This is a genomic window from Nonomuraea sp. NPDC050328 (genome assembly GCF_044459405.1).
Lineage (GTDB): Bacteria > Actinomycetota > Actinomycetes > Streptosporangiales > Streptosporangiaceae > Nonomuraea.
Genome location: NZ_JBITIW010000006.1, coordinates 109,746 through 165,141, shown reverse-complemented (window position 1 = coordinate 165,141; position 55,396 = coordinate 109,746). Strand labels below are relative to the sequence as shown.

At 72.2% G+C, this 55,396-nt stretch carries 53 protein-coding genes (2 of these 53 only partly in view); 24 read left to right on the top strand and 29 right to left on the bottom strand.

The annotated features are described in order from the left end of the window. The 6 genes from ACIBG7_RS23450 to glgP all read right to left on the bottom strand — a co-directional run. On the bottom strand, positions 1-840 hold the 5' portion of the coding sequence (locus ACIBG7_RS23450; protein ID WP_357926562.1) for an anti-sigma factor RsbA family regulatory protein. The gene continues 90 nt to the left of window position 1, outside the view; only the first 840 of its 930 coding nucleotides appear in the window; its start codon is at positions 838-840; the stop codon falls past the left edge of the window. Beyond that, complete coding sequence (locus ACIBG7_RS23445) at positions 837-1,145, bottom strand: STAS domain-containing protein (protein WP_357926564.1); 309 nt, start codon at positions 1,143-1,145, stop codon at positions 837-839. The genes ACIBG7_RS23450 and ACIBG7_RS23445 overlap by 4 nt, the downstream gene beginning before the upstream one ends. A 124-nt stretch (positions 1,146-1,269) precedes the next feature. Continuing rightward, positions 1,270-2,040, bottom strand: coding sequence for a DUF899 family protein (locus ACIBG7_RS23440; protein WP_357926567.1), 771 nt, complete (start codon positions 2,038-2,040; stop codon positions 1,270-1,272). 123 nt (positions 2,041-2,163) lie between these two features. Further along, positions 2,164-2,325: a hypothetical protein gene (locus tag ACIBG7_RS23435; protein ID WP_357926569.1), complete on the bottom strand. Its 162-nt coding sequence runs from the start codon at positions 2,323-2,325 to the stop codon at positions 2,164-2,166. A 77-nt stretch (positions 2,326-2,402) separates the two neighbouring features. Then, entirely contained in the window at positions 2,403-3,272 is an 870-nt protein-coding gene (locus ACIBG7_RS23430) for a MurR/RpiR family transcriptional regulator (RefSeq protein ID WP_357926571.1), read from the bottom strand. Positions 3,273-3,293: 21 nt separating this feature from the next. Further along, positions 3,294-5,861 carry an alpha-glucan family phosphorylase gene (gene glgP, locus ACIBG7_RS23425; RefSeq protein ID WP_357926572.1) on the bottom strand — a complete coding sequence of 856 codons (2,568 nt, stop codon included), beginning with the start codon at positions 5,859-5,861 and terminating at the stop codon, positions 3,294-3,296. A 244-nt stretch (positions 5,862-6,105) separates the two neighbouring features. Here glgP and ACIBG7_RS23420 point away from each other — a divergent pair, with 244 nt between their 5' ends. From ACIBG7_RS23420 to ACIBG7_RS23410, 3 genes are read left to right on the top strand one after another with little or no spacing between them, the layout of a single operon-like run. After that, positions 6,106-8,313: an alpha-1,4-glucan--maltose-1-phosphate maltosyltransferase gene (locus tag ACIBG7_RS23420; protein ID WP_397337581.1), complete on the top strand. Its 2,208-nt coding sequence runs from the start codon at positions 6,106-6,108 to the stop codon at positions 8,311-8,313. 54 nt (positions 8,314-8,367) lie between these two features. Next, positions 8,368-10,056 (top strand): maltose alpha-D-glucosyltransferase, encoded by a 1,689-nt coding sequence (gene treS, locus ACIBG7_RS23415; protein ID WP_357926576.1) that lies wholly within the window; start codon positions 8,368-8,370, stop codon positions 10,054-10,056. A 3-nt stretch (positions 10,057-10,059) separates the two neighbouring features. Beyond that, the gene (locus ACIBG7_RS23410) at positions 10,060-11,379 is read left to right on the top strand and encodes an aminoglycoside phosphotransferase (protein ID WP_357926578.1); all 1,320 of its coding nucleotides are present in this window, start codon (positions 10,060-10,062) and stop codon (positions 11,377-11,379) included. A gap of 360 nt (positions 11,380-11,739) precedes the next feature. Here the strand turns inward: ACIBG7_RS23410 and ACIBG7_RS23405 are convergent, their stop codons facing one another. The 5 genes from ACIBG7_RS23405 to ACIBG7_RS23385 are packed head-to-tail and all read right to left on the bottom strand — an operon-like array spanning position 11,740 to position 16,763. Then, a complete protein-coding gene (locus tag ACIBG7_RS23405) occupies positions 11,740-12,924 on the bottom strand; it encodes an alpha/beta hydrolase family protein (RefSeq protein WP_397337580.1) in 1,185 nt (394 codons plus the stop codon). After that, positions 12,921-14,441: a S41 family peptidase gene (locus ACIBG7_RS23400; protein WP_397337579.1), complete on the bottom strand. Its 1,521-nt coding sequence runs from the start codon at positions 14,439-14,441 to the stop codon at positions 12,921-12,923. The genes ACIBG7_RS23405 and ACIBG7_RS23400 overlap by 4 nt, the downstream gene beginning before the upstream one ends. Further along, entirely contained in the window at positions 14,438-15,493 is a 1,056-nt protein-coding gene (locus ACIBG7_RS23395; protein ID WP_397337578.1) for an ABC transporter permease, read from the bottom strand. The genes ACIBG7_RS23400 and ACIBG7_RS23395 overlap by 4 nt, the downstream gene beginning before the upstream one ends. Further along, the gene (locus ACIBG7_RS23390) at positions 15,490-16,374 is read right to left on the bottom strand and encodes an ABC transporter ATP-binding protein (protein WP_357926591.1); all 885 of its coding nucleotides are present in this window, start codon (positions 16,372-16,374) and stop codon (positions 15,490-15,492) included. The genes ACIBG7_RS23395 and ACIBG7_RS23390 overlap by 4 nt, the downstream gene beginning before the upstream one ends. Next, entirely contained in the window at positions 16,371-16,763 is a 393-nt protein-coding gene (locus ACIBG7_RS23385) for a GntR family transcriptional regulator (RefSeq protein ID WP_357926594.1), read from the bottom strand. The genes ACIBG7_RS23390 and ACIBG7_RS23385 overlap by 4 nt, the downstream gene beginning before the upstream one ends. A gap of 135 nt (positions 16,764-16,898) precedes the next feature. Here ACIBG7_RS23385 and ACIBG7_RS23380 point away from each other — a divergent pair, with 135 nt between their 5' ends. Beyond that, positions 16,899-17,720: a metallophosphoesterase gene (locus tag ACIBG7_RS23380; protein WP_397337577.1), complete on the top strand. Its 822-nt coding sequence runs from the start codon at positions 16,899-16,901 to the stop codon at positions 17,718-17,720. On the opposite strand, the gene ACIBG7_RS23375 is transcribed toward ACIBG7_RS23380, so the two are convergent. Beyond that, positions 17,704-18,378: a GntR family transcriptional regulator gene (locus ACIBG7_RS23375; protein ID WP_357926601.1), complete on the bottom strand. Its 675-nt coding sequence runs from the start codon at positions 18,376-18,378 to the stop codon at positions 17,704-17,706. The two genes, ACIBG7_RS23380 and ACIBG7_RS23375, sit on opposite strands and share 17 nt — an antisense overlap. Before the next feature lie 79 nt (positions 18,379-18,457). Here ACIBG7_RS23375 and ACIBG7_RS23370 point away from each other — a divergent pair, with 79 nt between their 5' ends. From ACIBG7_RS23370 to ACIBG7_RS23355, 4 genes are all read left to right on the top strand, one after another. Continuing rightward, the gene (locus ACIBG7_RS23370; RefSeq protein WP_397337576.1) at positions 18,458-19,141 is read left to right on the top strand and encodes a tyrosine-protein phosphatase; all 684 of its coding nucleotides are present in this window, start codon (positions 18,458-18,460) and stop codon (positions 19,139-19,141) included. A gap of 2 nt (positions 19,142-19,143) precedes the next feature. Beyond that, the gene (locus ACIBG7_RS23365) at positions 19,144-20,412 is read left to right on the top strand and encodes an MFS transporter (protein WP_397337575.1); all 1,269 of its coding nucleotides are present in this window, start codon (positions 19,144-19,146) and stop codon (positions 20,410-20,412) included. A gap of 85 nt (positions 20,413-20,497) precedes the next feature. Then, entirely contained in the window at positions 20,498-21,154 is a 657-nt protein-coding gene (locus ACIBG7_RS23360) for a hypothetical protein (RefSeq protein ID WP_397337574.1), read from the top strand. Position 21,155: 1 nt separating this feature from the next. Beyond that, complete coding sequence (locus ACIBG7_RS23355; RefSeq protein WP_397337573.1) at positions 21,156-22,298, top strand: copper amine oxidase; 1,143 nt, start codon at positions 21,156-21,158, stop codon at positions 22,296-22,298. Here the strand turns inward: ACIBG7_RS23355 and ACIBG7_RS23350 are convergent. Then, positions 22,286-23,062, bottom strand: a complete 777-nt coding sequence (locus ACIBG7_RS23350) for a hypothetical protein (RefSeq protein ID WP_397337572.1) — start codon at positions 23,060-23,062, stop codon at positions 22,286-22,288. The genes ACIBG7_RS23355 and ACIBG7_RS23350 overlap by 13 nt on opposite strands. A gap of 110 nt (positions 23,063-23,172) precedes the next feature. On the opposite strand from ACIBG7_RS23350, the gene glgB reads away from it, so the two are divergent. From glgB to ACIBG7_RS23330, 4 genes are all read left to right on the top strand, one after another. Then, on the top strand, positions 23,173-25,533 hold the full coding sequence (gene glgB, locus ACIBG7_RS23345) for a 1,4-alpha-glucan branching protein GlgB (protein ID WP_357926619.1): 2,361 nt from the start codon (positions 23,173-23,175) through the stop codon (positions 25,531-25,533). A 52-nt stretch (positions 25,534-25,585) separates the two neighbouring features. After that, positions 25,586-27,487, top strand: a complete 1,902-nt coding sequence (locus tag ACIBG7_RS23340) for a S8 family peptidase (RefSeq protein ID WP_397337571.1) — start codon at positions 25,586-25,588, stop codon at positions 27,485-27,487. A 204-nt stretch (positions 27,488-27,691) separates the two neighbouring features. Continuing rightward, positions 27,692-29,383 (top strand): signal peptide peptidase SppA, encoded by a 1,692-nt coding sequence (gene sppA, locus ACIBG7_RS23335; protein ID WP_397337570.1) that lies wholly within the window; start codon positions 27,692-27,694, stop codon positions 29,381-29,383. 43 nt (positions 29,384-29,426) lie between these two features. Next, positions 29,427-29,816, top strand: a complete 390-nt coding sequence (locus ACIBG7_RS23330) for a nuclear transport factor 2 family protein (RefSeq protein ID WP_397337569.1) — start codon at positions 29,427-29,429, stop codon at positions 29,814-29,816. A 14-nt stretch (positions 29,817-29,830) separates the two neighbouring features. Here ACIBG7_RS23330 and ACIBG7_RS23325 read toward each other — a convergent pair whose 3' ends face one another. Genes ACIBG7_RS23325 through ACIBG7_RS23315 form a run of 3 tightly spaced genes read right to left on the bottom strand, consistent with a single transcriptional unit; the run spans position 29,831 to position 31,899 of the window. Then, positions 29,831-30,619: an NAD(P)H-binding protein gene (locus ACIBG7_RS23325; protein ID WP_397337568.1), complete on the bottom strand. Its 789-nt coding sequence runs from the start codon at positions 30,617-30,619 to the stop codon at positions 29,831-29,833. 43 nt (positions 30,620-30,662) lie between these two features. Continuing rightward, positions 30,663-31,223, bottom strand: a complete 561-nt coding sequence (locus tag ACIBG7_RS23320; RefSeq protein ID WP_357926633.1) for a vitamin K epoxide reductase family protein — start codon at positions 31,221-31,223, stop codon at positions 30,663-30,665. Then, positions 31,204-31,899: a DsbA family protein gene (locus ACIBG7_RS23315; protein WP_397337567.1), complete on the bottom strand. Its 696-nt coding sequence runs from the start codon at positions 31,897-31,899 to the stop codon at positions 31,204-31,206. Before ACIBG7_RS23315 ends, ACIBG7_RS23320 begins: the two co-directional genes overlap by 20 nt. Before the next feature lie 75 nt (positions 31,900-31,974). Between ACIBG7_RS23315 and ACIBG7_RS23310 the strand changes: the two genes are divergently transcribed. The 3 genes from ACIBG7_RS23310 to ACIBG7_RS23300 are packed head-to-tail and all read left to right on the top strand — an operon-like array spanning position 31,975 to position 34,027. Then, positions 31,975-32,328, top strand: coding sequence for a BlaI/MecI/CopY family transcriptional regulator (locus tag ACIBG7_RS23310; protein ID WP_357926638.1), 354 nt, complete (start codon positions 31,975-31,977; stop codon positions 32,326-32,328). Continuing rightward, positions 32,325-33,452 (top strand): M48 family metalloprotease, encoded by a 1,128-nt coding sequence (locus tag ACIBG7_RS23305; protein WP_397337566.1) that lies wholly within the window; start codon positions 32,325-32,327, stop codon positions 33,450-33,452. The genes ACIBG7_RS23310 and ACIBG7_RS23305 overlap by 4 nt, the downstream gene beginning before the upstream one ends. Before the next feature lie 14 nt (positions 33,453-33,466). Beyond that, positions 33,467-34,027: a histidine phosphatase family protein gene (locus ACIBG7_RS23300; protein WP_397337565.1), complete on the top strand. Its 561-nt coding sequence runs from the start codon at positions 33,467-33,469 to the stop codon at positions 34,025-34,027. 15 nt (positions 34,028-34,042) lie between these two features. Here ACIBG7_RS23300 and ACIBG7_RS23295 read toward each other — a convergent pair whose 3' ends face one another. The 5 genes from ACIBG7_RS23295 to ACIBG7_RS23275 all read right to left on the bottom strand — a co-directional run bounded on the left by ACIBG7_RS23295 (position 34,043) and on the right by ACIBG7_RS23275 (position 38,005). Continuing rightward, a complete protein-coding gene (locus ACIBG7_RS23295) occupies positions 34,043-34,525 on the bottom strand; it encodes a flavin reductase family protein (RefSeq protein ID WP_357926647.1) in 483 nt (160 codons plus the stop codon). A gap of 44 nt (positions 34,526-34,569) precedes the next feature. After that, positions 34,570-35,487, bottom strand: coding sequence for an ABC transporter substrate-binding protein (locus tag ACIBG7_RS23290; protein WP_357926649.1), 918 nt, complete (start codon positions 35,485-35,487; stop codon positions 34,570-34,572). Positions 35,488-35,526: 39 nt separating this feature from the next. Further along, positions 35,527-36,198 (bottom strand): ABC transporter permease subunit, encoded by a 672-nt coding sequence (locus ACIBG7_RS23285; RefSeq protein WP_357926652.1) that lies wholly within the window; start codon positions 36,196-36,198, stop codon positions 35,527-35,529. 31 nt (positions 36,199-36,229) lie between these two features. Continuing rightward, positions 36,230-36,904 carry an ABC transporter permease subunit gene (locus ACIBG7_RS23280; RefSeq protein WP_357926654.1) on the bottom strand — a complete coding sequence of 225 codons (675 nt, stop codon included), beginning with the start codon at positions 36,902-36,904 and terminating at the stop codon, positions 36,230-36,232. Between the two features lie 69 nt (positions 36,905-36,973). Then, the gene (locus ACIBG7_RS23275; protein ID WP_357926656.1) at positions 36,974-38,005 is read right to left on the bottom strand and encodes an ATP-binding cassette domain-containing protein; all 1,032 of its coding nucleotides are present in this window, start codon (positions 38,003-38,005) and stop codon (positions 36,974-36,976) included. A gap of 204 nt (positions 38,006-38,209) precedes the next feature. On the opposite strand from ACIBG7_RS23275, the gene ACIBG7_RS23270 reads away from it, so the two are divergent. Then, a complete protein-coding gene (locus ACIBG7_RS23270; protein WP_397337564.1) occupies positions 38,210-39,487 on the top strand; it encodes a hypothetical protein in 1,278 nt (425 codons plus the stop codon). Positions 39,488-39,496: 9 nt separating this feature from the next. Here ACIBG7_RS23270 and ACIBG7_RS23265 read toward each other — a convergent pair whose 3' ends face one another. From ACIBG7_RS23265 to ACIBG7_RS23235, 7 genes are read right to left on the bottom strand one after another with little or no spacing between them, the layout of a single operon-like run. Further along, positions 39,497-40,180, bottom strand: coding sequence for a DUF981 family protein (locus ACIBG7_RS23265; protein ID WP_397337563.1), 684 nt, complete (start codon positions 40,178-40,180; stop codon positions 39,497-39,499). Positions 40,181-40,230: 50 nt separating this feature from the next. Then, positions 40,231-41,403 (bottom strand): lipid-transfer protein, encoded by a 1,173-nt coding sequence (locus ACIBG7_RS23260; protein ID WP_357926665.1) that lies wholly within the window; start codon positions 41,401-41,403, stop codon positions 40,231-40,233. Next, a complete protein-coding gene (locus tag ACIBG7_RS23255; protein ID WP_397337562.1) occupies positions 41,400-41,816 on the bottom strand; it encodes a MaoC/PaaZ C-terminal domain-containing protein in 417 nt (138 codons plus the stop codon). The genes ACIBG7_RS23260 and ACIBG7_RS23255 overlap by 4 nt, the downstream gene beginning before the upstream one ends. Continuing rightward, the gene (locus ACIBG7_RS23250; protein ID WP_397337561.1) at positions 41,816-42,703 is read right to left on the bottom strand and encodes a bifunctional MaoC family dehydratase N-terminal/OB-fold nucleic acid binding domain-containing protein; all 888 of its coding nucleotides are present in this window, start codon (positions 42,701-42,703) and stop codon (positions 41,816-41,818) included. The genes ACIBG7_RS23255 and ACIBG7_RS23250 overlap by 1 nt, the downstream gene beginning before the upstream one ends. Next, the gene (locus tag ACIBG7_RS23245) at positions 42,700-43,854 is read right to left on the bottom strand and encodes an acyl-CoA dehydrogenase family protein (RefSeq protein ID WP_397337560.1); all 1,155 of its coding nucleotides are present in this window, start codon (positions 43,852-43,854) and stop codon (positions 42,700-42,702) included. The genes ACIBG7_RS23250 and ACIBG7_RS23245 overlap by 4 nt, the downstream gene beginning before the upstream one ends. Then, a complete protein-coding gene (locus tag ACIBG7_RS23240) occupies positions 43,854-44,729 on the bottom strand; it encodes an acyl-CoA dehydrogenase family protein (protein ID WP_397337559.1) in 876 nt (291 codons plus the stop codon). Before ACIBG7_RS23240 ends, ACIBG7_RS23245 begins: the two co-directional genes overlap by 1 nt. Further along, positions 44,729-46,315 carry an AMP-binding protein gene (locus ACIBG7_RS23235; RefSeq protein ID WP_397337558.1) on the bottom strand — a complete coding sequence of 529 codons (1,587 nt, stop codon included), beginning with the start codon at positions 46,313-46,315 and terminating at the stop codon, positions 44,729-44,731. The genes ACIBG7_RS23240 and ACIBG7_RS23235 overlap by 1 nt, the downstream gene beginning before the upstream one ends. Positions 46,316-46,563: 248 nt before the next feature. Here ACIBG7_RS23235 and ACIBG7_RS23230 point away from each other — a divergent pair, with 248 nt between their 5' ends. Beyond that, complete coding sequence (locus ACIBG7_RS23230) at positions 46,564-47,148, top strand: TetR family transcriptional regulator (RefSeq protein WP_357927012.1); 585 nt, start codon at positions 46,564-46,566, stop codon at positions 47,146-47,148. Here ACIBG7_RS23230 and ACIBG7_RS23225 read toward each other — a convergent pair. Continuing rightward, positions 47,145-48,125: an ABC transporter substrate-binding protein gene (locus ACIBG7_RS23225; protein ID WP_357926681.1), complete on the bottom strand. Its 981-nt coding sequence runs from the start codon at positions 48,123-48,125 to the stop codon at positions 47,145-47,147. The genes ACIBG7_RS23230 and ACIBG7_RS23225 overlap by 4 nt on opposite strands. Before the next feature lie 82 nt (positions 48,126-48,207). On the opposite strand from ACIBG7_RS23225, the gene ACIBG7_RS23220 reads away from it, so the two are divergent. From ACIBG7_RS23220 to ACIBG7_RS23190, 7 genes are all read left to right on the top strand, one after another. After that, positions 48,208-49,200, top strand: a complete 993-nt coding sequence (locus ACIBG7_RS23220; protein WP_357926684.1) for an iron chelate uptake ABC transporter family permease subunit — start codon at positions 48,208-48,210, stop codon at positions 49,198-49,200. A gap of 199 nt (positions 49,201-49,399) precedes the next feature. Then, a complete protein-coding gene (locus tag ACIBG7_RS23215; protein ID WP_357926687.1) occupies positions 49,400-50,404 on the top strand; it encodes an iron chelate uptake ABC transporter family permease subunit in 1,005 nt (334 codons plus the stop codon). A 79-nt stretch (positions 50,405-50,483) separates the two neighbouring features. Continuing rightward, positions 50,484-51,281 carry an ABC transporter ATP-binding protein gene (locus ACIBG7_RS23210; protein WP_357926690.1) on the top strand — a complete coding sequence of 266 codons (798 nt, stop codon included), beginning with the start codon at positions 50,484-50,486 and terminating at the stop codon, positions 51,279-51,281. A gap of 128 nt (positions 51,282-51,409) precedes the next feature. Next, a complete protein-coding gene (locus ACIBG7_RS23205) occupies positions 51,410-52,342 on the top strand; it encodes a sigma-70 family RNA polymerase sigma factor (RefSeq protein ID WP_357926692.1) in 933 nt (310 codons plus the stop codon). Between the two features lie 295 nt (positions 52,343-52,637). Continuing rightward, positions 52,638-54,110, top strand: a complete 1,473-nt coding sequence (locus ACIBG7_RS23200; protein ID WP_397337557.1) for a steroid 3-ketoacyl-CoA thiolase — start codon at positions 52,638-52,640, stop codon at positions 54,108-54,110. A gap of 35 nt (positions 54,111-54,145) precedes the next feature. After that, positions 54,146-54,820, top strand: a complete 675-nt coding sequence (locus ACIBG7_RS23195) for a FadR/GntR family transcriptional regulator (RefSeq protein ID WP_357926698.1) — start codon at positions 54,146-54,148, stop codon at positions 54,818-54,820. A gap of 66 nt (positions 54,821-54,886) precedes the next feature. Further along, positions 54,887-55,396, top strand: the 5' portion of a protein-coding gene (locus ACIBG7_RS23190) for a DNA polymerase ligase N-terminal domain-containing protein (protein ID WP_357926702.1). 411 nt of this gene lie beyond the right edge of the window; only the first 510 of its 921 coding nucleotides appear in the window; it begins with the start codon at positions 54,887-54,889; its stop codon lies off the right edge, out of view.

Here is a 55,396-nt window from a genome sequence, read left to right as displayed (position 1 = left end):
GCGGCCGCCGGTCTGGTCCTCGCGGCGCGGCCGGCGGCCGGCCAGCGGGTCGCTCAGCCGGCCCGCGTCCCTGACCTCGGCCACGACCTGGCCGGCTTCGGCCCAGATCGCCAGGGTGCCCCGGCCGCCGCCGTGCACCAGGCTGTTGGCCGCCAGCTCGCCCACGGCCAGCTCGGCGTCCAGCAGCCGCAGCCCGGTCAGCCCCAGCTCCTCGGCCCGCGTGGCCGCGAACGCCCGGACCGCCGACAGCGTGTCGGCGTCGAAGGCGAAGCGCGCCGCGTCGGCCGGGACCTGCAGCTCCTCGTTGTAGCGGGCGACGATCGCTTCCCAGTCGTAGGCGTCGCTGCGCTCCTCCCGGCCCCGGCTGATCAGGGTGGGATGGGTGAGCCGGGCGTCGGCCAGCACCTCGGCCGTGAGCTTCGACTCGTCGTACGGGCACAGGATGGTCGCCGCGCGGCCCTCGAAGGCGGCGTTGATCAGCGCCTCGTGCTGCGCGCACGCCGGGTACTCCACCGCGCTGCGCCCTGCCCAGATCGGCTCGCCGATGATCCGCACCCGCCGGTCGGCGTGCGAGTCGGCGAACTTCCGCAACACGCCCGGGATGATCCGCCCCGGGTTGCGGCCGGCCTCGGTCATGTCGAGGAACAGCAGCCCCTCGGCGTCCGGGCCGAGCCCGTCCTTGATCAACCGCAGGTTGGGGCCGGGCACCGCGACCGCGACCGGCTCGCCCTGGGCCAAGCCCGCACGGACGAAGGCCACCGTCTGCTCGGTGTAGTCGGCGGCGTCGCGGTAGAACAGCGCCGGATGCTCGAAGGTCTCCTCGACCGGCATCGCGTTCATCGCCCCGCCACCTCGATCCGGAGTTGCCCGGGCCACAGCAGGTCGAGGACCCGCGGAAGCTGGGGCGGCGGATGCTCGACCACCACGCGCCCGTCGGGCAGGTTCAGCGCGGTGATGGCCAGGGCGGTCACCCCGGCCACGTCGACGAACTCCACCGCGGACAGCTCCACGTACGACACGTCCCGATGCCCCCGGGCCAGCTCCGCCAGAGCCCGCTCCCAGGAGGGACGCGTCACCACGCTGATCTCGCCGCTCGCGCGGATACCGGCACGGCCGACCAACTGGCTCACCTCCAACACCGACATCCCGGTCTCCTCCATCTGGGGGGCGACTTCCGGTCCCGGGCCCCGGCCGGTGCAGGCGGGGGCGCACATGGCGTCGGAGGAAGCCTACTTCCAGCCGGGTGGTGAACCGGTCCCGGTGGGCGAATCAGTGGTGGTGGCCGCTCCGGCCGAGGGTGTCGGCGGGCGTCACGCCGGGCCGCGTCCACTGCGGCGCCGGACGGCTGGCCGGGCCCCAGCCCGCCTCGCCGTGCGCGTCGGTGCGCCAGTACCAGCACGCGTGGCGTCCCTCCGGCCGGCCCTCGGGCTGGTCCTCCCACGCCTCGCCCCGGCCGTAGGGCGTCCGGTCCAGCAGGCCGAAGACCGGGTCGACCGGCTCGATGCCGCGGCCGGTCGTGGCGTAGGTGAGGAAGGTACGGTCGCCGTCGCGCAGGTAGGAGGTCAGGTGGCCCATCTCGCCGCCGACCGGCTCCGGCAGCCCGCGCACCGAGTACCACGGCTGGGTGTAGCCCATGAACTCCACGAAGGAGGCCACCTCGGGCCACTCCCCCGTGGTCAGGAAGGCGAAGGAGACGCCGCGGACGTTGAGGTAGACCGAGTCGCGCAGGTGCCAGGCGGTGACGGTGCAGCCCTCGCACTGGCCCTGGTGGGGCGCGCCGTCGTGCCACATGTGCTTGTAGACCACGAGTTCCTCGCGGCCCTGGAACAGGTCGATAAAGGGGACCGGCCCGTCCGGTCCGACCACCTTGGCCGTCCCGTCGAACTCCACCATCGGCAGCCGCCGGCGGGCGGCGGCGAGGGCGTCGCCCTCGCGGGTGTGGGCCTTCTCGCGGATCAGGAGTTCGTCCCGGGCGGCCTGCCAGGTGGCCAGGTCGACGACGGGCGGGCGGCCGGGCAGGTCGCCGGGCTGGTTCGTCATGGTGTCCTCCGTGATGTCGTCCCCCGGGCGGCGTCGAACGCCGCCCGGCGGCGGGTCATCGAGGAAGACTCGTGCCCCGGCCGGAACTCATCGCTCCGGCGGGCCCGGCTTCGCGGCGGCCGGTCAGGTGCGGCTCTTGGCCCAGCGGGTGACGAACATGACGGCGAGCGCGACACCGCCGATGATGAGCGCCCACTTGAGCAGGAAGAGCGCCACGCCCAGGATCGGTCCGATGAGCATGAGGGCGACGATGACGGCGGCGATGATGAGCAGGATGCGTGCCATGTCTTCGACCGTAGGGCTCCGCGGCCTCGAACGGGAGGTCCCGGGCCGGGGATCAGGGGGAAGTCAGGGTGTGACCCTTAGCGCTTCCGGACGAAGTCGGCCACCGCGTCCCGGGTGCTCTGCAGCGCGTCCTGGGAGGTCTCGTAGGTCCGCTGCGCCACCCCGACGAAGACGCAGTCGACCACGAGGAGCTGGCTGATCCGGCTGGCCAGCGCCCCGGGACGGAACTCGGTCTCGCGGCCGGCCGAGATCAGCACGTGCTCGGCGAGCTCGGCGATCGTGGAGCGCGGGTTGTTGGTGATCGCCACCGTGGTCGCCCCGGCCTCGGCCGCCCGGCGCAGCGGTTCGAGCACGTCGGGGGTCTCGCCCGAGGTGCTGATGCCGATCGCCACGTCACCGGGCTTGAGCAGGACGGCGCTGGTCAGGGCCAGGTGGGCGTCGTTGAAGGCGTGGCAGGACAGGCCGATGCGCATGAGCTTCTGCGCCATGTCCGCCGCCACGAGCCCCGAGGCGCTGACCCCGTAGGAGTCGATCCGGCGCGCCCCGGCGATGGCGTCGACGACCAGGCCGAGCCGTTCGGAGGTGAGCTGGGCGACGGTGTCGCTGATCGCCTCGGACTCCGCGCGCGACACCTTGAGGATGACCTCGGAGAGCGGGTCGTCGGGCGCGAGGTCGCCGGGCACCAGCCGGTCGGTCTGCGCCGCCGCGGCGGCCAGCGCGAGCCGCAGTTGCGGGTACCCGGCGAAGCCGAGCAGCCGCGCGGTGCGGACGATGGTGGCCTCGCTCGTGCCGGACGCGGCCGACAGCTCGGTGATGGTGCTCCGCGCCACGGTCGCCGGGTCCTCGAGGATGAGCTTGGCGACCGTCTGCGCGGCAGGCGTCAGGGACGGCAGCACCCCGCGCACGGTAGCAACGAGCGTGTCGGCGCGAGGGCTGTTGTCGTCCACGAATTGATTATGCGGCCTGTGTCACCTAAGTGTGCCGTTGGTCATACCAGCGGGTTCTTCCGGTACGGCGAGCAATCCGAGATCGGCGTGCGACGCCATGAGCGGATGGTCGGGGACGACCCGGACGGTGTACCCGAAAGCACCGGTGCGTTCGAGCGGCACCACCCCGGCGTAGTACGCCTTGCCGTCGTCGCCGTCGCTGACCGGCTCCAGCGTGAGGTAGGCCGGATGCAGCAGCTCGTCGTGCGCCCCCACCCGGCCGTAGGCCGCCTGGACCAGCACGTCGGACGGCCCCAGGTCACCGAGGTTGACCGTCGCCCGCAGCTCCACCGAGGCGCCCACCTCGGGCGTGTCGCCCACGCCGGAGGCCTCGACGTGCTCGACCCGCACGCCCGGCCAGGCCTGCGTGACGCGCATCCGCCAGGCGGCGAAGGCCCGGGCCTGGCTGTAGCCGTCGGCCGACAGCGCGCGGGCGGAGGAGGCGGCCGGCAGGTAGAGGCCGACGACGTAGTCGCGCAGCATCCGCCCGGCCAGCACCTTGGGCCCGAGCGAGGCCAGGGTGTGCTTGACCATCTCCAGCCAGCGCCGCGGCAGCCCGTCGGCCGCGCGGTCGTAGAAGCGGTCGGCGACCTCGTGCTCGATGAGATCGTAGAGCGCCCCGGCCTCCAGGTCGTCGCGGCGGTCGGCGTCGGCCACCCCGTCGGCGGTGGGGATCGCCCAGCCGTTGGTGCCGTCGTACCACTCGTCCCACCAGCCGTCGCGGATGGAGAGGTTGAGCCCGCCGTTGAGCGCCGACTTCATGCCCGAGGTGCCGGAGGCCTCCAGGGGCCGCAGCGGGTTGTTCAGCCAGACGTCGCAGCCCTGGACCAGGAGCTGGCCGAGTGCCATGTCGTAGTCGGGCAGGAAGACGATGCGGTGCCGTACGTCCTCGGCGTCGGCGAAGCGCACGATCTGCTGGATGAGCTTCTTGCCGCCCTCGTCGGCGGGGTGGGCCTTGCCGGCGATGAGGATCTGGACCGGCCGCTCCGGGTCGAGCAGCAGCTTGCGCAGCCGTACCGGGTCGCGCAGCATCAGCGTCAGCCGCTTGTAGGACGGCACGCGGCGGGCGAAGCCGATGGTGAGCACGTTCGGGTCGAGCGCCTCGTCGACCCAGCCGAGCTCGGCGTCGGAGGCGCCGCGGTCGCGCCACGACTGGCGCAGCCGGGTGCGGGCGCCCTCGATGAGCCGGTGGCGCAGCTTGCCGCGGATGGCCCAGATCTCCTCCTCGGAGATCTTCTGGACGCCCTCCCAGCCCTGCGAGCGGTCGATCAGCGACGGCAGCTCGCGCCCGGCGAGCTCCATGATCTCGCGGCCGACCCAGGTGGGCGCGTGCACGCCGTTCGTGATCGAGCCGATCGGCACCTCGTCGAGGTCGAAGCCGGGCCACAGGTCCTTGAACATCTCCCGGCTGACCTCGCCGTGCAGCTCGGAGACGCCGTTGACGCGCAGGCCCAGGCGCATGCCCATGGCGGCCATGTTGAAGCGGTTCGGGTCCTCCTCGGCGCCGAGCGCCAGGATGCGCTCGACCGGGACGGTCGGCCAGGCGTTGTCGCCGCCGAACTGCCGCTCGATGAGGTCCTTCGGGAAGCGGTCGATGCCGGCCGGCACCGGGGTGTGCGTGGTGAAGACCGTGCCGGCCCGGACCGCTTCGAGCGCCTCGTCGAAGGTGAGCCGGGCCTCGGTCAGCTCGCGGATGCGCTCCAGGCCGAGGAAGCCGGCGTGGCCCTCGTTGGTGTGGAAGACCTCGGGCTCGGGGTGGCCGGTCAGCTCGCAGTAGGCGCGGATGGCGCGCACGCCGCCGACGCCGAGCAAGAGCTCCTGCATCAGCCGGTGGTCGGTGCCGCCGCCGTACAGCCGGTCGGTGACGTCGCGGGCGGCGGAGTCGTTCTCCGCCACGTCGGAGTCGAGCAGCAGCAGCGGCACCCGGCCGACCTGCGCCACCCACACCTGGGCGTGCAGCGTGCGGCGCTCGGGCAGGCCGATGCGGATGCGCACGTCCTTCAGCAGGCTGAGCGGCAGGCCGCCGGGGTCGAGCGAGGGGTAGTGCTCCAGTTGCCAGCCCTCCGGCGAGAGGGACTGGGTGAAGTAGCCGTGGCGATACAGCAGTCCGACCGCGAGGATCGGCACGCCGAGATCGCTGGCGGCCTTCAGGTGGTCGCCGGCGAGGATGCCCAGGCCACCGGAGTACTGGGGCAACGCGGCGGCTATGCCGTACTCGGGCGAGAAGTAGGCGATCGCGGCGGCGGCGCCGGGCAGCGACTGGTACCAGCGCGGTGCGGTGATGTACTCGCGCAGGTCGTCGGCGGCGTCGGCCAGCCGTCTCAGGAAGCGCCGGTCCTGGGCCAGCTCGCGCAGTCTGGCCGGGTCGACGGCGCCCAGCAGCGCCACCGGGTCGTGGCCCACGCGCTCCCACAGCACGGGATCGACGGAGGCGAACAGATCTGTCGTCTCCGGGTGCCAGGACCAGCGCAGATTGTGCACGAGCTCGCCGAGGGCGGCCAGCTCCGAGGGCAGGACGGTGCGGACGGTGAACCTGCGGATTGCTCTCACGGTTAACGACCCTATGACTTCCGGGGGACTCCGGATCTGTCTTTCACCCCCGACACCGCGCTCAAACACCCGCCGGCCGACATCGCCGTCGCGTCTCACGCTTCGAGACCGACGCGCGGGGGAGGCATAGAGCCGGAGCTTCGGGGCAACTCACCCAATATGCCCGGGTTCCGCAGCCGCTCAGCATGAAGTGCGAGGATCAAGTAGACCAGCCGCGGAGTCGACCAGGAGAGATCAAAGACCCATGATCGGACGTATCCCCATTTCGGACATCCAGCCGGTGGTCGACTGCGGGCGATGGCCCGCGAAGGCGGTGGCCGGCGAGACCTTCGACATCAGCGCCACCGTCTTCCGCGAGGGCCATGACGCGGTGGCCGCCGGGGTGGTGCTCATCGCGCCCGGTGGGGAGCAGCTCCGCCTGAAACCGATGCGCGAGCTCGCCCCCGGGACCGACCGCTGGGGCGTCACGGTCAGCCTGCCCGAGGAGGGCGACTGGCAGTTCCGGGTCGAGGCTTGGAGCGATCCGCTGGGGACGTGGCTGCACGACGCCGCGATCAAGATCCCGCGCGGGCTGGACGTGGACCTCATGTGCGAGGAGGGCGCCCGGCTGTTCGAGCGGGCCGCGCAAGCCGTACGGCAGGACGACTGCCCCGCCTTCCAGAACGGCAAGCGCCCCGCCGTCCGGCCCGCCACGTCCAAGACCACAGCCACCTCTTCGGCAGCCGCCGCCTCATCCGCCTCCCCCACCTCGTCGGCAGCCGCCGCCTCATCCTCCCCCTCATCCACGGCAGCCGCGGCCAAGGGACGAGCGGGTACGGCGGGCCAAGGCGAGGGCGAGGCCCCCTGCGGCCACCGAGCCGCCCTCCTGGCGGTCGCCTCCACCCTGCGGGACGAGACGCTCGACCCCCGCGCCAGGCTGTCGGTAGCCCAGCTCCCGGAGACCGCCGAGCTGCTGGCCGCCCACCCCCTGCGCGACCTGGTGACCGAGGCCGAGCCCAGGCGCGTCCGGGTCGACCGCCGCCGCGCGCTGTACGGCTCGTGGTACGAGTTCTTCCCCCGGTCGGAAGGCGCGATCGTGGAGGAGTCCGGGGTCACCAAGTCCGGGAACTTCCAGACCGCCGCCAAGCGCCTGCCCGCCGTCGCCCGGATGGGCTTCGACGTGGTCTACCTGCCCCCCATCCACCCGATCGGCCGCAGCTTCCGGAAGGGCCCGAACAACACCCTGACCCCCGGCCCCGACGACCCCGGCTCGCCGTGGGCGATCGGCAGCGAGGACGGCGGCCACGACGCGATCCACCCCGACCTGGGGACGATCGCCGACTTCGACGCCTTCGTCGCCCGCGCGAAGGAGCTCGGCCTGGAGGTGGCGCTCGACTTCGCGCTGCAGTGCGCCCCCGACCACCCGTGGGTCAAGGAGCACCCCGAGTGGTTCAACATCCGCGCCGACGGCACGATCGCCTACGCCGAGAACCCGCCGAAGAAGTACCAGGACATCTACCCGCTCAACTTCGACAGGGACCCCGAGGGCATCTACGCCGAGATCCGCCGGGTGCTGCGGCACTGGATGGACCACGGCGTGCGGATCTTCCGGGTGGACAACCCGCACACCAAGCCGGTCAGCTTCTGGGAGCGGCTGATGGCCGACATCCACGCGACCGACCCGGACGTGCTGTTCCTGTCGGAGGCCTTCACCCGCCCGGCGATGATGCGCGCCCTGGCCAAGGTGGGCTTCCACCAGTCGTACACCTACTACACCTGGAAGAACTCCAAGAGCGACGTCGAGGACTACCTCGCCGAGCTGTCCCACGAGACCTCGGCCTACCTGCGGCCCAACCTCTTCGTGAACACGCCGGACATCCTGCACGAGTACCTGCAGCACGGCGGCGTGCCGGCCTTCAAGATCCGCGCGGTGCTCGCCGCCCTGACCGGCCCGAGCTGGGGGGTGTACGCGGGCTACGAGCTCGCCGAGAACCAGCCGGTACGGCCCGGCAGCGAGGAATACCTCGATAGTGAGAAATATCAGTACAGACCGCGCGATTGGGAAGCGGCGGAACGAGAAGGCAGAAGTCTCGCGCCCTTCATCACGCATCTGAATTTGTTCCGAAGAGCCCACCCGGCCCTCCAGGAATTGCGTAACCTTTACTTCCACAGGATCGACCAACCGGACATGGTCTGCTTCTCCAAGCGGCTGCCCGGCGCCTACGATCCGGCCACACGACGGCACGGACTGGGCGACGTTGTCCTAGCGGTCGTCAATCTAGACCCACACCACACCCACGAGGCGACCGTCGAGCTGGACATGCCCGCTCTGGGTCTGGACTGGAACGCGCAGTTCGTCGTAGACGACGAACTCTCCGGCGAGACCTACCACTGGCGTCAGCACAACTACGTGCGCCTCGACCCCCACATCCACCCGGCTCACATCTTCACGGTGCGAGCCGGGAATCGGTAGATCTTCACACGAACCACTCCGGGGAGGCTTCAACGTGTCTGAAAGCGCTGAAACATGAGCTCCGCCCCCATTCCCAACACCTTCGACGAGGACAAGCCCCGCGATCCGTACTGGTACAAGCGCGCGGTCTTCTACGAGGTGCTCATCCGGGGGTTCAAGGACTCCAACGGCGACGGCACGGGCGACATCAAGGGCCTGATCAGCAAGCTCGACTACCTGCAGTGGCTCGGTGTCGACTGCCTCTGGCTGCTGCCGCTGTACGAGTCCCCGCTGCGCGACGGCGGGTATGACATTTCCGATTTCATGAAGATCCTCCCGGAGTTCGGCGATCTGGGAGACTTCGTGAAGCTGGTCGACGAGGCGCACAAGCGTGGCATGCGCGTCATCGCCGACCTGGTCATGAACCACACCAGTGACGCCCACCCCTGGTTCCAGGCCAGCCGGCACGACCCGGAAGGGCCCTACGGCGACTTCTACGTCTGGTCCGACACCGACGAGCTGTACCAGGACGCCCGGATCATCTTCGTCGACACCGAGTCCTCCAACTGGACTTACGACCCGGTGCGCGGGCAGTACTTCTGGCACCGCTTCTTCAGCCACCAGCCGGATCTCAACTACGAGAACCCGCGGGTGCAGGAGGCGATGCTGGAGGTGCTGCGCTTCTGGCTCGACCTGGGCATCGACGGGTTCCGCATGGACGCCATCCCCTACCTGTTCGAGGAGGACGGCACCAACTGCGAGAACCTGCCGCGCACCCACGAGTACCTCAAGCGGGTCCGGGCCGAGGTGGACCGGATCTATCCCGACCGGGTGCTGCTCGCCGAGGCCAACCAGTGGCCGAGCGACGTCGTGGAGTACTTCGGCGACCCGGTCGGCGGGGGTGACGAATGTCACATGGCGTTCCACTTCCCGCTGATGCCGCGCATCTTCATGGCCGTGCGCCGGGAATCCCGCTACCCCATTTCCGAAATTCTCGCCCAAACCCCGAAAATTCCGGAACATTGCCAGTGGGGGATCTTCCTCCGGAACCACGATGAGCTGACGCTCGAAATGGTGACCGACGAAGAACGCGACTACATGTACACCGAATACGCGAAAGATCCTCGCATGCGGGCGAATGTCGGCATCCGCCGCCGTCTGGCCCCCTTGCTGGAGAACGATCGCAATCAGATCGAGCTCTTCACGGCGCTCCTCCTCAGCCTTCCGGGCAGCCCCGTGCTGTACTACGGCGATGAGATCGGCATGGGGGACAACATCTGGCTCGGTGACCGCGACGGCGTGCGCACCCCCATGCAGTGGACGCCCGACCGCAACGCCGGGTTCTCCGACTGCGACCCGGGCCGCCTCTACCTGCCGACGATCATGGATCCGATCTACGGCTACCAGGGGCTCAACGTAGAGGCGCAGCAGAAGAACGCCGGTTCCCTGCTGCACTGGACGAAGCGGATGATCGACATCCGCAAGCGTCACCCCGTGTTCGGCCTGGGCGAGTTCACCGAACTGAACTCCAGCAACCCGAGCGTGCTGGCCTTCGTCCGCGAGCTGGGCGACGACCGCATCCTCTGCGTCAACAACCTCAGCCGCTTCCCCCAGCCGGTCGAGCTGGACCTGCGGCGTTTCACCGGCGTCTCACCGGTCGAGACGATGGGCGGCGTGCCTTTCCCACCGATTGGCGAGCTTCCGTATCTTTTGACGCTTCCTGGGCATGGTTTCTACTGGTTCACCCTGCCGCCCTTGGAGTAGCCGATGATCGAGGATCTCCTTGCCCGCTGGATCCCCCATCAACGATGGTTCGCGGGCAAGGGGCGTCCCATAGACACCCTCCGTGTCGAGACCGACACACCCCTGCGGGACGGGTTGCGGCATCTGATCCTCGCCGTCCGGCAGGGCGGCTCGGTCGAGCGCTACCAGCTCCTTCTCGGCGAGCGCCGGGACCTGCCCGACCGCCTCCGGCACGCCCGCATCGCCGACGACCTGTTCGACGCGGCGCACGATCCCGACTCCACGCACCTGCTCCTGGTCGCGATGGCCGGCGGTGAGGACCACGGCCCGCTGCGCTTCCGCCACCTGCCCGGGGTGGAGATCGACACCTCGCCGCGCAGCCTCGTGCTCGGGGCCGAGCAGTCCAACACCTCGCTGGTGTACGGCGACGCCTACATCTGCAAGCTGTTCCGCCGCCTGACGCCCGGCGCCAACCCGGAGCTGGAGATCACCCGGGCGCTGGCCGAGCGGCGGGCCAAGCACATCGCCGAGCCGTACGGGTGGATCGAGACCGAGCTGGACGACGAGCCCACCACCCTGGCGATCATGCAGCAGTTCCTGTCCACCGCCAACGACGGCTGGGACCTCGCCCTGGCCAGCGTGCGCGACCTGTACGGCTCGCTGCCCGGCATGGACCCGGGCCAGGCGGGCGGCGACTTCAGCGCCGAGGCCTGCCGGCTGGGCGCGGCCACCGCGGAGATCCACCGCGAGCTGGCCGCCGCCTTCCCGACCGACGTGGTCGAGCCGGCCGAGGTCAAGCGCATGGTCGAGGCCTTCCAGCGCAACCTCGAACGGATGGTCGCCGAGGTCCCCGAGCTCGGCCCCTACGCCCCGGCGGTCGAGACGGCCTTCCGCGAGGTCGAGGAGCGCACCGGCGTGGTCCCGGTCCAGCGAGTGCACGGGGACTACCACCTCGGCCAGGTCATGCGGACCGCCACCGACTGGATCATCCTCGACTTCGAGGGCGAGCCCGGCCAGCCGCTCGCCGAGCGCCGCGCCCTGGCCTCACCGCTGCGTGACGTGGCCGGGATGCTCCGCTCCTTCGACTACGCCGCCCGCCACCTGCTGCTCGACCACCCGAATCCGGAGGAGCTGGAGGAGCGGGCCGCCGGCTGGACCGCCCGCAACCGGGAGGCCTTCCTCGACGGCTACACCCGGGGCGGCGGCCGCTTCACCGACGCCGACGCGGCGCTGCTGCGGGCCCTGGAGTACGGCAAGGCCGTCTACGAGGTCGGTTACGAGGCCCGCAACCGCCCGCACTGGCTACCCATCCCGCTGGCCGCCTTCGGCCGCCCCCTCACGTAGGTCGGCGGCCGAGCACGCCGCCCACACGCCGAGGAACACGATGGAGGGCAACCCGGCCAGGGTTCCCAGGCTGAAGAGCTCCGCGCCGAGGAGTCCGAAGGCGATCGTAGAACAGCACCCCCGGGGCGGCGGCGAACGCGGCCTCCACCCCCTGGCAGGCGGCGTCCGGGAGCCGGTAGAGCGCGGGCTGCAGCACGACGAAGCCCGCCTGGCCGTACAACACCCAGGTCAGGGCCCCACTCGGGTCCGGTCAGCGGGCGGGCGGGGACCAGGGTGGACGGGCCGCGCAGGACCACCCAGGTCACCCACGGTAGGGCCTCAGCACGGAGGGGGGTGAGATCATCCGGCCACCCTACGGCGTCACCTGCAGCTCTTCGCCGCCACCGAGCAGAAGGTGACCTCGGGGTAGGCCGCCGACCGCCCTTCCAGCAGCGGGCCGGGGCGGTCCCGCAGGTGCCGGTCGAGGAAGGCGGTCACGTAGGTCCGGGTGAGCTCGACCGCGCGCGGCCCGGTCAGGACGGCGGTGGAGCTCAGTCCGAGGGCGGTCCCCATCAGCGGGGTGTCGGTGAAGCTCTGGTGCTCGCCCCCGCTGAACACCAGCCAGCGCTTCCAGCCGGTGAGCAGCTTCCAGTCGCGCTCCCAGGACAGGTCCCGGCCGCCGGGGGTGTGCGCTGGGTTGCCGAGGAAGAGGACGGGCCGCGCCAGGCCGGTTTTCGGGATACGGGCGTAGGTCGTGCCGTCCATGTTGACCCCGGCGCGCACGCGCGGGTCACCGGTCATCGCGGCGATCGTGCTCGCGCCGCCGAGCGACTGGCCGACCATGGCGATCCGGCCGGGATCGATCAGGCCGGAGCCGGTCCAGGCCGAGCCGGTGAGCCGGTCGAGCACGAAGGAGACGTCGGCGGCCCGCGACCGGACCACGCGGGACTGGAAGCCGAAGTCGGTGTCGAAGTCGCAGGCCACGCACTCGGCGATGCGCCCGTCGGCCAGCGTGGTGGCGTAGCTCTCGTAGGTGTGGTCGATGCCGGCCACCACGTAGCCCTGGCTGGCCAGCTCCTCCGCCAGCGCGGTGAGCGTGCCGACCGGCTTGGTCCAGCCGGGCGACAGCACCACGAGCGGGAGGCTCCCCGGCTCGCCCGCCGGGGGCGCGTCCTTGATCGCGTGGGTTCTGGTCCGGCTCAGCACGTCCCACGCCGCGGCGGTGCCCACGCGGCCGCCCTTGAGCAGGAGCTCCGACTCCTTGGCGCTCATGTACGGCGCAGCCGCCCCCTCCCGAGTCCTGGCCGGGTACCAGAGGGTGACCCGGAGGGCTCGCGCGCCCGCGGCGGGTTCCCAGGGGTCGGTCCGGGAGCGGTCGGTGAGGTGCAGGATGTCGTGGCCCACGGGGTGCCTCCCGGTGGGGGCGGGCAGGGCGGCCACCCCGCTGGGCCTGGGCGTCGGGCTGGCCGGTACGGCCGAGCGCGGCTGTACCGGGGCGGTGCAGGCGGAGGCGGCGAGCACGACGGCGAGCGCGAGCGCGCGGCAGGTGATCGACGTGGACTTCATGACGGGCCCCCGGTAAAGGTGCTGCCCAGCAAGGACAGGGCCCGGTCCACCGCGGGGTCACGCCCGGCGGCGACGTCGGCGGCGGTCAGCGGCAGGTGGACGTCGGGCGGGACGCCGATCCGGTCGATCTCCTCGCGGCGCGGGCCGAGGAAGTGCGTGGCCGGGAGCCCCAGCGTGGTGCCGTTGCTGAGGAAGTAGGTAGCCGGCAGGCCGAAGACGACGCCGGCGGTCCGGGTGCCGACCAGCTTGCCCAGCCCGTGCGCCCGCACCGCGGAGGCGAAGTGGTCGCACGCCGAGGCGCACCCGCGGTCGGTCAGCACGACCAGGGGCAGCCCGAGCAACGCGACCGTGTCGTCGGTCCGCACCTCGCGGCACTCGCCGTCGGGGGTGCACTGGTGGCCGGTGACCTTGCCATGGGCGAAGGCGCCGAGCAGCCGGTTGACCTCCACGGGCGAGCCGCCGGTGTTGCCGCGCAGGTCGAGGACGACGCCGCCGAGGCTGCGGCCGGCCCGCATCCGGGCCAGGACGCGGAAGACGCGGTCGGCGACCTGCGGGGCGAACGCCGCCACCCGGAGGTAGGCGACGCGCTCCCCCAGCAGCTTGGCGGTCACCCCTTGGAGCAGGGCGAGGTCCGGTTGGAACAGGCCGGGCCGCAGCTCCACGGTCCAGCGGCGGCCGGTGGACTCGCGGCGCAGGCCGAGCCGTACCGGCCGGGTGTCAGGGTAGGCGGGATAGAGGGCGGCGACCGCGCCCGCGTCGACCCGGCCGCCCGCGAAGGGCGGCCGGCCGTCGACCGATTCGATCACGTCGCCGGGGCGCAGCCCGGCCTCGCGCGCTGCGCCGCCGAGCACGGTGGCGACGTACAGCGGGGGCTGCGCGCCGCCCCGGTCGTCCTGGGCCTGGGGACCGCTGAGGTTGGCGCGCAGGCCGAGCCCGTACAGGTCGCCGCTGTAGGCGTCGGGGTTGCGCGGCGGCGCGTCGTGGGTCCAGGTGGTGTGGTTCGTGCCGAGGTGGCCGAGCATGGCTTCGAGGGTGGCCACGGCCAGTTTCGTGGTCAGTTCCTCCGGCAGGCCGGCGGACAGAGTGCGGAAGGCGGCCTCGAAGCTCTTCCAGTCGGTCCAGCGCTCGCCGGTCAGCGGGGGCATGGAGGCGGCGGCCACGTCCCGGTCGTTGCGGTCGAGCTCCAGTGTCAGCCCGGCGAAGCCGGCGGTGAGCAGGGCCCGGGCGTCGAGGGTGGCGCCGCTGTAATGGTGGGCCAGGACGCAGTAGTAGGCCTCTTCGACGACGTCGATGGTGGTGGGCGTCTCGGCGGGCGGCGTCACGCCACGCTGGGGCGGCCGGCAGGTGGACATCCCGGCTCCGGCGACCGGGGTGCCGCCGGCCTGGCTGCGCGGGGGCTCCGGCGCGGTGCACGCCGCCGCCAGCACCAGCACGAAGCCCGCCGCGGCGGCCCTGACACCCCCTGCCGCGGCTGCCCGGGCGCGCGCCGGCCCGGCCGCGGGGCCTCGGGGGCTCATGAGGCCCGCCGCCTGATGAGCCAGAAGGACAGCCAGGCCAGCCCCGCGGTGAACAGCGCGTAGATCCCGGTCTCGATCCACTGGAAGGGCCAGAACGCGCTGGTCGGGTGGTAGGTCACCGCCTGCCGGTAGCCCAGCCGGTTGAGCTCGGCGAAGCACGCCGCCATGGGGTCGGCCCGGCCGGCCTCGGGCGGCGGGCCGCTCGGCGTGCAGGCCAGGGCGAGGTCACCGCTCAGCGAGATCGTCTCGTCCTCGGCCATCACCCGGCCCGCCGGGTCGGCCAGCCGGCTGGACAGCACCCAGGCCCCCGTGTCGGTGGGCACCTGGTTGCGCAGGTGCAGCCCGAGCCCGTCGGCCTCACGGCTGAAGCCGTCCACGTTCGCGGCGGTCAGCTCGACGCTCGCCCGGATCGGCGGCTGCAGGTGCGGCCGGACCAGCAGCGGCACGGCGAGCTGCACGCCGGTGAAGATCAGCAGGGTGAGCGCCATCGCGGCGAGCGTCCGGCGGGCCAGCAAGCCGACCACGATGCCGAGCACGAAGCCGAAGGCCGCATAAGCCATGGGGACGATCCCCCGCGCGTCGAACACCAGCGGGCTCATCAGCGCCCACCCGTCGTCCGCCGACCGGTCCAGCGGGCCGGACCACCAGGTCACCGCCAGGCCGAGCAGGCAGGTGGCGGCCATGACGACCAGGCCGATGAGCGCCAGCTTGACCGCGAGCCAGCGGGTGCGGGTGACGCTCTGGTTCCAGACCAGCAGGTGGGTGCCCGACTCCAGCTCACGGGTGATCAGCGGCGCGCCCCAGAAGAGCCCGACCAGGGCGGGCAGGAGCAGCACGACGAGCGTGACGCTCAGGAAGGCGAGATCGTGCCTGCCGAAGAAGGCGGAGTAGAAGCGGTCGCACCGCCCGTTGACGGCGCAGTCGGCGATCCCGGCCGCGTACTCGTCGGCCAGGCCGGGCCCGGTGAGGACGAGCATGAGACCGACCGCGGTGAGCACGGCGCCCATCAGTGCGGCCGAGCCGCGGAACTGACGCCAGGTGAGCCAGATCATCGCCGCACCTCCAGGGTGACGCGCTCGCGGGCCGGGACGGGTTCGGCCATATAGGCCAGGACCAGGTCCTCCAGGGTGAGCGGGGTGACCGTCCAGGCGGGGTCGTGGATCGGCGCCTCGGTGCGGATCACGAAGGTGCTCTGCCGCTCGGTGTGCTGCGCGGAGACCACGTGGTGCTCCGGCGGCAGGTGGTCGCGGCGCGGCCCGGTGAGCCGGTGGTGGCAGGCGAGCAGCCGGTCGGTCTCGCCGGCCACCCGGACTCGCGAGTCGATCAGGACGACCAGGTAGTCGCAGGTGCGTTCCAGGTCGGAGACCAGGTGGGAGGAGAGCAGCACGCTGAGCTCGTGCTCAGCGACCGCCTCCATCAGGCCCTGGAGGAACTCGCGGCGGGCCAGCGGGTCGAGCGCGGCCACCGGTTCGTCCAGGATCAGCAGGTCGGGGCGCTTGGCCAATCCCAGGGTGAGGGCGAGCTGGGCGCGCTGGCCGCCGGAGAGCCGGCCCGCGCGCTGCTTCGGGTCGAGGCCGAGCCGGGCGGTCCGGTCGTGCGCCAGGCCGGCGTCCCACGCCGGGTTGAGCCCGGCTCCGAGCCGCAGGTGCTCGGCGACGGTGAGGCCGGCGTAGACGGGGGTGTCCTGCGCGACGAAGCCGACCCGGGCGAGCTGCCCGGGGCCGGCGCCCGGGGTGCCGCCCAGCACGCTGATGGTTCCGGCCGTCGGGGCGAGCTGGCCGCCGGCCAGCTTCAGCAGGGTGGTCTTGCCGGCGCCGTTGGGGCCCACCAGGCCGACCACGTGACCGGCCGGGATCTCCAGGCCGCAGTGCCGCAACGCCCACCGCCGGCCGTACCTCTTGCCCAGGTCCTGGGCGGCTAAGACGGGGTTCACGCTATGTCCTCCTGAGCGTCGGCCCGAAAGGTGGTCATGAAGAGCGCCTCGATGCTCTCGTCGTCGAGTCCCGCCTGGCGGGCCTTGGTCATCCAGCGCTGGAGCTCGCGGCGCAGGGGGGCCTGCGCGGCGAAGGCGGTGCCGGTCAGCGTGCGGGTGACGAAGGTGCCGAGGCCGGGGCGGGCGGCGACCAGGCCGTCGTGCTCCAGCTCGCGGTAGGCCTTGAGCACGGTGTTGGGGTTGATCGCGAGCTGCGCGACCACGTCCTTGACCGTGGGGAGCTGGTCGCCCTCCCGCAGCAGGCCGAGCCGGAGGGCGTGCCGTACCTGCTGCTTGAGCTGGAGGTACGGCGAGACGCCCGACCGGCCGTCCAGGTGGAACCGGATCATTGGCTTTCTCCATTTATCTAATGTCCTAGTACATTAAGACGCTAGATGTATGGCGGTTGTTAGCGCAATCCGCGTTTCGCCGCCCGGTCATATAGATGACTCGTGGCGTTCGCCCGGCTCGGCGAGCGTGGCGGGATGAGTACCTACACGCTGCTGCATCTCACCGACGTGCACATCACTCCAGGCGGCCTGCTGCACGGCGCCGCCGACTCGCTCGCCGCGCTGCGCTCCGCGGTGGCCGCGGCGAGCGCCTCCGGCACGCCGATCGACGCGCTCGTACTCTCCGGCGACCTGGCCGACCAGGGTGACGGGGCGTCCTACCGGACGCTCCGCGAGGTGGTCGAGGGCTCCGGACTGCCGATGATCGCCGCGATGGGCAACCACGACGAGCGCGCGGCCTTCCGTTCGGCGCTGCTCGGCGAGGAGCCGTCTGACGAGCCGTACGACCGGGTGAGCTGGATCCGCGGGCTGCGCGTGGTGACGCTGGACAGCACCGTGCCGGGCGCCCACCACGGGGAACTGGACGAGGCGCAGCTCGACCGGCTGGCCGGGGTGCTGGCCGAGCCCGCGCCGGACGGCACCGTGCTGGTGCTGCACCACCCGCCGATCTGCAGCGTGCTGCCGCTGATGGACGGGATCGGGCTGCGCGAGCCGGAGAAGCTGGCCGGGGTGCTGGCCGGCACGGATGTCCGGCTGGTGCTGGCCGGGCACACCCACTCGGCGACCTGGGGGACGCTGGCGGGCATCCCGGTGTGGGTGGGGCCGGGCAACGCCTACGGGGCCGACACGCTGCCGCCCGCCGGGATCACCCGCGCGCTGAACGTGCAGGCGTTCACCCGGATCGACCTCGGGCCGGACGGGCCGCTGATCACCGTGGTGCCGCTGACCCAGGCGCCGCCGGTGTACGAGCTCGCCACGGAGCGGCTACTGAGCCATCTGGTCAGTCATAGCGGGTGACGAAGGAGACCAGGTCGCCCCGGCAGCGCCGGACGATGTGGCAGAGGGGTTCGCCGGCCCGCCGGACGAGCCCCTCGCGCACGAGGATCGGGCTGCCCGGCTCGACCCCGAGCAGTTCGGCGTCCTCCAGCCCGGCGAGGTCGGCCGAGACGGCGTGCCAGGCGTACTCGAAGGGTTCGAGGGCGCCGAGCACGCTGCCCTGCCAGGCGAAGCCGTCCTGGGGGGCCAGGTGGTAGCGGCTGGAGACGCCCGCCCCGCCGTCGAGGCCGAGCAGCGTGACGACCTCCAGGACGTCGGCGCCGGTCAGGCCCAGGTGCGCGGCGGCCACCGGATCGGGCACGTGGCCCTGCCGGACCGGCCGCTCCTCGGTGAAGACGCCCTCCAGGTCGGCCGGGCGGTGCCGCCGGGTGGCCGGGTCCACGGTGACCTCGACGCGGCGCGGCAGCAGGCGGACGAAGCTGCCCGCGCCGTGCCGGGTCTCGACCAGGCCGGTGCGGCGCAGTTCGAGCACGGCCTGCCGGGCGGTGAGGCGGTGCACGCCGTACTCCCTGGCCAGCGCGTCCTCCGTGGGGAGCTGCTGGCCGGGGCGGAGCTCGCCCTGCCGGATGAGGTCGCCGAGCCGCCGGGCGATGACTCGGTAGCGGGCTTCACGCGGCATGGAAGTCACCTTAGAGGATTGCACCGAAGTTCATTTCTCCGACATTTCACCGTTCATCGGCGACTCATATAGATGACTCATGCCTCTTCTGAACCTCCGTGACGTCGGCCTGTCCACCGGCCGCGTCCGTCCGGGTGTGCTCTTCCGTTCGGCTCAGCCGCAGGGCGCCGGTGCCGCCGGGTTGCCCGCCGAACTCGACGCCGTGCGTCTCGTCGTCGATCTGCGGGCCGAGCCCGAGCGGGTCCACGGTGACTGGGCCGAGCTGCCCGGCGTCGCCGTCGTCCGGCTGGGCGGCGAGGGCTCGCCCGCCGGGATGGCCGAGCTGCCGCCCGGGCTGACCCTGGGCGAGCTGTACGTCCTGCTCCTGCGGCACCGCGCCGCCTGGTTCGCCCGGGTGGTCGCCGAGCTCGCCGGGCCGGGCGGGCTGCCCGCGCTGGTGCACTGCGCGGCCGGCAAGGACCGCACCGGGCTGGTCGTGGCGCTCGTGCTCGACCTGGTCGGCGTCGAGCACGAGGCGATCGTCGCCGACTACCTGAGGACCGGCGAGCAGCTCCCGCAGGTGCTGGCCGCGCTGCCCACGGCCGAGGCGCCCGCCGCTTTCCTGGAGGCCCCCGAGGAGGCCATCCGCGCGGCCCTCGCGGCGCTGCGTGAGGCCGGCGGCGCCCAGGCCCTGCTCGCCCCGCACGGCCTCGCCCCCGCCCACGTGGACCGCCTGCGAACCGCCCTCACCGGCGCTCCGGCACTTGCCCCGCTGGCCGGCTGAGCATGTCCACTCTCGCGCCCGACGCGCCTCCCGCTCCCCTCCGTCCCCGCCGCGGCCTGGTGGCCGCCATCGGCTTCGCGGAGCTCTTCTACGCCGCCGCCGGCGCCCTGCCGCTCATCCTCGGCCTCGGCCTGAAGATCCAGGAGCTCGCCCCCGGCGGCAAGGAGACCGTGCTCGGCCTGGTCACCGCCCTCGGCGGGTTGGCCACCGTGCTGGCCAACCCGATCAGCGGCCACCTGTCCGACCGCACCACCAGCCGGTACGGCATGCGCCGTCCCTGGATCCTCGGCGGCTCCCTGGTCGGCCTGGGCGGCCTGATCGTGCTGGCCCTGGCCGGCGCGGTCGCGCTGGTCGCCCTCGGCTGGGTCGTCGCGGTCTGCGGCTACCAGGCCATGGTCGCCGGCCTGACCGCGACCGTCGTCGACCAGTTCCCGCCCGAGCGCCGCCAGCGCGTGGCCGGCGTGTTCTCGATGTGCAACGTGGTGGGAGTCGTCCCGGCCATCCTCATCTCACAGGTGCTCAAGTCGTCGCTGCTGGCGCAGGTCGTGCTCTGCGGCCTGCTGGCCGTGGGAGCGGCGGCGGTGCTCTGCGCGGTGCTGCCCGACCGCCGGCTCGACCCCGCCGAACGCCGGCCGGTGAGCCTGCGCAGCCTGGCCGCCTCGCTGCTGATCCTGCCCCGCCAGGCCCGCGACTTCCGGCTGTTGTGGGTGCAGCGGCTCCTGGTCAGCGTGGGCTTCGCGCTGATCTCCTCCTACTCGCTGTACTACCTGCAGAGCCGTCTGGCGATGCCGACCGCCGAGGCGGTCTCGCTGGTCGGGGTGACGACGCTGCTCGGGACCGGGCTGTCCGGCCTGTTCGCCTACCTGGGCGGCCGGTGGACGGGCCGGACCGGGCGCGGCAAGCCGTTCGTGCTCTGGGCGACGCTGATCCTGGCCGCGATGCTGGTGCTCAAGGCGGCCACGGCCAGCGTGCTGGTGGTCCTGGTGGTCACCGTGGTCAGCGGCGCGGCCACCGGCGTCTACTACGCGGTCGACCTGGGCCTGGTCACCCGCGTGCTGCCGGACGAGCGGGACGCCGGCCGCTTCCTCGGCGCCTTCTCGATGGCCAAGCACCTGCCCAGCGCGGTGGCCCCGGCGCTCGCCCCGGTAGTGCTGGCGATCGGCAGCGACCCCTTCGCCGCCGGGCCCAACTACTTCCTGCTCTTCCTGACCTGCGGCCTCGTCACGCTCGCCGCCGCGCCGCTCGTCAATCTGGTGCGAGGGGTGCGTTAGCCGCAAATCACTGTTCCCCCTCGGCGGGCGACACGCCGCCTTTACTCTACGTTGGCGTAAGTCAACGTAGAGTAAAGGAGACGCCATGCGGCGAAGCCTGGTGCTCGGCGCGGCGGGGTTGGGGGCCGCGGCCGTCGCGGGCGCGGCCATGTTCCTGACCGGCGGCGCGGCGCCCGAAGCCGCGCAGGTCGCCCGGGTCACCCCCGCCCCCGGCGACCCGCTCACCCCCGACGAGGTGCGCCGCGCCGGCGAGATCGCCGGAGCCTCCTCGCGGGCGCACATGGCCGCCGGCCGCGTGGAGCTGCTCTACGTCGAACGCGACGATGACAAGGCCGCCGAGCCGAACCGGCGGGCCGAGGCCTACCTGTACGACTACGCCGAGGACGCCGTCATCGTGCGGACCGTCGACCTGGGCCGCGGCACGGTCGTGCGGGAGAGCAAGGGCACCGGCGTGCAGCCGCCGCCCTCCAAGCGCGAGGAGGTCAGGGCGGCCGAGCTGCTGCTGGCCCACCCCAAGCTCGGCAAGGGCGTGCGCTCGGAGTTCCGCAAGGCCGCGGGGCGGGAGCTGCGCTCGGCCGCCGACCTGTCGTTGCGCGGGCTCATCTTCCGCGACAAGCAGGGGGCCTGCCGTACGCACCGGTGTGTCCGGCTGTTCGTGCGCCTGCCCGACGGCCGCTTCCTGGACACCAGCCGCATCGTCGTCGACCTGTCCGCCAAGACGGTTCACATCCTGGAGTGGTGACGTGATTCTCCCCCTGGCGCTGGCCGCCACGCTCCTGACCGCGCCGGCCGCCGCGCCCGCGCCCGACGCCAAGGAGTGCAGCTCGCCGTACCTGGTCGAGCAGACCCTGCCCAACGGCGCGCGCTGGCGGCTCTGCTGGGAGATGCGGAACATCGAGGGGCTCGCGATCACCCGCGTCAGCTACACGCCGGCCGGCTCCAAGGCCGTGCGCGTGCTGCGCACCGCGGCGCTGGCCCAGATCCACGTCCCCTACGACAGCGGCGAGCCGCGCTTCCACGACATCGGCGCGCTCGGCCCGAGCGCCATCGCGCTGACCGACGCCGACTGCCCCGACGGCGAGCGGCGCGAGCAGAAGGTCTGCGTGCTGACCCGGCCGCGCGGGCACGCCTTCCTCAAGGACGGGTACGGCGACGCCGCCCAGCGCAGGTCCGCGCAGGGCCGCGAGCTGGTGGTGCTGAGCGCCTACCAGGTCGGCTGGTACACCTACATCGCCGAGTGGATCCTCGGCGACGACGGCTCGATCACCCCGCGGGTGGGCGCGACCGGCTCGCTGGCCGGCTTCACCACCGCGCCGAAGCACGGCTGGCCGATCGGCGTGGGACGCAGGCACTTCGAGGAGTCGCACAGCCACAACATCTTCTGGCGGCTCGACTTCGACCTCAACGGCAAGGGCCGCGACGTGGTGGAGCAGTACGACTTCGCCGGCAACGGCACCAAGAAGCGCACGATGGCCCGCACGGTCTTCAAGCGCGAGACCAAGGCCCTGAACCAGCGGATGCGCTGGTGGCGCGTGGTCGACCCCAGGGTGCTCAACGCCGACCGGCACCCGGTCTCGTGGGAGATCAACAACTCCGACAGCTCGGAGTACCGCGGCCCGAAGGACGAGGGCTTCACCCACTCCGACGTCTACGTGACGCAGTACCGCGCCTGCGAGCGGCTGGCCAGCATGAACTCCGCGCCCAGGTGCAAGGAGTCGGTCGACGCCTACACCGGCCGCGAGCGGCTCACCGACCCGGTGCTCTGGGTCAACGTCGGCTTCCACCACGTCGCCCGCGACGAGGACGCCGATCCGATGCCGGTGCACTGGCAGGGCTTCCGCGTCACGCCGCGCGACGTGACGGCCAAGAACCCCTACGCCGGCTGAGCGAGGTCCCGGGCCGAGCCCGCGGCCCAGAGCGGCAGGAAGACGGAGTAGACGACCCCGGTCAGCGCGCCCAGGGCCAGGCCGGGGTCGTAGAGCTCGACCGGCGGGGTCATCGGCATGAGCGCCACCAGTGCGGCCACGTAGATCCAGCCGAAGACCCGGGTGGAGCGGCGGAAGCGCCCGTCCTTGGCCTGCCCGGCCAGGGCGAAGGCGCGCCAGCCCGGAACGCCGAGCTCGTTGCCGGCGAGGGCCACCGCGACCAGCACCCCCACCCACAGCGGGGTGGAGTGCGGGAATCCCATCTGCACCATGCCCGCGGGGAAGTACAGGAACCGCGCCAGCAGCGCGACGACGAGGCCCGCCTTGATCCACGCCGGGCAGCGCAGCTCCAGCAGCAGGAGGACGGCGAGCGCGAGGGTGGCGGCGAACTCCAGCGGCCCGGGGTCGAACAGCACCTGCACCACGGCCAGGGCGGCCACGCCGTACAGGACGAGGGCCAGGATGCGGGGCCGGCCGGACGGAGGCAGCGTGAACGGGTCGCGCACGACGCGCCAGAGCATCCACGCGTGCCCGGCGACACCCGCCAGCAGAACCAGCAGCCCGGCCACGTCGGGCCGCACGCCGGTGTCGAGCGCGGTGCCGAGCCGCCAGGCGTGGGCGAAATCGGCCGAGACGTATCCGGCGACGAGCGCGGCCACGGCCGCCACGACGTAGATCCCGGACACGACCAGCGCTGTCCTGCCGTTTCGGTATTCGACGAGCACGGAAGGATTTAACACCCGCGACACCCTAGATGTTCTGTCCCACGGTCGGATACCCCTGCCACAGTGGGTTGAGGCACATGGAAAGAGCCGAGTCGGGCAGGGTTGGGGACATGTCGGTGAACACAGAGTTCGAGCGCCTCGCGGGCGGGGCCCACCACGATCCGCACTCGATCCTGGGGGCCCACCCGGGCCCGGAGGGGATCAGCTTCCGCGCCCTCCGGCCACTGGCCGAACGGGTGACGGTGATCTTCGAGGACGGTACCCGGCACGAGGCCGAGCACGTCGCGCACGGCGTGTTCGAGGCCACCGTCGCCGGGCTCGACAAGGCGCCCGGCTACACCTTCGAGGTGCGATACGCCGGGGGCGAGCCGTACATCGCGCACGACCCCTACCGGCACTGGCCGACGCTGGGCGAGGTGGACCTGCACCTCATCGGCGAGGGCCGGCACGAGCGGCTGTGGGAGGCGCTCGGCGCGCGGGTCATGCGCCACGAGGAGGTCGAGGGCACGGCCTTCGCCGTGTGGGCGCCGAACGCCCGCGGCGTGCGGGTGGTGGGCGACTTCAACCACTGGGGCACCGACTACCCGATGCGCTCGCTGGGCCGCTCCGGCGTGTGGGAGCTGTTCATCCCCGGCCTGGGCGCGGGCGAGCGGTACAAGTACCAGATCCTGGGCGTGGACGGCGTCTGGCGCGACAAGGCCGACCCGATGGCCCGCCGGACCGAGGTGCCGCCGCAGACCGCCTCGGTCGTGGAGGCCTCCGGCTACGCCTGGGGCGACGCGGACTGGCGGGCCGAGCTGGCCGAGAGCCAGGCGCAGCGGCGGCCGATGAGCGTCTACGAGGTGCACCTGGGCTCCTGGCGGCCGGGCCTGTCCTACGAGCAGCTCGCCACCGAGCTGGTGGATTACGTGCACGAGATGGGCTTCACGCACGTGGAGTTCCTGCCGGTCGCCGAGCACCCCTTCGGCGGGTCGTGGGGCTACCAGGTGACCTCCTACTACGCGCCGACCTCGCGGTTCGGCACGCCCGACGAGTTCCGCTTCCTGGTGGACCGGCTGCACCAGGCGGGCATCGGCGTCTTCCTCGACTGGGTGCCCGCGCACTTCCCGATGGACGACTGGGCGCTGGCCCGCTTCGACGGCACCCCGCTGTACGAGCACGCCGACCCGGCCCGCGGCGAGCACCCCGACTGGGGGACCTACGTCTTCGACTTCGGGCGGCGCGAGGTGCGCAACTTCCTGGTCGCCAACGCGCTCTACTGGCTGGAGGAGTTCCACATCGACGGGCTGCGGGTGGACGCGGTCGCCTCGATGCTCTACCTCGACTACTCCCGGCGCGAGGGCGAGTGGACCCCGAACGTGCACGGCGGACGGGAGAACCTCGACGCGGTGGAGTTCCTCAAGGAGCTGAACGAGGTGTGCTACCGGCGGGTGCCGGGCATCGCCACCATCGCCGAGGAGTCGACCGCCTGGCCGGGCGTCTCGCGGCCGGTCTACCTGGGCGGGCTGGGCTTCGGCTTCAAGTGGAACATGGGCTGGATGCACGACACCCTCGCCTACCTGAAGCACGAGCCGGTCTTCCGGCAGTACCACCACCATCAGGCGACCTTCTCGCTGATGTACGCCTTCAGCGAGAACTTCGTGCTGCCGCTCTCCCACGACGAGGTCGTGCACGGCAAGGGCTCCCTGCTCGGCAAGCTGCCGGGCGACGAGTGGCAGCGCTTCGCGCAGCTCCGGGCGCTGTTCGCCTACATGTGGGCGCATCCGGGCAAGCAGCTCCTCTTCATGGGCGGCGAGTTCGGCCAGGGTTCGGAGTGGTCGGAGGAGCGCGGGCTCGACTGGTGGGTGCTGCAGTTCGACGGGCACCAGGGCGTGCAGAAGGCGGTGCGCGACCTCAACCGGGTCTACCGTGAGACCCCGGCGCTGTGGGAGCTGGACCACACGCCCGAGGGGTTCCGGTGGATCGACGCCGACGACGCCTCCGGGAACACGCTGTCCTTCCTGCGGTACGCGGCCGACGGGTCGGCGCTGGCGTGCGTGGTGAACTTCAGCGGGGAGCCGCACGAGGACTACCGCATCGGGCTGCCCGAGGCCGGGCAGTGGTCCGAGGTGCTCAACACCGACGCCTTCGAGTACGCCGGCAGCGGGGTGGGCAACCTCGGGGCGGTGGAGGCGTCCGGGCCGGCCTGGCACGGGCTGCCGTACTCGGCGGTGTTGCGGGTGCCGCCGCTCGGGGCGATCTGGCTGCGCAGCCCGCAGGTCGGCGAGCCGGCGGTGGAGGTGCTCACCGAGCCGGTCCTGGTGCAGGTCGCGGACGCCGACGAGACGGTGGTCCCGCCGCCGGCCCCGGCTTCGGGATCGGTGGTCCCGCCACCGGCTCCGGCTTCCGGCCAGGGTGCGGGGACGGTCGTTCCGCCGCCGGCGCCGGCCTCTGGGACGGCGGTTCCGCCGCCTGCTCCCGGCGAGGCCTAGGCGTCTCGGACGTGTCGCCTTAGACTCCGAGAGATCATCCTTCGGAGGATTTGTGCGACTTCGACTGCTGCTGGCGGGACTCCTGGTGGGTCTCACCCTTCCCGCCACCCCCGCCCTGGCCGACGATCCCAAGATCGAGCAGGGGCTGGGCACGGGTCCCGTCCGCGTGATCGTCGAGGTCACCGACTCCGCCGCGGTCGCGCCGGTGGCGGCGGAGTCGACGGCCGAGGTGCTGGTGCAGGCCCCGGTGTCCGACCCCGCCCCCTCGGTCACTCCCTCGGCCGCTCCTTCAGCCACGCCCTCGGGCACGGTCTTACCGTCCCCCTCCCCGACCCAGAGCCCCACCGCGGCCCCCGCTCCCGTGGTGGAGCCGAAGCCCTTCCTCGTCGTCGAAGGCACCCCCGAGCAACTCGCCGAACTGGCTGAGGACCCGCGCGTCACCGGCATCCGCCGCGACCGCGCCTTCCCGCCCGCCGCGCTCAACACCCTGCCGCAGATCGGCGCCGACAAGGCCCACGCGGCCGGCTTCACCGGCGCCGGCCAGGCCATCGCCATCCTGGACACCGGCATCGACCGCGACCACCCCGCCTTCGCCGGGAAGATCGTCGGCGAGGCGTGCTTCTCCGCCGCCGACGACACCGCCCGCTCGCTCTGCCCGAACGGCCAGACCACGCAGACCGGCGAGGGCGCCGCCGACGCCGAGACGGCGCTGTGCGCGAGCCTGTGCGACCACGGCAGCCACGTGGCCGGCATCGCCTCCGGCGTCGCGCCGGGCGCGAGCCTGGTGGCGGTGCAGATCTTCTCCCGGCACGACTCCCCCGACGTCTGCGGCGACGAGGGGCCGTGCGTGCTGGCGTACGAGTCGTCGCTGCTCCAGGCGATCGACTACCTCACCACCGCGCAGGTGCCGGTGCCGCTCGCCGCGGTCAACCTGAGCCTGGGCGGCCAGCCGTACGAGAGCGCCTGTGACGACGCGGTCTTCAAGCCGAAGTTCGACGCGCTACTGGCCAAGGGCATCGCGCCGGTGGTCGCGGCCGGGAACGAGTCCTTCGAGGGCGTCACCTTCCCCGGCTGCATCTCCTCCGCGGTGACCGTCGGCGCGACCGACGCGACCGACGGCGTGGCCTTCTTCTCCAACCGCGGCCCGCTGCTCGACCTGCTCGCGCCCGGCGTGGACGTGGAGTCGGCCGTGCCCGACGACCTGACCGCGGTGCACAGCGGCACCTCCATGTCCGCCCCGCACGTGGCCGGCACCCTGGCCGTCCTCAAGGCCCGCACGCCGGGGGCGAGCGTCGACTCGCTGGTGGACGCGCTCAAGCGCACCGGCCTGCCGGTCACCTACCCCTTCGGTGACAGTACGGCGAGCACGCCGCGCATCGACCTCAACGGCGCCATCACCGGCGTCCCGCCGACCCCCTCGCCCAGCGGCCCCACGCCCACGCCCGTCCCCGACGACTCCCCGTCCGGCGACGAGGACCCGAACGACGGCACAGGCGATGGCACGGACGGCACCGACGACCCGACCGACGAGAACCCCACCGACGAGCCGACCGACGAGCAGACGACCACGCCGCCCCCGGCCACCGTCGTGCCGCTGCCCGCGATCACCGTGACCGTCACCGTGACGGTGACCCCCACACCCGGCCCGGCCGCCGCCCCCGTCTGCACCAGAGGTACGGCGGGCGCGCGGCTGAGCGCCGCCCAGTGGGCCACGGAGATCCACCGCTCCACCGGCACGATCGCCGACGCCACGCTGGTCTGCTACCTGAAGCTGGTCGGCAAGGCCAGCCGGGTCTTCCCCGAGCTGACCAAGGCCTCCACCCTCGGCACGGCCTACAAGGTGCTCAAGAAGGGCAAGGACCGGGCCCTGCTGACCGCCTGGCTCAACTGGGCGCACGGCAAGAACGGCACCACGGCGCTGCGGAAGGCGGAGAAGACCCGGCTGTCCGCCTGACCCCGCCCGATCGGCAGTAAAGAGTGCATAACGGTGATCGGGACCGCATGTCGACCGGCGGTCCCGTCACTACCCTCGGGTGATCCGGTACGGCCGACGCCTCAGGCCATCTCCGTGGGGCGCCGGCCGTACCATCTGTGCCGTTTCCTGCCGACCCGGCAGGCCACCCGCCCATGACCGGCCCACGGCGATTAGGGTGGCTCCATGGACGCGAGCAAGGCGATCATGGAAACCTTCGACCGGATCCGTCAGCGGCGCACGGCCCCGCTGGTCCTGGAGCTCGACCTGACCGAAGGGCTCACCGCCGGCCCACCGGCCGATCCGCTCTCCGCCCTGCTCAGCATGCGCAAGCCGCGCCTGGCCGACGTGCTCTCCGGCCTGAAGCGCGCCCGCCAGGACCCGCGGGTCAAGGCCCTCATCGTCAAGATCGGCGGCAACCCGCTGGGCTTCGCCACGGTCCAGGAGCTGCGCCAGGCGATCATCCACTTCCGCTCCTCCGGCAAGCTCACCGTCGCCTTCTCCGAGACCTTCGGCGAGTTCGGCAACGGCACCGTGCCGTACTACCTGGCCAGCGCCTTCGACAAGGTCTACCTGCAGCCGAGCGGCGACGTCGGCCTCACCGGCATCGCGCTGGAGCAGCGCTTCCTCAAGGGCGCCCTGGACAAGCTCGGCGTCTCCTACGAGGGCGGCCAGCGGCAGGAGTACAAGACCGCGCCGAACATGTTCACCCAGGACCACATGACCGAGCCGCACCGCGAGTCGCTGGCGCGGATCGCCGAGTCGGTCACCCGGCAGATCGTCACCGGCATCGCCGAGGGCCGCCGCCTCGACGCGGGCAAGGTCCGCGAACTGATCGACCGCGGCCCGTTCATCGGCGCCGAGGCCGTCGAGGCCGGGCTGGTCGACCGGCTGGCCTACCGCGACGAGGTCTACGACGAGGTACGGCAGGCCGCGGGCGAGTCGGCGGCGCTGCTGTTCGTCTCCCGCTACATCAAGGGCCCCAAGCTGCCGGCCCGGCCCGGCGCGGGCATCGCCCTGGTCCACGGGCACGGCCCGATCCGGCTCGGCCGCAGCGGGCGCAGCCCCCTCGGCGGCGACGGCGCGGCGATGGGCTCCGACACGATCAGCGCGGCCATCCGCAGCGCTCGCCGCGACGACCAGATCAAGGCCGTCGTCTTCCGGGTGGACAGCCCCGGCGGGTCCTACGTCGCCTCGGACGCCGTCTGGCGCGAGATCGTGCTCACCCGCAAGGTCAAGCCGGTCATCGTCTCGATGGGCGACCTGGCCGCCTCGGGCGGCTACTTCGTCGCCATGGCGGCCGACGTGATCGTCGCCCAGCCGGGCACGCTCACCGGCTCCATCGGCGTCTTCGGTGGCAAGCCGGTCCTGGCCGAACTGCTGGACAAGGTCGGCGTCACCTCGGACGTGGTGGCCGAAGGCGGCAACGCGGCGATGTTCTCCACCGCCCGCGGCTTCTCGCCCGAGCAGTGGGAGCGGATCAACGCCTGGCTCGACCGGATCTACCACGACTTCGTGGGCAAGGTCGCCGACGGCCGCAAGCTCCCGCTCGAGCGGGCCCACGAGCTGGCCAAGGGCCGGGTCTGGACCGGCGCCGACGCCCGCGACGGCGGCCTCGTCGACGAGGTCGGCGGGCTGGAGGACGCGCTCGGCATCGCCCGCAAGCGGGCCGGCCTCAGCGCCGACGCCCCGGTCCGCAGCTACCCGCGCCTGCACCCGCTGGAGCGGCTGCGCGGGCCCGACAGCAGCGAGGACCGCGCCGCGGCCCTCAGCCGGATGCGGCTGGAGGCGTGGGGGCCGTTCGCCGACCTCGCCGCCACGCTGGGCCTGCCCGCCCAGGGGCCGCTCGTGCTCCCGGGGCGGCTCGTCATCCGCTGAGCCCGGCGGACTTTGTCGGTGGGTACGGCTAGCGTCCTGGCCCATGGACGAGAGGGTGACCGCCGGGACGCGGCAGGCCGTGCACGACTACATCGACAGCGCCGAGCGGCGCGACTGGGTGCGGTTCGGGGCGTTGCTGGACGACGCGGTGGTCTATGAGATGCCGCAGACCCGGGAGCGGATTCGCGGGAAGGCGGCCTACCTGCGGTTCAACCAGGAGTACCCCGGCGACTGGCACCTGACCGCCCGGCGGGTGGTGGCCGACGGGCGGTGGGCGGCGGCGTGGATCGACGCGCGGGTGGGCGCGGAGCACCAGGACGCCTGCGCCTGGTTCGAGTTCTCCGAGGCGGGGTTGATCACGCGGGTGACCGACTTCTGGCCCGACCCCTACGAGCCGCCCGCCGGCCGGGAGCACCTGGTCGAGCGGTGGTAGGGGCTCGCGTCGGCCTACCAGGAGGCCTCGGCGGCGTAGGTCTCGAAGAGCTTGGGGTCGCGGCCGGTGACCTGGCGCACCACGTCGGTGGGCTCGGCGTCGCCGTGCGCGCGCAACGCGGCGAAAGCCTCCAGGTCCGCCTTGACCTGCTCCTCGGGCAGCCCGGCCGCGCGCATCGCCGCCAGGTAGGCCTCCGGCGTGCCGTCGAAGCGCACCTCGCGCCCGGCGGCCCGGCTGATGACGGCCACCGCGTCCGCGAAGGACAGCGCGCGCGGGCCGGTGACCTCGTAACTACGCCCCTCGTGGCCGTCGCGGGTGAGCGCGGCGACCACGACGGCGGCGATGTCACCGGCGTCCACGAACGGCTGCCGCAGCTCACCGACCGGCACCGCGACCTGCCCGGCCCGCACGGCCTCGCGCAGGAAGCCCTCGTCGAAGTTCTGGTCGAACCACGAGGGCCGTACGATCGTCCACTGCACGCCCGAGTCCTTGACCGTGCGCTCGGCGGCCAGCAGCCGCTCGTCCCGCATGACCTCGATGCCCCCGCTGGACAGCAGCACGATCCGGCGCACCCCGCTGCGCACCGCCTGCGCGACCAGCTCCGGCTCGATCGGCTGGCCGTCCGGCGCCATGAGGAACATGCGCTCGATGCCTTCGAGGGCCGGCCGCCAGGTCTTGCGGTCGGACCAGTCGAAGGGGATGGGGGTGTGCCGGGAGGCGACGCGGATCGCGTTCCCTCCGGCTTCCAGCATGGCCGCCACCCGGCGGCCGATCGTGCCCGTCGCACCCAGAACCAGCATCATGCCCAGTCACGTGCCCCGAATCGCGGCGAAATCCCAGGCTCCGCTAGAGCAAAGTGCTCCAGTAGCTCCAGAACCGCACCAGGATCAGGGTGACGACCGCCAGGAACCACAGCACGATCGGCACCGTGTGGTAGCCGCTGCGCCGCAGGTTGTGCAGGGTGACGTACCAGAAGAGCACCGCGGTGACCGCCCAGACCACCATGCAGTAGGGGCACAGTGCGCCGATCTCGTAGAGGCTCTGGTAGATCAGCCAGTGCACGAGGACGAAGCCGAGGCTCACGCCGGTCTGCAGGCCGTACCAGAACCAGCGGGGCAGGCTCGCGCCGGCGAGCAGGGCCGCGCCGACGGTCGTGACGACGGCGAAGGCGGCCACGCCGAGCAGCGGGTTGGGGAAGCCGAACAGCTCGGCCTGCCAGGTGCGCATGATCGAGCCGCACGACAGGACCGGGTTGAGGCTGCAGCTCGGGACGTAGCCGGGGTTCTTGAGCAGCGCGATCTTCTCGACGCTCAGCACGAAGGAGGCCAGCAGGCCGATCGCGCCACCGCTCAGCAGCAACCACGGCAGCAGCCGCGGGAAGGGGGCCTCAGCGCTTGAGTGCGGCATCGATGAGGGCCTTGAACTCGTCGGCGGACTGCGGCTGGATCTTCGTGCCGTTGAGGAAGAAGGTCGGCGTGCCCTCGACCCCGAGGGCCTGGCCCTCCTCGGCGTCCTTGGTCACCCGCTTCAGCGTCGCCGGGTCGCGGTAGGCCTTCTCCCAGGCGGCCACGTCCAGGCCGAGGTCCTGCGCGTAGCCGCGGAAGGTCTGGTCGGCCGGCACCCGCTTCTCGCCCCACTCGGGCTGCCGCTCGAACATCCGCTGGTACATCGCCTCGAACTTGCCCTGCTGCGCCGCGGCCTCGACGGCGCGGGCGGCGCGCTCGGCGTTGAAGTGGCTGGCGATCGGGAAGTAGCGCACCACGAAGGTGACCTTGCCCGCGTAGTCCTTGCGGAGCTGCTCCACCACCGGGTAGTGGGCGGCGCAGCCCTCGCACTCGAAGTCGAGGAACTCCACCAGCGTGACCTTGCCGTCCGGGGCGGTCTGCAGCCGGTGGCTGTCGGCGCGCACGGCCTGGGGCCCGCCACCGCTCTCGGCGGCGGGGGCGCGGTTGATGAGCACGATCGCCGCCAGCACGACGGCGAAGACGCCGATCACCGTGAGCGTGACGGCGAGATTCCGCTTGCGTGCCGCGCGCTGGGTGTCCTGGGCGCGCATCGCCGCGATCTTCTCTTTTCTCGACATGCCTCTACTTCTACACGACGTAGAAGACGATTGTCGCGTAATCTTCTACTTGTTGTCGAAGAAGGGGGTCCACCCGTGCGGCTGGGCAATCTGGAGCGCTCGATCATGGAAGCCCTCTGGGAGCACCCCGACGGCCTCCTGGCCCAGGAGGTCGCCGCCGCGGTGCCCTCCGAGCCCGCGGTGACCACCGTGCTCACCGTGCTGGTACGGCTGACGCACAAGGGCCTGGTCACCCGCGAGGCCGCCGGCCGGGCGCACCGCTACCGCGCCACGGGCACCAAGGACGCCTTCGTCGCCGAGACCATGCGGGCCGCGCTCGACGAGGCGGGCAACCTCAGCGCGGCGGTCAACCGCTTCGTCGGCACCGTCTCCCCCGAGGTCGCGAGCGCCCTGCGCGCCGCGCTCGACGAGCGCCGGGGCCAGTCGTGATCGGCTGGGCGCTGCTCGCCGGACTGTGCCTGCTGCCGCTCGCCTTCGCCCGCCGCCTGGCCGGGGCCGCCTGGGTACGCCGGCAGCCGCGGGCCGCGCTCGTCCTGTGGCAGGCGATGGCCTTCGCCGCCGGGCTGGGCGCGGTCAGCCTGGGGCTGGTCGCGGCGGTCACCCCGCTGGCGGCGGCCTTCCCGCACGGCATGCACGCCTTCGCCCACCAGCTCCTGGCCGGGGAAGGGCTGGCCGGTCTCGGTCCCGCCCACCTGGCCGCCCTGGTGTGGTCGGTCGGGCTGCTCGGCTGGCTGGCCGGGCACATCGTGCTGACCACCGTCCGCACCCGCGCCGAGCAGCGGCGCCAGCGGCTCATGATCGACCTGGTCGCCGAGCACTCGGCGGCGCACGACGCGCACGTGCTGCCGGGGGACGAGCCGGTGGCCTACTGCGTCTCGGGCCGGGTCGTGCTCAGCCGGGGCACGATCGACCTTCTCACCGCCGAGGAGCTGCAGGCCGTACTCGCGCACGAGCGGGCGCACGCCTCGGGGCGGCACGATCTGGTGATGTTGCCGTTCGTCGCGCTGGGCAACGCCTTCCCGCGGCTGCCGTTCGCCCGGGTCGCGCGGGAGGCGGTGCTCGGGCTGCTGGAGATGCTGGCCGACGACTCGGCCCGGCGGGCGCACGGCGACCTCGTCCTCGCCGGAGCCATCGTCCAAATGATCACCCCGGCCGCCGCCGCGCCGGTCACCCCGACCGGTTCTACGGTCACCATCCCGCCCGTCGCCTCCCCCGGTTCGCCCGGTTCGCCCTCCTCCCCCTCGCCCGGTTTCGCCTTCGCCGAAGGGGTGGTCGTGCACCGGGTCGAGCGCCTGCTGGGCGGTCTGGGCCGGGGCTCCCGGCTGCTGGCCGCGGCGGCCTACTGTGCCTCCGCCCTGCTGGTCAGCGGCCCGGCCGCGGTGGCCGTCGCCCCGATCATGTGCAGCGCCCGCCTGCTGGAGTGCGAGGCCGACCGCGCGGCGGTCGCGGTGTGCACGCCCAGTGGCCGTTGCGAGAACGCCCACCCCTCCGCCGCCCGCCCGCACGAGCCGCACCCGCACACCCACCCGCGCGCCGCCTCGGCCTCGCGCTGACCCCCGGGCCGCCCATGATCTGGCTGGATGTCCGCCGCCACAGTCTGACCAAGAAGGGCCCGGCCCGTGGCCGCGGTTCGCACCTGTCCGCCGAGGGCGTCGCGCTGGCCCGCCTGATCGGCGCCGGGGCCGGCCCTTATGAGCGCGTCGTCACCAGCGGGTCTCCGCGCGCCGTCGAGACCGCCGTCGCGATGGGCTTCGCGGTGGACGACACCGCGGAGTGGCCGTCGGGCTATGTGGCGGACGAGATCCCCCGGCACGCGCAGTGGGAGTGGGCCGACCCCTACCAGCGGCTCGCGGCCGTCGTCCGGGCGGGCCGCACGGCTGCGGGGGTGGCCGGGGAACTGCGGGGGATCTTCCTGGACGCGCTCGACGGGGTCGGCGAGGGTGGCTCGGCGCTGCTGGTCGGGCATGGCGGGGCGATCGAGCTGGCGCTGGCGGCCTGTTTCCCGGACGGGGATCACGCTTCCTGGGGTGCGCCGTTCGCGCACTGCGACGGCGTACGGCTGGGCTTCACCGGCGGGCGCTTCGCGACCCTCGCCTTCGACCGAGCCGTCACCTATACCGGGCGATAGCACCCGCCCAGGAAGCTACACGGGGCGGTAGCGGGCGCGGAGGCGGACGAGTGGCTGGGTCGAGGAGTCGATGTAGTCCACGGCCAGCACCCGGGCGATGAACAACGTGTGGTCCCCGGCGGGCACGACCTGGGAGGTCTCCAGTTCGAGCGCGGCCACCCCGCCCTCGACGACGAAGGCCCCGGTGTGCTCGCCCCGGTGGTGGGGCACGCCGGCGACGAGATGCCGGGCGCTGGGCCGGCCGGCGGTCGCGAACCGGCTGGCGATGGCGGCCTGCCCGGCGCCGAGCAGGGAGGCGGCCCAGCGGTCCTGCCGCAGCAGCACCTCGCTGAGATAGCCGGTGGAGCCGAGCGAGACGAGGACGAGCGGCGGGTTCATGGACACCGACATGAGGGCCGACACCGTAGAGCCGAGGTCGTCCCGCCCGTCCCGGACGGTGATGACCCCCACTCCGGCGGCGAGTTGTGCCATGGCTTCCCGGAAGTCACTCACGCTCACGTCTGGAAGGGTACGTGAGCGCGAGTGAGCTTCGGCGAGCCGGGTCAGGCCAGGCCGTTGGCGGTGAGCCACTCCTTGGCCACCGCGGCGGCGTCCTGCTTGTCGATCGACAGCTTCTTCATCATCTCGACGAGGCCCTCGGTGGTGAGCTTGGCCGAGACGGCGTTGAGCGTGGTGCGGACGGTGTCGTTGACGGCCGCCTTGTTCACCAGCGGGGTGACGTTCTGGGCGCTGAAGACGCTCTTCGGGTCCTCCAGCGACACCATGTTGTTGATCAGGATTTTGGGGTCGGTGGTGAAGACGTTGCCGGCCTGGACGGTGCCGTCCTTGATCGCGTCGGCGGTGGTGTCGCCGGTCGGCTTCCACTCCTTGAACTCGACGCCGTAGACGTCCTTGAACTGCTGCTCACGACGCTGCTTGAACTCAGGCGGGCCGCCGACGGCGAACTCCTTGGAGACCTTGGCGAGGTCTTCAATGGTCTTGAGGTTGTACTTGGTCGCGGTCTCCTTGGTGACCGTGAGCGAGTCGCTGTCCTGGGCGGCGGAGGACTCGAGGATCTCCAGCTCGGCCGGGAGCTTGGACTTGAGCGCCGCGTTGACGTCGGCGGTCGAGGCGGCGGTGGCCTTCGGGTCGACGAAGAACAGCAGGCCGCCGTTGTACTCGGGCAGCACGCTGAGCTGGCCCGACTGGATCAGCTTGTAGATGACCTCACGGCTGCCGACGTTCGGCTTCTCCTCGACCTGCACGCCCTTGGCCTTGAGCGCCTGGGCGTAGATGGAGGCGAGGAGCACGTTCTCCGGGAAGTTGGCCGAGCCGACCACGACCTTCCCGCCCCCGCCGGCGGCGGAACTCCCGCCCGGCGCCGGGGTCGCGCTCGTGGTGAGCGGGTCGCCGGAACCGCAGGCGGACAAGGTGAGCGCTGCGGTGAGGAAAAGCGCCGCCGCGCTGAAAATGCGTCTCATGGAACCTATTTCCCTTCTAAGCGGGGGGTATTGCAGAGATTAGCGGATACGAACTCGCTGGCTCACCCCCGGTGAGACCGTCAGCCTCTGGGTGATCGCGAAAACCGACTGCGCGGCCAAGGCGAACAACACGATCAGTACTGAACCACCGACCACCTGGCTGTAATCCCGGGTGGCCAGACCGTCGATGATGTACCTGCCCAGCCCGCCGAGCCCGACGTAGGCCGCGACCGCGGCCGTGGCCACGATCTGGACCGCGGCCAGCCGCAGGCCGAGCAGGATGAGCGGCAGCGCGACCGGCACGAGCACCTTGAGCAGCACCTGCGGGCCACGCAGGCCCATGCCGTACGCGGCGTCACGCAGCTCGGGATCGACGCCGCGGATGCCCTCGAAGGTGTTGACCAGGATGGGCGGTACGGCAAGCGCCACCAGCGGGATCAGCACCGGCCAGATGGAGGCGGTGCCGAGCAGCAGCACCAGCAGCACCAGCAGGCCGAGCGTCGGCAGCGCCCGCGCCAGGTTGGCCGAGACGACCACCAGCAGCCCGCCGCGCCCGGTGTGCCCGACCAGCAGCCCGAGCGGGATGCCGATCAGCGCGGCCAGGGCCAGCGCGACCAGCGAGAACCCGAGGTGCTCGACCAGCCGCTGCGGGATGCCGCTCGAACCGCTCCAGTTGGCCGGATCGGTGAAGAAGTCGATCAACCAGTTCATGCCGGCCTCCGGCCCGCAGCGCCTCGCGTCCTCATGTCGACCTCCGTGCGCGGACCCAGGGGGTGAGCAGGCGCTGGGCGAGCAGGATGAGCCCGTCGGCGACCAGGGCCAGCAGCACGATCAGCACGATCCCGGCGATGGCCGGGGTGTAGAAGTCACGCTGGTAGGCGTCGGTGAAGAAGTTGCCCAGCCCGCCCTGGCCGATCAGCGCGCCCACGCTGACCAGGCTGATGCTGGAGACGGCCACCACGCGCAGCCCGGCCAGCACGACCGGCACGGCGATCGGCAGCTCGACGCCCAGCAGCCGGCGCAGCGGCGTGTAGCCCATCGCGACGGCCGACTGCCGGACGTGGTCGGGCACCGAGCCGAGCCCGTCGACCACGGCGGGAATGAGCACCGCCACCGCGTAGAAGGTGAGCGGGATGATCACCGTGGTCCGCTCGGCCCCGGTGACCGAGAGCAGGATCATGAACAGCGCCAGCGACGGCAACGCGTAGATCGCGTTCATCAGCCCCGCGACCGGCTGGTAGAGCCAGCGCCAGCGCACGCAGGCCAGGCCGAGCGGCAGCGCGACGAGCAGGCCGAGCAGGATGGGCAGCCCGGCCATCACGATGTGCGCGCCGAGCAGGTTGACGATGCTGTTGGGGGTGTCGTTGTCCCAGTTGCTGGCCACCCAGCTCCAGCGGAAGAGCGGTTCCTCGTCCATCAGGCCGGCCCTCCCCCGGGGGTGCGCTCGCCGGCTCGCCGGTCGGCGGCGGCCCGCCGGTCGTGGCGGCTACTCATCGGCGGCCTCCGCCAGCGCGGCTTCGAGGGTCTCCCTGCGGACCACGCCCACCACCCGGCCGTCGCCGTCGACCGCCACCGCGGCGCCCGCCGGGGTCAGCAGGGCGGCGTCGAGCGCCGTGCGCAGCGAGTCGCGGCCCGGCACGAAGGTGCCGTAGGGCTCCAGGGGCCCCGAGCCGTCGGCCCGTGCCCAGCCCGAGGGCCGCCCGTCGGCCATCCGCAGTGTCCACGCCCCAGAGGTATCAGCCGGGTCCGACAGTTCGAGGCCGTCGGTGCCGAAGAACTGCAGCCGCCGGATGCCCCGGTCGCGGCCGAGGAAGTCGCGCACGAAGTCGTCGGCCGGTTCCGACAGCAGGGTCTTGGGGTCGGCGAGCTGCGCCAGCCGCCCGCCGACGCGCAGGACCGCGACCCGGTCGCCCAGCTTGATCGCCTCGTCGATGTCGTGGGTGACGAAGACGATGGTCTTCTGCAGCTCGCTCTGCAGCCGGATCAGCTCGTCCTGGAGCGAGGTGCGCACGATCGGGTCGACCGCGCTGAACGGCTCGTCCATCAGCAGCACCGGCGGGTCGGCGGCCAGGGCGCGGGCCACGCCGACGCGCTGCTGCTGGCCGCCGGAGAGCTGGAAGGGGTAACGCCCGGCCAGCTTGAGGTCGAGGCCGACACGTTCGAGCAGTTCCATCGCGCGGTCGCGGGCCTTCTTGCGGTCCCAGCCGAGCAGGTACGGGACGGTGGCCACGTTGTCCACGATCTTGCGGTGCGGGAAGAGCCCGGCCTGCTGGATCACGTACCCGATGCCGCGCCGCAACTGCGGCGGGTCGATCGTGGTCACGTCGGTGCCGTCCAGCAGGATGCGGCCCTCGGTGGGGTCGATCATCCGGTTGATCATCCGCAGGGAGGTCGTCTTGCCGCAGCCGGACGGGCCGACGAAGACGGTGATCTCGCCGGTGGGCGCCTCCAGCGAGAGCCGGTCCACGGCCACGGTGCCATCGGCGTAGCGCTTGGTGACGGACTCGAATGTGATCATGCGCTACCTCGTCGTTCGTGCTGGGTCATGATCCCTGGTCCACCCTACGGCGATACGGAGGGTTGTGTCCCGTCACCCCTACGTGAAGCGGTTCACCTGTTTTGCTATCAAATAGGCATCCGGTAGTGCGGCAACGCCCACGGAAGCGGCATGATTGGCGACCTACCTTCCTTTCATCGCATCAGCCGCAGAGGATCCGGTCCCGTGATCTCTCAGCTCACCACGCGTACGGAGCTCTACCTCGCGCATGCCCGGGGGCTGTTCGCCTACTGCGCCGACCAGCTCGGCGACCACGGCTCCGCCGCGGACGCCGTGACCGCGGTCCTTTCCAAGGTCGTCGAGCCTCCGCCCCGGGCCGCCCTCTACGCGCTGGCCCGGCGCGAGATCCAGCGCCGCGACGTCGTCTACGCCCCGCCCGTCGTCGATCCCCTGGTCGACCCGCTCTGCTCGCTCATCGAGCGGGCGGTGCGCGACCTGCGCCCGCACCAGCGCGAGGTGCTCGTGCTCTGCGAGGTCTGCGGGCTCGACCGGGTGGAGCTGGCGTGGGTGCTCGACGTCGCCGTCGACACCGCCGACGAGCTGGCCGAGCTCGCGCGCGAGCACTTCCGGCACGCGCTCGACCGGGCCTTCTCCTCGATCGCGGTCCGCCTGGTGACCGACGAGCACCACGCGGTGCGCATGGCGCCCCTCACCGAGATCCTGCGCCGCCTGCCGTGGCCCGCTCCGCCGCCGCTGGCCGAGGCCGCGGGGCCACTGTCCGGTACGGCGGAGCCGCTGTCCGGTACGGCCGAGCCGTACCTGCCGGAGGAGGCCGGCGAGTCGCCGCTGAATCTGTGGCCGCTCACCCCGCGCTGGCCGTTGCCGCTGGCCGAGATCGACCACCTGTCCAGCACCGGCCTGTTCCCGGCCGAGCTGGTGAGTCCGCCCGAGGGGCCGTTCGCGCACGAGGCGGCCACCGCGCCGATGCCCAAGGTGCGGGACCAGCCGTCCCTGGTGCTGGCGGCGCCGGTGCCGGTCAAGCCGTTCGAGGACGTGCGGGCGAAGGTCGAGGAGATCGTCGACAACACCCGCCGGTCGCTCGACCGCAGGGGGACACCCCGGTCCGAGCCGGGTGACGTGCTGGTCGCCGGGGAGCGGGACGACGCCTCGGGCCGGCTCTTCCTGCCCCGCCCGCAACCGCCCGAGCCGGTGTACATCATGCCGCCCGAGCCGGAGACGGCGGAGATCCCCGAGGTCCCGGAGATACCGGAGATACCGGAGGTCGCCGAGACTCCTCGGATCGCGGAGTCCCCCGAGACCCCCCAGACCTCGACGCCCGAGCCCGTGGCGGCGGCCCCCGAAGCGGTCCGGGTGGTGCCGCGGTCGCACCGGCCGATCCCCCGCAAACGACGCGACCGCCACCACGACTGGGCCTGGGAGCTGGCCGGTTTCCTGGCCTGCGTGGCGATCGCGATGGCGGTCTTCTTCAGCCTGCCGAGCTGAAGCGGAGTTCTACATGGTGTTCACGATCAGCCCGATGTGGGTGAAGTAGTTGAGCGCCCCGAAGAGCGTGAACGCCAGCCCGGCCAGCCCCCAGCACCACCCGACGACCTTGGCGAGGCCGCCGCGCCGTACCAGCGCGAAGGGCAGCAGCACCGCACCGACGCCCACCAGGACGTACAGCCCGGAGATGAAGGTGGCCTCCACCAGCGGGTACTCGGCCAGAAGCCCGGAGATGGGCTCCTGCGGCGGCGCGGCGAACAGCGTGTAGGTCCACCCCGCCGCGGCGATGCCGAAGCACGCCAGCCCCATGGCCGCGGCGAACCACGACACCGGCCGGGCCACCGCGACGACGTGACCGGCCAGGTCCACGCTCTCGCGCAGGTCGAGCCCGCGCTTCCACAGGTAGAAGGCGGCGGCCAGGAGCATCACCCCGAAGGCCAGCGACGGCTCGCCGAAGATGATGTTGTCGAACGGGAAGCCCTGCCCGGCCAGCGGCCAGGTGAGCGTCATGTGCAGCCCGGTCGTGGTCAGGATGGTCCCGAGCACGCCGAAGGCGAGCGCGAATCCGGTGAGCCCGTCGGTGCGGCCACGCAGCAGATCCCGGCCCAGCGCGACCATGAGGAGCAGCCCGATACCGGCCGCCACCGCCATGATCGTGTTGTAGGTGGGCATCTGGGTCCAATCGATCTTCACGCCACCAACGTGACCCAGTTCGCCCTGGCCTGCCTGCCGCGACGCCGTACCTAGAGAGAATCTTGACCGGACAGCACCAGCCCGCTCGTCGGGACGCCGGTCCCGGCGGTGACCAGCACGTTCGCCGCGCCGGGCACCTGGTTGACCGAGGTGCCGCGAAGCTGGCGGACCGCCTCGGCGATGCCGTTCATGCCGTGGATGTAGGCCTCGCCGAGCTGGCCGCCGTGCGGGTTGACCGGGAGGCGGCCGTCGAGCTCGATGCCGCCGTCCTTGACGTACTCCTTGGCCTCGCCCCGGCCGCAGAAGCCGAGCTCTTCGAGCTGCATCAGGACGAACGGGGTGAAGTGGTCGTAGAGGATGGCGGTCTGGATGTCGTCCGGGCTCAGGCCCGACCGCTCCCAGAGCTGGCGGCCGACGACCGAGATCTCCGGCAGGCCGCCGAGGTCGTCACGGTAGTAGCTGGTCATCATCTGCTGCCCGGCGCCGGAACCCTGGGCGGCGGCGGTGATCACCGCGGGCGGATGCGGCAGGTCGCGGGCCCGGTCGGCGGAGGTGACCACGACGGCGACCGCGCCGTCGCTCTCCTGGCAGCAGTCGAGCAGGTGCAGCGGCTCGACGATCCAGCGGGAGGCCTGGTGCTCGGCCAGCGTGATCGGGCGGCCGTGGAACCAGGCGGCCGGGTTGGTCGCGGCGTGCCGCCGCATCGCGACCGCCACCCGGCCGAAGTCCTCCGAAAGCGCCCCGGACAGGTGCTGGTAGCGGCGCGCGGTCATCGCCACCCAGGCCGCCGGGGTCATCAGGCCGAAGGGCACGTGCCAGCTCATCTCCAGGCCCTGCGAGGACGGCTCGCCGCCGAGCCCGGCGTCGGGCTGGCCGAAGCGCCGGCCGGAACGCTCGTTGAAGGCGCGGTAGCAGACCACGGTGCGGGCCGCCCCGGTGGCGACGGCCATCGCGGCCTGCATGACGGTGGCGCAGGCCGCGCCGCCGCCGTAGTGCACGCGGGAGAAGAAGGTCAGGTCGCCGATGCCGGTCTCGCGGGCGACCGCGATCTCCTGGTTGGCGTCCTGCGTAAAGGTGACCAGGCCGTCCACGTCCGCCGGGGTCAGCCCCGCGTCCCGCAGCGCCGCCAGGACCGCCTCGGCCGCGAGCTGCAGCTCCGTCCGTCCCGACTGCTTGCTGAACTCGGTGGCGCCGATCCCGGCGATGGCCGCGCGGGCCCTCAACGGGCGGCCCAGGGCAACGCGAAGGTGACCATGCCGGTCGCGTGGTCGCCCAGGCTGACCTTGCCACGCACCTCGACGGTGTAGTCGCCCTCGGCCTGGGAGACCAGCGTGCCGTTGAAGCACAGCCGGTCGCCGGCGTAGGCGGGCACGCCGAGCTTGACGTTGATCCGCTTGATCATGGCTTCGGGGCCCGCCCAGTCGGTGACGTACCGCTCGACCAGCCCCATCGTGGTCAGGATGTTGAGGAAGATGTCCTTGGACCCCTGGGCCCGCGCCGCCTCGACGTCATGGTGCAGCGAGGTGAAGTCCATGGTCGCCAGCGCGGTGGAGACCACCACGGTCGGCGTGAGCTCGATGGCCAGTTCGGGGAGCACCGAACCGATCTCGACCGTTCCGTCGGTCAGCGTTCGCATCACGTCTCCCGTGGTGCCCACATCGGAAGGATCAGTTCTTCGTCCATTGCCCGGAACGTCACGCACAACGACATACCGATACCCACCGCATCCGCCGGGCAGTCCACAATGTTGCCCACAATCCGCACCCCTTCCGGCAGTTCCACCACAGCCACCACAAAGGGCGTCTCCCTTCCCGGAACGGGCGGGTGATGGTGGACGACATAGCTGAAGACCGTGCCCTCGCCCCTGGCGACGACGTGGTCCCGGTTGGCCGAGTGGCAGGCGGGGCACAGGGGGCCCGGCGGGTGCCGCAGCTCCCCGCAGTCGGCGCAGCGCTGGATGCGCAGCTCGCCGGCCCGCACGCCGTCCCAGAAGAACTGGGTGTCCCGGTTGACCGCCGGCCGCAGCGGGTACGGCTCGCGCCGCTCCCGTGGCCGGAACTTGAGGACCCGGAACATCATCTCGCTGACCGGCTCGCCGTCCTCGGCGTACCAGGCGATGGTCCAGGTGACGAAGTAGCCCTCGCCGAGCGCGGTCTTCTTGGGCCCGCTCAGCCCGGTGAAGCGGGTCGCCGGGGCCAGCCGCTCGCCCACCTTCGCGTAGCGGTGGTAGGTCTGGTCGCAGTTGGTGGCCACCACGCCGGTGTAGCCGCGCTCGTCCAGGGCGGCGAGCACGTCGTCCACCGGGCTGCCGGTCTTGTCGCGCTTGAGCCCGGGCATGGTCCAGACCTGCGCCATCGCCGGGGGCGCCACGCCGTCGCGCAGGTAGACCGGGTTGGTGTCGCCCATCGCGTCCAGCCAGTGCCGGATCATGGGCTCGTTGACCGGATCGGCCGCCGGGGCGCCGGGCACCTCCCCGACCGCGGCCTGCTTGGCCGCGAGCTCGGCCAGCTCGTCCGCGCTCATCGGGGCGGCCTCGGCAGGTTGAGCCCGAGCATCGCGATCAGCTCCCGTTGCACCTCGTTGACCCCGCCGCCGAAGGTGAGCACGACCGCCCCCTTCATGCCGTGGTCGAGCCGGTCCATGAACTCGGCGGTCGCCGGGTCGGCCGGGTCGCCGTAACGGGTCAGGATCTCGGCGACCAGCCTGCCCACCTCCTGCATGCGTTCCGAGCCGTAGATCTTGGTCGCCGAGGCGTCGGGCGCGCCCAGCCAGCCGAGGTCCATCGAGGCGGCGACCTGCCAGTTGAGCAGCTCGTTGGTGCGGAAGCAGGCGTGGATGCGGCCGATCGCCCGCCGTACGTCCGGATGGTCCAGCAGGTTCGCCGCACGGGCCCAGGCGACGAAGCGGTCGTAGGTCTGGGCGATGTTCCCGGCCGGGCCGAGCGTCACGCGCTCGTGGTTGAGCTGGTTGACGATCAGGTCCCAGCCCTTGCCGACCTCGCCGACCACCATCGACACCGGGACGCGGACGTCCTGGTAGTAGGTGGAGTTGGTGTGGTGGCGGCCGTCCATGGTGACGATCGGCGTCCAGGAGTAGCCCGGGTCGGCGCAGTCGACGATCATCATGGTGATGCCGCGGTGCTTCTTGGCCTCGGGGTCGGTGCGCGCGGCGAGCCAGACGTACTGCGCGTAGTGGGCGCCGCTGGTGAAGATCTTCTGCCCGTTGACGACGTAGTGGTCGCCGTCCAGGGTCGCGGTGGTGCGTAAGGAGGCCAGGTCGGTGCCGGCCTCCGGCTCGCTGTAGCCGATCGCGAAGTGGCACTCCCCCGCCAGGATGCGCGGCAGAAAGAACGCCTTCTGCTCCGCGGTGCCGTACTGCATGAGCGTCGGGCCCACGGTCTGCAGGGTGATGATCGGGTACGGCACGCCGGCCCGGGCGATCTCGTTGGCGAAGATCTGCTGCTCCACCGGGCCGAACCCGCCTCCGCCGTACTCCACGGGCCAGCCCACGCCGAGCTTGCGGTCCTGGCCGAGGCGGCGGCAGTGCGCCATGTAGGCGGTGCCGAACGGGTCGTTCGCGATCTCGGCGCGCTGCTCGGCGGTGAGGCAGGCGGCGAAGTACTCGCGCAGCTCGGCGCGGAGCGCCTTCTGCTCGGGAGTGAGGTCGATCAGCATCAGGCGAGCGCTCCCATCCGGTCGAGCTGGGCGTCGGCGCCTCCGGTGAGGTGCGTGAGCTGTTTGGCCTGCGCGAAGTAGCGGTGCAGCGGGTAGGTGACGTCGAGGCCGAGGCCGCCGTGCAGGTGCTGGCAGGTGTACAGGGCGCGGAAGGCCTCGCTGACGTGGAAGGCGGCCAGCGCGGCGTCGCGCGGGTCGCCGCCCCAGGCCGCCGCCCAGAGCGCCACGTCGAGGGCGCGCGAGGCGACGTAGACGTCGGCGATCTGCATGGTGACCGCCTGGAACTCGGCGAGCGCGCGGCCGAACTGGCGCCGGGTCCTGATGTGCTCGGTGGTCAGCTCCAGCGCCCCGGCCAGGACACCGCTCGCCTGCGCGGCGGCGGCGACGAGCACCAGGTCGCGGACGCGTTCGGCGTCGTCGCCCAGGCGCTCGCCCGAGGCGTAGGCGACGGTCGCGGCCGGTTCGCCGGTGGAGGTGAACTCCGGGACGCTCGTCCACTCGCCGACCAGCAGGACCTCCTGGTCGGTGGCGACCACGAGGTGGTCGGCCTGCGCGGCGTACGGCACGCTGCTCGCCCGGCCGTCCGTGCCCCGGGTGGCCACGGTGACCAGGCCGTCGACCGTCCGGCCGTATCCGGCGAGGGCGAGGGTGCCGGCGAGGTGCGGCAACATCGGCAGCGGGGCGGCCCGGGCGCCGACCTCGCGCAGGACCACCGCCAGCTCGACCGCGCCGAGCGCGGACCCGGCCGGTTCCGGCGCGCAGATCTCGGTCAGGCCGGCCTCGCGCAGCGCGGGCCAGGCGTCGGTCTCCGCCGCGAGGATCTCGCGGGCCAGCTTGCGCAGGTCGCTTTGGGTCTCGTCCAGGCTGAAGTCCACTAGCCCCCCAGGTGGTGTCGGCGGCCGTGCCGTACGAACTCGGCCTCGATGTCGCGGCGGTCGGCGTCGGTGAGCGGGCGGAAGCCGGTACGGCCGGGCCGCCACCAGACCTCGTCGGCGGTCAGCCACGCCTCCTCGGCCAGCAGCCGCTTGACGACCTTGTGCGAGGGCGTCTGCGGCAGCCGCTCGGCCAGGCGGAGATAGCGCGGTACGGCTTTCGCGCCGAGGTCCGGCCGCCGGGCGAGGAAGTCCTGGAAGGCGTCCGGGTCGAACGGCCCGGCCAGCACGAGGGCGGCCATGACCTGGTCACCGGCGGCGGCGTCGGGCACGGGGTAGACCGCCGCCTCGACCACGCCGGGAAACTCCCGCAACACCGCCTCCACCGGGGCCACCGCCAGGTTCTCGCCGTCCACCCGCAACCGTTCCGTACCCCGTCCGGCGAAGTAGACGTAGCCGTCGGCGTCGGCGTAGGCCAGGTCGCCCGACCAGAACGCGCCGTCGCGGATTCGCTCGCGGTCGGCCTCGGGGTCGGCGTAGTAGCCGTCGAACAGGCCCAGGCCCGTGGTGTTGACCAGCTCGCCGATCGCCTCGTCCGGGTTGGCCAGCCGGCCCCGCTCAAAGCGCGCGGGCTCGCGGCGGGCCCCGGTGGCCGGGTCGAGGATCTCGACGCCCTCGGGCAGCCGGCCCAGGCTGCCGGGCGGCCCGGCCGGGTCGGGGGTGATCGAGACTGCGGTCTCGGTCGAGCCGAAGGCGTCGATCACGAAGCAGCCGAAGCGCTCGCCGAACCGGCGGACCGCCACCGCGCTGCCCTCGTTGCCGAAGACCAGCTTGAGCGGGTTGTCGGCGTCGTCCGGCCGTTCCGGCGTGGCCAGGACGTAGGACAGGGCCTTGCCGACGTAGTGCAGGTAGGTGCAGCCGTGCTCGCGCACCTCCGGCAGCACCGCCGAGGCCGAGAAGCGCCTACGCACCACCAGCGTGGCGCCCGAGGCGACCGCCGGGGCGTAGGCGGCCATGAGCGCGCCGGAGTGGAAGAGCGGCATCGCGCAGTAGACGGCGTCGTCGGGGGTGAGCAGCGCGCCCAGGCTCGCGCCGGGGACGGCGAGCTTGCGCTGGGTGATCCGGACGGCCCGCGGTCGGCCCGTGGTGCCGGAGGTGAAGATCAGCATGACCAGGTCGCCCGCGGGCTCGGGGGCGGGCTTGGCCGGTCCTTCGCCGTCGCTCGGAAGGGCTAGCGCGGCGGCCACCGATCGGGCGGCCTCGCCGTACGGGTCCTCGGCGACCAGGAGTCCCACGTGGGTGGCGGCGGCGTCGCGGGCCAGCTCGGCGGGCGAGCGGGTGGGGTTGAGCGCCACCACCACGTGCCCGCTCAGCGCGGCGGCGCCGACGAGGAACAGCAGTTCGGGCCCGTTGTCCAGGAGCACGCCGACGTGCAGGGAGCCGCCGGGCGCGGCGGCGTCGAGCCGGGCGGCGCGTTCCCGGCAACCGGCCACGTACTCGCGCCAGGTCCAGGTCCGGCCCTCGAAGCGCAGGCCGGGCCGGTCGTCGCCGGCACGGGCGGCCAGGAGGTCGGCGAACCGCTCGCCCATCCGCTACCTCCACCAAGCGCTCGGTCAACACCTGGAAAACTAGAACAGATTCTAGACGGCGTCCAGAGGGCACCCTGAGCGTCAAGTCAGGAAATATCCTGATTACCCGGAAGACATGGGTGGATGGCACTCCTTAGTGACTGGCCAGTAACAAGCGGGGATCCGGAACCATCAGATAACGTGTTCTCATGCGCACCCCCGCAACGGCGGCCACCACCCCGGTCCCGCCGTCCCCCGGCGAGGGCGAGATGGAGAGCGACCCGCACTCCGGCGCCTCCGGCGCCCGCACCCGCAGCCAGCACCAGCGCCGCAAGCGCATCGTCCAGGCGGCCGCGGCCCTCGCCTCCCGCGGCGGCGTCGAGGCCATGCAGATGCGCACCGTCGCCGAGCGCGCCGGAGTCGCCCTCGGCACCCTCTACCGCTACTTCCCCTCCAAGATGGACCTCGTCGTCGCGGTCGTCGGCGAGGAGATCGACCTGCTGGAGAGCTCGATCGAGCGCCGGCCGCCGAGCGCGACGACCGCCTCGGGCCGCGCCGTCGACGTGCTCATGCGGGCCACCCGCGGGCTGATGCGCGAGCCCGAACTGGCCGACGCGCTCATCCGGTCCCTGATCATGGCCGAGGTCGAGACGCCGTTCGGCGACCGCATGGCCGGGCTGCTGCTGCGCGTCTCCGGCCGGGCCGTGGCCACCGACGAGGAGCACGCGCTGGCCGGCTCGCTGTCCAGCGTCTGGGTGCACGAGCTGCTGGAGATGCTGCGCGGGCGGCGGACCTACGAGCAGATCCAGCACCGGATCGAGATCGCCGCCACGCGCCTGCTGGCCGACTTCTAGGCCAGCTTGCCGAGGTTGGCCACCAGCTCCTCGACCTGCCCGGCGTAGCCCTGGTAGCTGAACCGGGTCTCGGCCCGCCAGGGGTAGATGTGCCCGGCCTTGACCGCGGGGAGCTTGGTCCAGGTCGGCTTCTTGGCGTACTCCTCCAGCTTCATCGACTGCGCCCGGGCGTCCACGAAGATCGCGTCGGCCTCGTACTTGTCGACGTTCTCCCAGCTCAGCGTCTCGAAGTAGCCGGCGTCGTCCACCTTCTCCGGCTCGATGATCTCCAGGCCCTTCGAGACCAGGTACTTCTGGTCGGGGAACTCCGACGGCTTGCACACCCAGAAGCCGTCCGGCGAGCCGGCGCAGAACAGCAGCCTCCGCTTGGTCTTGGCCGCCTCGACGAGGGCGGTCTCGGCGGCCTGGAAACGGGCCTGGGCCTGGGCGTCGATCGCGCCGCCCAGCGCCACGGCCAGCTCGCCGTACCGGCGGATCAGCTCGTCGCCCGCCTTGCCCTGCTGCGCGATGCCGAGCGTCGGGGCGACCTGGGCGATGGCGTCCTTCGACTTCTCCGGCACGTACCAGAGCTGGTCCTTGACGTACATGCCGGCGACCAGCAGCTCGGGCTGGAGGGAGATGTACTTCTCCAGGTTGAACTCGTCCCAGACGTTGCCGATCGTCTCGACCTTGCTGACGTCGATGTCGCCGGCCTCGGGGTCCTTGGCGCCGTCCTTGAGGCGGTGCGGGCCGAAGACGCCCAGCGGGCGCACGCCGAAGTCCCAGAGCGTGGCCGCGGCGCTGACCTGGGCGATCACCCGGGTGGGCCGCTTCGGCAGGCTGATCGTCTTGCCCCGGTCGTCGGTAAAGGTCCAGCCGCCGGCCGAGCCGGAGGGCTGGGGCGCCGCCTGGGAGGACTGCGGCTTGCTCTGGCCGCATGCCGACAGCAGCGCCAGAGCGCCGCCGCCGAGCAGTAGCTGCCTGCGGGATACGGGCATGGGGGGCTCCTAAGGTAAGCCTTGCCTCATTAGGTCACCTTTAGGTTAGCCTTGCCTAAATGTGGCTGACGAGAGAGGTCCTGTGAAAGCCAAGCCCCTCGGGCTGCTCGGGGTGGCCGTCCTGCTGCTCCTGGCGGTGACGGCCAGCATCGTGTACGGCGCGCGTCCCGTGCCGCTGCAGACGGTGTTCGACGTGCTCACCACCCCCGGCGACACCGCCGAGCACACCGTCGTGCTGGACGTACGGCTCCCGCGCACCCTCCTCGGCCTCGCCGTCGGCACCGCCCTGGGGCTGGCCGGCGCGCTGATGCAGAGCCTCACCCGCAACCCGCTCGCCGACCCGGGACTGCTGGGCGTCAACCAGGGGGCCGCGCTGGGCGCGACGGTCGCGCTCTTCGCGCTCGGCATCACCGACCCCGCCGGGTACGTCTGGTTCGCCTTCGCCGGGGCGGCGCTGGCCGCGGTCGCCGTCTACGCCCTCGGGGCCGCCGGGCGCGCGGGGGCGAGCCCGGTGCGGCTCACCCTGGCCGGCGTCGCCTTCGGCATGGTCTGCACCGCTTTGTGCCAGGCGTTGCTCCGGATGGACGCCCAGGTGTTCGACCGCATGCGCTTCTGGCTCACCGGCTCGCTGTCCGCCCAGACCCCGGACGTGCTGACCCGGCTGGCGCCCTTCCTCATCGTCGGCGTCGTGCTGGGGCTGAGCCTGGCCCGGCCGCTCAACGCCCTGGCGCTCGGGGACGAGGCGGGGGCGGCGCTGGGTGCCTCCCTCGGGCGGACCCGGCTGCTCACCGCGGTCGCGGTCACCCTGCTGTGCGGGTCGGCCACCGCGCTGGCGGGGCCGCTCTGGTTCGTGGGGCTGGCCGTACCGCATGCCGTACGGGCCTTGGTGGGGCCGGACCTGCGCTGGCTCCTGCCGTACTGCGCGCTGGCCGCGCCCGCCCTGCTCCTGGCCGCCGACGTCGCCGGGCGTCTGATCGCCCGGCCGGGCGAGGTCCAGGTCGGCATCATGTGCGCCGCCCTCGGCGCGCCCATCCTGATGTTCCTCGCCCGCCGCGGAAAGCGAGCCGCCGTATGAACCGGGCCCTCAGGAATTCGGCGAGCGGCGGCAGGAACTGGCCGCTCCGGAGTTTGGCGGGCGGCGGCATGAACCGGGCCCTCAGGAGTTTGGCGAGCGGCCGCATGAAGCGGGCCCTCCGGGATTCGTTGCTGCGGAAGGCGGGCGGCCGGGCGACTGGTGTGCCGGCGTCGACCGGGTCGGGGAAGCGAGCCGCCGCATGATCGTCCGTTTCGGTCCCTGGTCGGTACGGCTGGCGCCGCGGGCGGTGGTCGTGACGCTCGCGCTGCTCCTGCTGGCGGCGGCGGTCAGCGCCCTGGCCCTGTCCACCGGCGAGATCACCGTGCCGATCCCCGACATCCTCGCCGCGCTGACCGGCGAGGGCAGCCCCATCGCCGAGCTGATCGTGGCCAACCTCCGCGCCCCGCGCCTGGTCACCGGCCTCCTGGTCGGCGCGGCCTTCGGCCTCGGCGGGGCGATCTTCCAGAGCCTCACCCGCAACCCCCTGGGCAGCCCCGACGTGATCGGCCTGACCGCGGGCGCCTCCACGGGCGGCATCCTCATGGTCGTCGCCGGCGGCGCCGCCTGGCAGATCGCGGCCGGGTCGCTGCTGGGCTGCCTGCTCAGCGCCGCGCTCATCTACGCCGTCGCCTACCGAGGCGGCGTGGCGGGACATCGGCTGGTCCTGGTCGGCATCGGCGCGGGCGCGTTGTTGCTGGCGGTCGACTCCTACCTGCTGACCAGGGCCAACCTCAACGACGCGGCCAACGCGGGCGCCTGGCTGACCGGCAGCCTGAGCGGGCGGGGCTGGGACCACGCGATCCCGATGGGCCTGGCGCTTGCCGTACTGCTCCCGGTGTGCGCGGTGCTGGCCAGGCCGTTGCGGATGATGGAGATGGGCGACGACGCCGCCCGCGCGGCCGGCATCCGCGTGGAGCGGGTGCGGGGGGCCGCGCTGGTCGCCGGCGTCCTGCTGGCCGGGGCGGCGACCGCCGCGGCCGGGCCGGTCATGTTCGTCGCGCTGGCCGCGCCTCAGCTCGCCCGGCGGATGACGCGCGGCGCCGGCCTCAGCCTGCCCGCCTCCGCGCTCACCGGGGCCGTGCTGCTCGCCCTGTCCGACCTGATCGCCATGCGCGTGATCGCGCCCTCCGAACTGCCGGTCGGCGTGGTGACCGCCGCGCTCGGCGGCGCCTACCTCGCCTTCCTCCTCCGAAGGGACCGCTGATGCCCGGCCCGACCCGAAGGGACCGCTGATGCCTGGCCCGACCGGATCCGACCGCACCTTCCGAAGGGACCGCTGACCGATGGCTCGCTTGACCGGATCCGACCTCACCCTCGCCTACGACCGCCGGGTCATCACCACGGGCCTGGACGTCACCATCCCCGACGGCTCCTTCACCGTGATCATCGGCCCGAACGCCTGCGGCAAGTCCACCCTGCTGCGCGCCCTGGCCAGGATGCTGAAGCCGAAGGCCGGCGCGGTCCACCTCGACGGCGCGCTGATCACCTCCCTGCCCAGCAAGGAGGTCGCCCGCCGGCTCGGCCTGCTGCCGCAGACCTCGATCGTGCCGGACGGCATCACCGTCGCCGACCTCGTGGCCCGCGGACGCTACCCGCACCAGCGGCTGATGCGGCAGTGGTCCAAGGCCGACGAGAGCGCCGTCGCCTCGGCCATGGCCGCCACCGACGTCACCGACCTGGCCGCCCGCTCGGTCGACGAGCTCTCCGGCGGCCAGCGCCAGCGCGTGTGGCTGGCGATGGCGCTGGCGCAGGAGACCCCGATCCTCCTGCTCGACGAGCCCACCACCTTCCTGGACATCGCCCACCAGATCGAGGTCCTCGACCTGTGCGCCGGGCTGCACGAGCAGGGCCGGACCCTGGTCGCCGTCCTGCACGACCTGAACCAGGCCTGCCGCTACGCCGACCACCTGATCGTCATGCGCGACGGCCGCATCCTCGCCGAGGGCGAGCCGGGCTCGATCATGACCGCCGACCTGGTCCGCGAGGTCTTCGGGCTGCGTTGCGAGATCATCCCCGACCCGCAGACCGGCACCCCGCTGGTCGTCCCCGAGGCCCGCCGCCGCCCGGCCCGCACGCACTGACCGCCCTTCCGACGGAACCCTTACCGCGGCGGTCGGTGCCGCCGCCGGGAAACCCGAGGTCGAAGGTCGTTTTCCCGAACGCAGGGTGCGGCACGAAATTGTCGGTGGCCTGGCATATACATGGAGGCATGACGGACAACGAGGAGTTCCTTCGTCTGGCCGACCCGTTGCGGCGCGAGCTGATCGCGCACTGCTACCGCATGACGGGTTCCGTTCATGACGCCGAGGACCTGGTCCAGGAGACCTACCTGCGGGCCTGGAAGGCCTATGAGAAGTTCGACGGCCGCGCCTCCGTGCGCACGTGGATGTACAAGATCGCCACGAACACCTGCCTGACCGCGCTCGACAGCCGCCAGCGCCGCCCGATGCCGACCGGCCTGGGAGCGCCCAGCGCCGATCCCAGCGACGAGCTGGTCACCCGGGAGGTGCCGTGGCTGGAGCCGCTGCCCGACTCCATGGTCGATCCCGCCAACGTCGCGACCTCGCGCTCCTCGCTGCGGCTGGCGCTGATGGCCGCGCTCCAGCACCTTCCGGCCCGCCAGCGGGCGGTCCTGGTGCTGCGCGAGGTGCTGCAGTGGAAGGCGGCCGAGACCGCCGAGGTGCTCGGCACCACCACCGTCGCGGTCAACAGCATGCTGCAGCGCGCCAAGGCGCAGCTGGAGCAGGCGGGCTTGCGTGAGGAGGAGCTCGCCGAGCCGTCCGCGCAGGAGCGCAAGGAGATCCTCGACCGCTACGTCAAGGCGTTCGAGGACTACGACGTCGCCGCGATCGTGGAGCTGTTCACGCAGGACGCGGTCTGGGAGATGCCGCCCTTCGAGGGCTGGTACCAAGGCCCGGAGGACATCGTCCGGCTCATCACCACGTGGTGCCCGGCGAAGGTTCCCGGCGACCTGCGGCTCATCCCGACCGAGGCCAACGGCCAGGCGGCCTTCGGCATGTACTTCAAGGGCGAGCCGTTCGCCATCCCGGTGCTCACCCTGTCGGGCGACCGGGTCAGCCACGTGAGCCAGTTCTTCGACCTGAGCCTCTTCAAGACCTTCGGCCTGCCCGACCACCTCTAACCGGCCCACCTCCGACCGGCCCACCTCGGACCGGCCCACCTCGGACCGGCCCGCGTCCGACCGTCTCCCATCGGCCGAACCACCTCTGACCGGACCACTCCGAGAGTGACGCGGGTGAGCCCCCTCGCCCGCGGGGGCCGACGGCGGGGCCTTCGCGGGCGTGTTCTCCCTCTTCGGCGGCGGGGTGGGCGAAACGGGCCGAACCGTCTCTGTCCCGACCATCCCTGACCGGCCTCCCTAGTCCTCCCCAAGGAGTCTCTAGCCGAGCTAACTAGAACACGTTACATTCACGGTCATGGGCACCCCCGTGATCGTCGAAGCCGTCCGGACCCCCATCGGCAAGCGCAACGGCTGGCTGGCGGAGCTGAAACCGCAACAGGTTCTGGCTGCCGCGCTCACCGGCCTGTTCGAGCGGTCCGGCGTCGATCCGGCCGTGGTCGACCAGGTGTTCGCGGGCTGTGTCACCCAGGCCGGGGAACAGGGCAACCACATCGGCCGGTACTCCTGGCTGTATGCCGGCCTTCCGTACCAAACCGGGGTGACCACGATCGACGCCCAGTGCGGCTCCTCCCAGCAGGCGGTCCACCTGGTGGCGGCGCTCATCCAGGCCGGGGTCATCGAGGTCGGGGTGGCCTGTGGCGTGGAGGTGATGAGCCGGGCGCCACTCGGTAGCAACGTACGGCCTGCGAACCCCAAGCCGGATGACTGGTCGCTGGACCTGCCTGACCAGTTCACCGCCGCCGAACGTATCGCCCGGCGCCGTGGGCTGACCCGGGAGCGCCTCGACTGGCTGGGCGCCCGCTCCCAACGCCTGGCCGCCAAGGCCTGGGCGGACGGCCGCTTCGACCGCGAGATCATCCCGCTCACCGTCCCGACCAGCCCAGCCACCACCTCGGCCACCACTCCGACCTCCGCCTCACCCGTCTCGCCGACCACCCGCCCTCCCACCCCACCGACCCCCGGGGACCCCGAGGGAGGTGCCGGGGACCAAGGTGCCCAGGCTCCCGGTGGCCGGGGGGATGTCCGGGCCGCTGGGGTGGACGAAGGCGGCCGGGGGGAAGTCCGGGCCGCTGGGGTGGGCGAAGGTGTCCGAGGTGCCTGGGCAGTGGGGGGCGGCGGGGCAGCCGAAAGGGGCGGAAGTGTGGGAGGTGGCGGGGCAGCCGAAAGCGGCGGGACTGCGGGAGGTGGTGGGGCTGCCGGAAGGGGCGGGCACAGGGAAGACATGCGGCAGGTGCGGCGGGATCAGGGGTTGCGGGAGACCTCGGAGGCGGGGCTGGCGGGGTTGAAGGCGGTGGTGCCGGGTGGGTTGCACACGGCGGGGACGTCGTCGCAGATCTCGGATGGGGCGGCCGCGGTGCTGCTGATGAGTGAGGAGGCCGCGGCGAGGTACGGCAAGCGCCCCCGGGCCCGGATCCTGGCTCAGGCATTGGTCGGAGCGGAGCCGTACTACCACCTGGACGGCCCGGCGGAGGCCACCAGCCGGGTGCTACGCACGTCCGGCCTGACGATAAGCGACATCGAGCTGTTCGAGGTGAACGAGGCGTTCGCGGCGGTGGTCCTGTCCTGGGCCCAGGTGCACGCCCCCGACTTCGACCGCGTGAACGTGAACGGCGGCGCCATCGCACTCGGCCACCCGGTCGGCGCAACCGGCGCCCGACTGGTGACCACGGCCCTGCACGAGCTCGAACGGTCCGGAAAGGGCACCGCGCTGATCTCGATGTGCGCCGGGGGCGCGCTCGCTACCGCCACCGTCCTCGAGAGGGTCTAGACTCCAAGACATCCGATGTCTAGAAGGAGTCCGGCGTGGCCGTCACAGACGCTGCGATCGACAAGATCAAGCAGATGATCCTCTCCGGCGAACTCGCGCCGGGCGCCAGGTTGCCCAAGGAGGCTGACCTGGCCGAACACCTGGGCCTGTCACGTAACTCGCTCCGGGAGGCGGTCCGCGCACTGGCGCTGATCAACGTGCTCGACGTCCGCCAGGGCGACGGCACCTACGTGACCAGCCTGGAGCCGGGCCTCCTGCTCGACACCCTGTCCTTCGTGCTCGACCTGCACCGAGACGACAGCGTCATCCAGTTCTTCGAGGTGCGCCGCATCCTGGAGCCGGCCGCCACCGCGATGGCCACCGAGCTGATGACCGACGAGGACATCGCCGAGCTGGGCGCCATCCTCGACTCCCTGCCGGAGGAGCCGACCATCGAGGAGCTCGTCGACAACGACCTGAAGTTCCACCACCGGATCGCGCGCGGCTCGGGCAACAGCGTGTTGTGCTCGTTCATCGAGAGCCTGGCCGGGCCGACCCAGCGGGCCCGCGTGTGGCGGGGCCTGACGCAGGAGGGCGCGCTGACCAAGACGCGGGAGCAGCACACCGCGATCTACGAGGCCATCGCCGCCCGGCAGCCCGACGTGGCGCGTTCGTGGGCGACGGTGCACGTCGCCGGCATAGAGGCCTGGCTGCGCAAGGCCCTCGACTGACCTTCCCTTCCGCGGCGCCCGTCACGCTCCGCCATACGTGCGTGCTCTGCGGGTACAACTCCGGTCATGCTCGACCGATACCGGGACAAGCGCGATGCCAGCCGTACCCCCGAGCCTTTCGGCGAACCCCGGCCGGGCTCGGACGACAGCTTCGTCATCCACGAGCACCACGCCCGCTCCCTGCACTGGGACCTGCGCCTCGAACGGGCCGGGGTGCTGGCCTCCTGGGCGATTCCCAAGGGGCTGCCGCCCGACCCCAAGGTCAACCATCTGGCCGTGCACACCGAGGACCACCCGATGGAGTACGCGACCTTCGAGGGCGAGATCCCGCAGGGCGAGTACGGCGGCGGCGCGATGTCGATCTGGGACCGGGGCACCTACGAGACCGAGAAGTGGACCGACCGCGAGGTCAAGATCGTGCTGCACGGGGAGCGCGCGTCGGGGCGGTTCGTGCTCTTCCAGACCGACGGCAAGAACTGGATGATCCACCGGATGGATCCGGCCACCCGCGATCCTCTGCCGCCCGCCGAGCCCATGCTCGCGATGCGGCGGTCGCGGGCGCCCAAGGACTTGTCG

Bases quoted from the DNA above. Each gene is read 5' to 3' on its own strand.
- ACIBG7_RS23400 (WP_397337579.1), bottom strand. From the start codon at position 14,441: ATGAGCCCCCGAGGCCCCGCGGCCGGGCCGGCGCGCGCCCGGGCAGCC.
- ACIBG7_RS23320 (WP_357926633.1), bottom strand. From the start codon at position 31,223: ATGCCGCACTCAAGCGCTGAGGCCCCCTTCCCGCGGCTGCTGCCGTGG.
- ACIBG7_RS23360 (WP_397337574.1), top strand. From the start codon at position 20,498: ATGCGGCGAAGCCTGGTGCTCGGCGCGGCGGGGTTGGGGGCCGCGGCC.
- ACIBG7_RS23285 (WP_357926652.1), bottom strand. From the start codon at position 36,198: ATGAACTGGTTGATCGACTTCTTCACCGATCCGGCCAACTGGAGCGGT.
- treS (WP_357926576.1), top strand. From the start codon at position 8,368: ATGAGCTCCGCCCCCATTCCCAACACCTTCGACGAGGACAAGCCCCGC.
- ACIBG7_RS23420 (WP_397337581.1), top strand. From the start codon at position 6,106: ATGATCGGACGTATCCCCATTTCGGACATCCAGCCGGTGGTCGACTGC.
- ACIBG7_RS23435 (WP_357926569.1), bottom strand. From the start codon at position 2,325: ATGGCACGCATCCTGCTCATCATCGCCGCCGTCATCGTCGCCCTCATG.
- glgB (WP_357926619.1), top strand. From the start codon at position 23,173: ATGTCGGTGAACACAGAGTTCGAGCGCCTCGCGGGCGGGGCCCACCAC.
- ACIBG7_RS23235 (WP_397337558.1), bottom strand. From the start codon at position 46,315: ATGGGCGAGCGGTTCGCCGACCTCCTGGCCGCCCGTGCCGGCGACGAC.
- ACIBG7_RS23210 (WP_357926690.1), top strand. From the start codon at position 50,484: ATGGCTCGCTTGACCGGATCCGACCTCACCCTCGCCTACGACCGCCGG.
- ACIBG7_RS23325 (WP_397337568.1), bottom strand. From the start codon at position 30,619: ATGATGCTGGTTCTGGGTGCGACGGGCACGATCGGCCGCCGGGTGGCG.
- ACIBG7_RS23225 (WP_357926681.1), bottom strand. From the start codon at position 48,125: ATGCCCGTATCCCGCAGGCAGCTACTGCTCGGCGGCGGCGCTCTGGCG.
- ACIBG7_RS23275 (WP_357926656.1), bottom strand. From the start codon at position 38,005: ATGATCACATTCGAGTCCGTCACCAAGCGCTACGCCGATGGCACCGTG.
- ACIBG7_RS23395 (WP_397337578.1), bottom strand. From the start codon at position 15,493: ATGATCTGGCTCACCTGGCGTCAGTTCCGCGGCTCGGCCGCACTGATG.
- ACIBG7_RS23205 (WP_357926692.1), top strand. From the start codon at position 51,410: ATGACGGACAACGAGGAGTTCCTTCGTCTGGCCGACCCGTTGCGGCGC.
- ACIBG7_RS23405 (WP_397337580.1), bottom strand. From the start codon at position 12,924: ATGAAGTCCACGTCGATCACCTGCCGCGCGCTCGCGCTCGCCGTCGTG.
- ACIBG7_RS23315 (WP_397337567.1), bottom strand. From the start codon at position 31,899: ATGTCGAGAAAAGAGAAGATCGCGGCGATGCGCGCCCAGGACACCCAG.
- ACIBG7_RS23410 (WP_357926578.1), top strand. From the start codon at position 10,060: ATGATCGAGGATCTCCTTGCCCGCTGGATCCCCCATCAACGATGGTTC.
- ACIBG7_RS23290 (WP_357926649.1), bottom strand. From the start codon at position 35,487: ATGAGACGCATTTTCAGCGCGGCGGCGCTTTTCCTCACCGCAGCGCTC.
- ACIBG7_RS23230 (WP_357927012.1), top strand. From the start codon at position 46,564: ATGGAGAGCGACCCGCACTCCGGCGCCTCCGGCGCCCGCACCCGCAGC.
- ACIBG7_RS23440 (WP_357926567.1), bottom strand. From the start codon at position 2,040: ATGACGAACCAGCCCGGCGACCTGCCCGGCCGCCCGCCCGTCGTCGAC.
- ACIBG7_RS23250 (WP_397337561.1), bottom strand. From the start codon at position 42,703: ATGAGCGCGGACGAGCTGGCCGAGCTCGCGGCCAAGCAGGCCGCGGTC.
- ACIBG7_RS23245 (WP_397337560.1), bottom strand. From the start codon at position 43,854: ATGCTGATCGACCTCACTCCCGAGCAGAAGGCGCTCCGCGCCGAGCTG.
- ACIBG7_RS23445 (WP_357926564.1), bottom strand. From the start codon at position 1,145: ATGTCGGTGTTGGAGGTGAGCCAGTTGGTCGGCCGTGCCGGTATCCGC.
- ACIBG7_RS23375 (WP_357926601.1), bottom strand. From the start codon at position 18,378: ATGCCGCGTGAAGCCCGCTACCGAGTCATCGCCCGGCGGCTCGGCGAC.
- ACIBG7_RS23280 (WP_357926654.1), bottom strand. From the start codon at position 36,904: ATGGACGAGGAACCGCTCTTCCGCTGGAGCTGGGTGGCCAGCAACTGG.
- ACIBG7_RS23215 (WP_357926687.1), top strand. From the start codon at position 49,400: ATGATCGTCCGTTTCGGTCCCTGGTCGGTACGGCTGGCGCCGCGGGCG.
- ACIBG7_RS23200 (WP_397337557.1), top strand. From the start codon at position 52,638: ATGGGCACCCCCGTGATCGTCGAAGCCGTCCGGACCCCCATCGGCAAG.
- ACIBG7_RS23255 (WP_397337562.1), bottom strand. From the start codon at position 41,816: ATGCGAACGCTGACCGACGGAACGGTCGAGATCGGTTCGGTGCTCCCC.
- sppA (WP_397337570.1), top strand. From the start codon at position 27,692: ATGGACGCGAGCAAGGCGATCATGGAAACCTTCGACCGGATCCGTCAG.
- ACIBG7_RS23385 (WP_357926594.1), bottom strand. From the start codon at position 16,763: ATGATCCGGTTCCACCTGGACGGCCGGTCGGGCGTCTCGCCGTACCTC.
- ACIBG7_RS23370 (WP_397337576.1), top strand. From the start codon at position 18,458: ATGCCTCTTCTGAACCTCCGTGACGTCGGCCTGTCCACCGGCCGCGTC.
- ACIBG7_RS23365 (WP_397337575.1), top strand. From the start codon at position 19,144: ATGTCCACTCTCGCGCCCGACGCGCCTCCCGCTCCCCTCCGTCCCCGC.
- ACIBG7_RS23380 (WP_397337577.1), top strand. From the start codon at position 16,899: ATGAGTACCTACACGCTGCTGCATCTCACCGACGTGCACATCACTCCA.
- ACIBG7_RS23300 (WP_397337565.1), top strand. From the start codon at position 33,467: ATGATCTGGCTGGATGTCCGCCGCCACAGTCTGACCAAGAAGGGCCCG.
- ACIBG7_RS23330 (WP_397337569.1), top strand. From the start codon at position 29,427: ATGGACGAGAGGGTGACCGCCGGGACGCGGCAGGCCGTGCACGACTAC.